Below are 57,671 nucleotides of genomic sequence, written 5' to 3'. Positions count from 1 at the left end.
ATTAAGTTGATTAGTGTTGGCTTCCGGTGAATTAGTTGGCACTGAATTAGCACTGTCAGGTTGATTATTGACAATATTATTTTGCCCACCGGAACCATCAACTGCAGAATTATTAGTCGTTTCTGTAGAATCAACGCTACTAATTTGCGCCGGAGTTAATAATGTAGGAGTAGGTTCTTTTTTATTGGAAGAACGAAATAAAAGTAAACTAAGCAATAACAGAATAATAATAATTGCTAGGCCAATAATTACTAATTTTTTCTTAGAAAAATCTTTTAGAAAACTTGGCAATTGCAATGAGGGCGTAGAGTCCTTATTAGATTGTTCGGTTACATAACGGTCATCTTTATCTACACGCATATTTACTCCTTAACCTGTCCACAGGATTATTGCTTTTATTATTATCTATTTAAATAAAATAAATAGTTTAAATCTGTTCGATTTTTTCAATAATATAACTTGCTACACCTTTAGCACTTTGTTCATCTGTCTTGATAGTAATATCAGCAATTTCTTCATAAAGTGGTTCACGCTCATCAGCGAGTTCTTCATAAAGTTCACGAGGAGTATTACCACCTTGCAATAATGGTCGACGTTTATCTTTTTGGGTTCGAGCCATTTGTTTTTCAATTGTGGTTTCTAGATAGACAACAATCCCTCGTGCTGATAAACGATTACGAGTTTCCTTAGATAATACGGAACCACCACCAGTAGCCAGTACTACGCCTTGTTTTTCCGTCAACTCGTTAATGACTTTCTCTTCTCTGGCACGGAATCCATCTTCACCTTCTAAATCAAAAATCCAGGCAATATCAGCACCAGTGCGTTTTTCAATTTCCTGATCGGAATCAAAAAATTCCATGCCTAACTGTTGTGCAATTTGTCGACCTATAGTGCTTTTCCCCGCCCCCATAGGACCAATTAGAAAGATATTTCGCTTTTCTGCCATTGTAGTTTCATCATCTATTAAATTTTGGTTAAAATATACAACACAATATTAACTTACCATGACTTATATAATCATTGTTGTTATTAATTGTGTAACTTTTTGGATCTCCGTCTAACGACAAAAATTTAGGTCGGTAATTATCTCAATAGATAGCCCCTTTTTGCAATAGGTATTTATTAATAGTTTTAGCTAATTCCTGCTTGGTGCAAATCATGAATATTTAATGCTCCTACTAATTCCCCTTCAGAATTCACAACCGGAGCGGCTGTAATATTGTGGTCATTAAATAATTTTAAAGCTTCAACCGCCTTCCAATTTTCCGGGACTCGGTAGCCAGGGCTAGTCATCACAGTCATAATACAATCTTGTAAAGTACCATTTTTTAATAATAAACGGCGCAAATCACCATCAGTGAAAACTCCAACAATTTTATTATTATCATTACATATTGCAACTAAACCTACACCTGTACGGCTAAGTTCTAACATAGCCTCAAGCACCGTTGCGTTTTGTGGAACTTTAGGAATTAGGTCACCAGTTCGCATCACATCTTTAACATGATTAAGTAATTTCGCTCCTAAACTACCAGCCGGATGTGAACGGGCAAAATCTTCCTCTTTAAAACCTCTGGCGCGCATTACCGCAATGGCAAGTGCATCCCCCATCAGCAATGTATTAGTTGAACTTGAAGTTGGTGCTAGTCCCATTGGGCAAGCTTCTTTTTCAATGGAAATGTCCAAAACTGCCTGCGCTGATTTTGCTAGGGGAGAGTCTAAACCGCCGGTAATAGCAATAACAGGAATATTCATAGCTGCCAATATTGGTAAAATAAAATTAAATTCTTTGGCGCGCCCGGAATAGGAAATTAAAATTGCTACATCATTTTCAGTTACCATGCCCAAATCGCCATGTAATGCTTCGGATGGGTGCATAAAAAAAGCCGGGCTACCGGTACTAGCTAAGGAGGCGGCAATTTTTTTCCCAATGTGTCCGGACTTGCCAATACCTGAAACCACCACTTTACCTTTAGTCGCTAAAATAAGCTGACAAGCTTTAATAAAATCTTTACCTAGTCGCTGTGGTAGTTTATGGGCTTCATAAAGTTCTAATTCAAGTAGCTCTCGACCATATTGTAATAATTTATCCATTTTAAATTAGCCTATGGTATTTGGTGTAAAATTATTAATTTGATTATCTTCTATAAAACAAACTGCCAGTAATTATATACTTTTATACAGTGAACAGTTTAGCAATTAACAGTTAAATATTCAAAAAAGAAAGTGTTAGATGTTAACCTGTAAAGATGTTTCAGGAGTGCTATACGTTTAAGTATGTTAATAAATTTGTTTAGGTGATTAAATTCCTAAAGCCACTTTGACGCCAAGAGTAATTAAAATTATCCCCAATAATTTATCAATAATAAATTGGATTTTAAAATAGCGTCGTTGTACAGCTTGGGTTTGAAAAATAAATACCACCAATGGCCACCAGAGTATAGCCTCGAACCAGATAATTAAAGCCACTAATAGTTTATCGGTTAATGATGAACTGGCATCTAATACTTGAGTAAAAATAGCTAAAAAATATAAGGTGGCTTTAGGATTAAGTAAATTACACAACAAACCTTGTATAAATGCCGTCTTAGTTGAAATGTTCTGTTGGAGCATTGATTTAGTTACATAAGTTGTAGCTGATGCTTTAGCTAACAGCGCTTTGATCCCCAACCATATTAAATAAGCTGCACCAGCATAACGCAGGGCATTGTATAACCAAGGTGTAGTGGTAATCAGCACAGCAACCCCTGCAACACAATAGCTCATGTGTATCGAGATTGCTATAATTACGCCCAAACAAGTCATTAATGCTAGTTTACGGGGATAACTTAAACTATTTTTAAGTATCAGAAAAAAGTCTGGGCCAGGAGATATCATCCCGAAGCAACTTATTGTGGTGACTAAAATTAAAGTATCAACTGTCATATTTAATCTTATTTAAATTCCTCTGCTGAATGATTTAAAGTCGCGATATTGGCTTTATTCTGTTCAATAAACTGCTTTTTATCGAAATTTGGTGCGCTTAGATAATCGGTTAAAAATTTGGCATTAGTTTCGATTTGGGCACCATTAATAATCAACCTAGGTAAGTCAATTTGATAGATGGTTTGATCTGGTGTTTTTTGTAAATCCTGAGTGGCGGCATTAGTGAGTAAGTATAGTTTACGCTCTTTAGCAGATAATTGTTTAATTGTTGCGGTACCAGACCCCATCATTAAGTGATCTGGGAAAATGTAAAACACCGTGTTAGCTAATAACCCTTGCTGTTTAAGGTTTTGCATGAACTGCCCTAAATTATAATCAAGCGATGCTGCCACAAATGACATATTATCTTGTTTGGGACTAATGATAGCTCGCATACGCTCATCATCAAAACCATTAGGTGCATGGGTCGACACCGTGGAGATAAAGAGCGCAAAAGGTTTATCATTTTGGCTCATAGTGGCGATTTGTTTTTGGGCAATATCAAAAATATCTTTGTCATATAGGCCAAAAGGGGCTTTAGGGTATTGACCTGCATAATTTTTTTCCGAAATAACTTGCATTCCTAACAGCTCAGCTGTATGCCCAATCCCGGCAAAATCAGGGCCAGCCATCACATAGCGGGTTTGGTAGCCCGCTTGGGTTAGCACATCCCCTAAATTCACTAATTTAGTAGCATTAGCTTGCATTAAAGGTGTAGTTGCATAACCACCAATTAAAAAAGGTACGCCAGTCATGTATGTATACATCGATGCAGTGGTCCAACTACTACCAGCACTCATTGGCATGTTGGCAAAGAAGGTATAATTGTCACGTAATTGTTTTAGATTAGGTGTTAAATCGTTAAAATCGAAAAAGCCTTGTTCAAAAGACTCTAAAGATAGCACCACGATATTTTTGCCTTTATGACTAATTATCTGATTTTTATTGATATAATCCTGCATGTTAAGCGTTTGTAATGCTTTCTCAAATGGCTCGCGCGGGGCACTGGTTACCTGATAAATCTCATATAAACGACTAAAAGGACCATTATGATAACTAAGCGAAACTACTGCTAAAATTGCTAATGACAACCGCAATAGTAAGTGGCATTTATGTTTTAATAGATTAGCTAATTTTGATAATAGCCATATTAAAGCAAAAAATACCCCGATAACTAACACTGCTTGCAGCTTAAAAATAAATAAACCTTCAATAATATCGTTAACATTTAAATTAACGTAAAACTGATAATCAATAAAACCACCACTAAAATAAATGGAAGTAAGCTCCATGGTGATAAGTATGGTCATCAAGATTATGGTCAATAATTGCCATTTTTTCTGTTTTAACAATGAGGCGATAACAATAGTTAATATAAAAAACGGTATAACAGTAAGTGTTGATAAAGGCATATAAACTAGTAACTCAATTATAAACTTAGCGTCAGTATATACTTAATGTTAGAAAAATTGAAAATTATAGTGATTAACATAAATAATGTATGAATTTCGCGCAAAGTAATTTTTTGATATATATTAAATTTTAATTATAAACATTAAAATTTACATATCTTTACAAAAATATAGTTTCTATTTTTTTTAAATTGTATTCAAATGAATAAATAATGTTCGGGAGTGTGATTTTTAATCATTAAAACTAAAAACAATTTAGTTGATTAAAATAAAATATGGAATCCGGGAGTAATAAAATGAATACAAATTATATAAAGTATCAATTACTATGTTACTACAAACTATTTTTTAGTAAAAAATACCGAAACTCATTAATAGATTCCATATATAGTTTACCTACAACCAATAATAACCACATAAACCAGTTAACCTTACTATCTAGATTAATTAAAAAAATTAAAATTATATTTACATTCAATAAGTTGTTATTAGTGTTAAGTATAGGGTTATTTCTTAATAACGCTCAGGCCTTATCTGCAACTACAATAAATAAAATTCAAGGGGAAGCTCCCTACCTTACATTCGATGGTGGAATAACTAAAGTAGAAACAGTAGAACCTTTATTAGGGATTAAATTACCAAACGGAGATGAAGTAAGTGTAAATAATGATACTTCGAGTATAACCGAGCCCATAGAGTTAGCAACTAATGCTAGATTTGATGATGTTGAAACATTAGTAACTTTACCTACTAATGGTAACGATAATTATCCAAACATATCTCTAAACAGCCTAATAGGTGACCCATTTAATTATTGGGAAGATGTTGATGGTGATGCTAATGTGACTGCAACTGGTACTTTAAGTGTAAAATGGCAAACAGCGGATAATCGGGATATTACGCAAATAGTCAAAGATAATCCTCATGGATTATTAACAGGATGTGACATGCCATATAAGTTAACTTTAGGTGCAACTAAGGGCGGTTTATCAACCCAATATGGTAATCCTAATATCAGAAATTTTAATGCAAGCAGTCATACTTATTACTTTAAAACTAAGATAGATAGGCCATATGTATGTTATGCTAAACCTATTTTATATTTTGAGTACGCAAATAACAAAGATTTATATGATGTTGATGGACCAGATTGGGCTTCAACAAAAGGATTTAGAGTTCAAGACATTTCTTCACCAGAAAAGAATTTCCCTAGTACAGGTTCCGATAAACTTTTCTTTAAGTTAATACCTACTGTGGGTATAACTGCTCAAGAGGTTATTAATATAAATGGCACGGTTATTCAAGCAGAATCGGGTGTAGGTGTAACACTAAAATTAAGTGCAGAAGATACTAATACTGTGCGGGTAACATTACAAGGACCAAATGAATATTCAGGCGATAAAAGCTTTGAACCTTCTGTTTTTAAACTTTATTCAGATAGCTCTAAAAATCAGTTGTTATATAGTTTTAAGCTGCAACGATGGTATATTGTTAGATCTGATAAAGATGATTATTATTATTTCAGTAGAACTAGCGCTGTAAATTTTTGTAATAATTTAGGTTATAACTATCGATTGACAAATGTTTCAGATCTTACCAATGCTAATAATTTATTGCTATATTCTAGAGATGGTATACCTAGTAGAAATTATAATTATTATCGTCGGCAGTTAAGCTATAAAATCAATGATAAATGGATAGGAGGCTTAACCAATGAATGGGGCGTTATTACCACCTATCGATATCCAGAAGCGAATTATACAGCCGATTTTTATTGGACCAATCAAATTGAGCCTATTCAGAATAGCCATTTGTTATATCTTGTTGTTTCTCCAGACGACGGTGGAATTGCTTCTGGTGCAACTCAAGCGGATTGGTATACGTACTTTAGCGCGATTTGTGTTAAACCTTAATTAATTATTTTATATAGTTGGCTTTAAATATAAATAGATGTAGCAAGATGCTTATTCTTGTGAAAAATAAATCAAGTACTTTTTAATAGTAATTTATATAAAAAATGTTCGTAAATCTCTTCTTTTTTATATGATTTTTTTATAAGTAGTAAAAAAGATTGCAATAAAATGCTGATTGAGTGAGGATGAACGCTTGGTTTTTATACTAACAAGTACTGCAATAAGCTTACAAGCTGATCTAATTTATAATAAGGAGTCAACATGTTTAGTAAAGCAATGACTATTGCCGATTATGATAAAGATTTATGGGATGCCATTAAAGGTGAAGAGCAACGTCAAGAAGATCATCTGGAGCTAATAGCTTCCGAAAACTATACCAGCCCTCGGGTAATGCAAGCGCAAGGATCGCAACTCACCAATAAATATGCTGAAGGTTATCCGGGTAAACGCTATTATGGTGGTTGTGAATATGTTGATGTTGTCGAACAATTAGCTATCGACCGGGCTAAAACCTTATTTGGTGCGGATTATGCTAATGTGCAACCTCATTCCGGATCTCAAGCTAATTTTGCGGTGTATACCGCTTTATTACAACCGGGCGATACCATCTTGGGTATGAACTTATCCGAAGGTGGGCATTTAACTCATGGTTCGCCAGTGAGTTTTTCCGGTAAACTGTATAAAGTTGTGGCTTATGGGGTTGATGCTACCGGGCATATTGATTATGCCGAACTAGCGACCATTGCCAAACAGTCTCAGCCTAAAATGATTATCGGTGGTTTTTCTGCTTATTCTGGCATCGTTGATTGGCAAAAAATGCGTGAAATTGCTGATAGTGTGGGAGCGTATTTATTTGTGGATATGGCGCATGTTGCCGGTTTAGTCGCTGCTGGTGTTTATCCTAATCCGGTGCCGTTTGCTCATGTAGTTACCACCACTACTCATAAAACTTTAGGGGGACCACGTGGAGGGCTAATTTTAGCCAAAGGTGGCAGTGAGGAACTGTATAAAAAACTAAATTCATCGGTATTTCCCGGCGCACAGGGCGGTCCGTTAATGCATGTTATTGCTGCTAAAGCTGTAGCGCTAAAAGAGGCGATGGAGCCAGCCTATAAACAATACCAACAACAAGTGATCAAAAATGCCCAAGCTATGGTTGCTGTCATTTTAAAACGTGGTTATAAGGTGGTTGCTGGTGAAACACAAAATCATCTATTTTTAATTGATTTAGTGGATAAAAACATCACCGGCAAAGAGGCTGATGCCGCATTAAGTAGTGCTAATATTACCGTTAACAAAAACAGTGTACCCAAAGATCCACAAAGCCCGTTTGTGACTTCAGGGGTTCGCCTTGGATCTCCGGCGATTACCCGTCGTGGTTTTAAAGAAGCTGAATCCCGAGATTTAGCCAACTGGATTTGTGATGTGTTAGATAATATTAATGACGAACAAGCAATTCAAGCAGTTAAAGAAAAAGTACTAGCCATTTGTCATCGCTTGCCGGTGTATGAGCATTAATAATGCTCAAGGTTCGCCAATAATTATGGCGAACCTTGAGCAATACTTATTGCTAGGTTTATTTTTGAGTATTGGCGTTATTGGTAGTTTGTTGTTGCTTTTGTGGTTCAAAATATTGATTAAAATAACCTTTATGCCACAGCCAAGCACCAGAAACCCCAATACCAATTAAGATTGCCAGTATAAAAGCTATTAATGGTTTTTGGCTGCGTTTTCTCATCGGGTCGCGTAAATTACGCTTAGCATTTTGTGGTAATTCAGCTTTGCTAGTGAGTAATCCCCCAAGTAATAAATTGATTTTAACTTGGCCATTAATTGCCCAGCCGGAAGCTTCAAGCAATGGTCCCAAGGTTCTACGCCGTAATTTTAGCCATGCTAAAATCACCGAAGGTCCGGATATGATTAAAAATAACCCAATAATAACTAATGGGAGCTGCCACCAAGTTAATGAAAATATCGCCTGAAAAATAGTTGCTAATGCAGTACCAATGGCGCCTATAGCTAAACCGATAGCAGCAAAAACGCCGACACTTTTACCAATATCAAATTTATTTTCCGGATTTTGAATTACTTGAGCACTAGATTTTTCTATACTGGCGTCTTTGCTACTGGCCCATTTATTGATTTGTTCGGTAATTAATCGCCCAATACGTTGATAAGGCGCCCACACCGCTTGTTGAATACTAATCGGTTTGCTAATTATTTTGACTACATTCGCATCCCAATCATTACCATCAGTATCAATAAACACGCCGTTACGCCCCTCAATTAGCAAATCACCTTGCCCGGCAGTTATAGCAGCGGCAATAAGTTGTTTTTGCCCATGGCGAGTACATTCACAATAAAGTAGGCATAATTCAGAATAATTGGCTAGGGTAGAGTGCTTGCCAATGTTATCAACGGCAACACATAAAGTGGCGCAGCGTCCATCAATATAAAGCTTGCCAAGTTGAAATGCCGCGGTATTTTCGAGTGAGAAAAAATCAGCGAATGAAGTAAAGTTAACCAACAACCGATAAAGGTGTTTATGGAACAGCACTAGTTTTTCTAAAACTAGCACATCAGCCGCCGAAATAGGGGTTTGATTATCTTGTTCAACCATGTGTTGAAATTCGTTAAGCAGTTGTTTGTCAGTCAAACTGGCAATCAGTTGTGCCGGTAGATCTTCAATACTGCCAATCGGCGCAATGGTTACCTTAATTTTTGTCATTTCTGGTTTGGAATTAATCAATTTAGTATAAGCTTGCAAACTAGTTTGAATATGTTGCCATTCTGCTTGGCTAAGTTGATCTGGATTGGCTAATGACGAAGCAACCAAGGATTTAAATTGACTAACTTTGCTCTTCCAAAGGGGGTTAAGCCCATTAACTAAGTCCAAAGTACTGTTAGTGTCAATTTTTGATAATGGTAATTCTGCCAGAGCGTCGTCGGATAATAATCCGTTTTCTGTTGGCACTATATATTTTTCATCTACATTCAGTGCGGTTTGTGCTTGAGGAGCATATTGCGCTAGTTCTATCCGTAAAAAATAATCATCAATTTTAGGTTTAAGCGTTTGTACCAGTTTCCAAATTTCGGTTCGGTTCTCGCCAAAAGGGGTTTCGGTCTTACTAATATCAGTTTGCCATTGTTGCCAAGTTTGCAGGTTGTTAACAAAAGTGGTGGCAATATCTAAATTAATACCGGCTTGACCACTCATGTCCTTTTCGGCACCAATAACCTTAATAGCTGATTGAATAAAGGTTTGCATAGTTGTGGACAATTCAGACGCCGGAGGGAAGATTAAATCGCCATTATAAAGTTTGCCTGCATTGATTTTAATTGACTGTTGCACATCATCTTGAGTCAAAAAATTTTGTTGGCTTTTATTTAAATTAGCTAAAATACTATGGGCGGTTACTAATAATTTTTGCCCTGCTTTAGTGGTAGTGTCAATCTGTGCCAGTGGCAGAATATCAGAAGATTGTAAGATTTTATCAAAAGATAAGACCTTGTCTTTGGTCCAACTAATGGCATCTAAAATATCGGGAATGCGGATGCGCCCATCTTGGTCAACATCTAAAAGTGCCAGTGTTCTTTTGTCAAAATTGAGGCCTGTCGTTGGGCAACTCAGTGCCACCCATAACTTTGGATCTAAGTCAGCTAAATTAATAATGTCATCACTACTGTTAAATACAACTTGATCTAATCCACCTACACGCTGGAATGTCCACATATGACTCATAATAACCTCCACACCGAGATTTATTAATATTTTCAGTTAATTAATAAATACTACAGCATTAGTTTTATACAGGAAGAGAACCGAGATCTCACATTAGTGAGGATTTTTTATTATATCTTTGATAATTGATTTTAGTTGCCAACAACAACCTATGATAGAATACTCGCTTATTATTCAATATCCAAACAAAAACCACAAGTATGTCATTAATTAATCTTACAAATGCTTACCTTTCATTTAGTGATGCGCCATTACTGGATCATATTGATATGTCGATTGAAGAAAACGAGCGCGTTTGTCTGGTTGGGCGCAATGGTGCCGGAAAATCTACCTTACTTAAAATCCTAAATAAAGAAATACCCTTAGATGAGGGGCAAATCGTCTACGAAAACAACGTAGTGGTATCCCGTTTACAACAAGATCCACCACGTGATATTCAAGGTAATGTATTTGACTTTGTAGCCGAAGGGTTACAAGATCAAGCACAGCTAGTAAAAGATTATAATGAACTCTCGCATCTAATTGAGCGTGATCCGAGCGAAGCTAATTTAGCTAAACTAGCCAAAATACAAGAACAGCTCGATCAGCAAAATGGTTGGCAGTTAGATAACCGCATTCGTAATGTTATTTCTTCGCTGTCGCTAGATGGTGAAGTCGCTTTGTCTTCATTATCGGGGGGATGGTTACGTAAAGCTGCACTGGCAAGGGCATTGGTTTGCCAACCTTCAGTGTTATTGCTGGATGAACCCACTAACCATTTAGATATTGAAACCATTCGTTGGCTTGAAGAATTTTTAAAAAGCTTTAGTGGTAGTATTGTGTTTATTTCGCATGACCGTTCTTTTATTCGCCAGATGGCGACGCGGGTTATCGATTTGGATCGTGGTAAAGTGGCTTCATGGGGCGGTGATTACGATAGTTATTTGCTGGGTAAAGAAGATGCTTTACGTGTCGAAGAACTGCAAAATGCTGAATTTGATAAAAAACTCGCCCAAGAGGAAGTGTGGATCCGCCAAGGGATTAAAGCACGTCGCACCCGTAATGAAGGCCGAGTACGGGCTTTAAAAGCCATGCGCCAAGAATATTCTCAGCGCCGTCAAGTTATGGGTAGTGCCAAAATGCAGATTGAAGAAGCACTACGTTCCGGCAAAATCGTTTTTGAACTTGAAAATGTCAGTTACCAAATTGATGGCAAACAATTAGTTAATGATTTTAGTGTGCAAGTATTACGTGGTGACAAAATCGCGCTTATTGGTCCTAATGGTATTGGCAAAACCACATTATTAAAACTCCTGCTTGGTGATTTACAACCAACTTCGGGCAGTGTTCATTGTGGTACTAAACTTGAAGTAGCTTATTTTGATCAGTATCGCTTAGAACTCGATCCTGAAAAAACCGTAATGGATAATCTGGCTGAAGGTAAACAAGAAGTGATGGTTAATGGGCGTTCTCGCCATGTACTTGGTTACTTGCAAGATTTTTTATTCCCACCGAAACGTGCCAGAACACCAGTGCGGGCATTGTCCGGTGGCGAGCGTAATCGCTTATTGTTGGCAAAATTATTTTTAAAACCGAGCAATTTACTAGTACTTGACGAACCTACTAATGATCTGGATATTGAAACATTAGAACTATTGGAAGAATTGGTTAATGATTATCAAGGAACAGTATTACTCGTGAGCCACGATCGCCAATTTGTGGATAATGTGGTCACCAATTGTTGGTTTTTTGAAGACCAAGGCCATATTGGAGTTTATGCCGGTGGTTATAGCGATGCCTTGCAACAACAGCAACAAACCCGGCCGGTAAAAACGCAAGTTGCAACGAGTAATAATAGTAAAGCAACTAAAAAGGAAGACAATAAAGCCAGCACTAACAATAATCAACCAGCAAAAACTAAGCTGAAACTTAGCTATAATGAGCAACGCGAATTAGCACAATTACCGGGAAAAATAGAGCAGCTAGACGTTGAAATAACCGAGTTACAAGCCCAAATAGGTCAGAGTGACTTCTTTAATCAACCCCACGAGCACACTAGCTTAATTTTACAAACCTTAGCCGATAAAGAAGCGGAACTTGAAGCCGTGTTTGCAAGGTGGGAACAGCTAGAAGCCATCAATAAGTAACCGTTTATTGTTACTTATTGATTACCAAGTTTTTCTGGCTAGCAAATAAAACAAACACAGGGCGATGATTACAAATATTGCCCCTATAAAACCAATATATTGAGTTGACAGATACAGCAACACTTGGCTACCGACAAATGCACCGCCGCCAATACCAATATTGTAAATCCCTGAATAAACGGCGGTGGCGATGTCGGCCGCATTAGGGGCGACATCAATAACTTTACTCTGCATGACCATGCCAATAATCGTAATTGACAACCCCCACAGCATCCCTTGAATAATTGCGGTAAACAGGCTTAACGAACAAACATAAAGGGATAACAGACAAATTAATAATAAAGTGATTGGTACTACTAAAATAGCTATTTGGTGTTTGTCGGCAAATTTGGCAAAAATAATACTGCCTATCATGCCAGCAAAACCAATCGATAATAGTAATATAACTACCATAGTTTGGTTGAAACCACCGACTTTAAGCATAAATGGGGTGATATAGGTATAAGCGGTAAAGTGTCCTGTTATAACAATAGCTGTTAATAGATAGATATTTAATAACGCAGGGCGTTTTAGTACGTTTGGAATATCTTTAAGCAAAATAGTATTGCTACTTGGTACTTGTGGTAGAAAGTGAAGTAATAAAACTAAAACACAATAGGAAAAGATACCAATACATAAAAAGGTGGCACGCCAACCAACCAGTTGACCAATCATAGTTCCGATAGGAATACCTAAAATAGTTGCCATTGAAACGCCAACCACAATAAAACCCATAGCTTTAGCTTTTTTTCCATTTGGTGCTAATCGAACTGCTAGCGGAGTGGTGATGGCCCAAAATACCGCGTGGGCAGAGGCAATGCCAATTCGTGCTACCATTAAGCTATAAAAATTCCAAGCAAAACCCGCTAAAATATGGCTGCCAATAAATAAGCAGAACAGAAACACTAGTAACTTTCGCCGTTCCATTTTGGACGTCAAAATAGTTAACGGAAGCGATAATAGCGAAACCGCCCATGCATAAATAGTGAGCAATAGCCCCGCATGTGCTACATCCATCGAAAAACTTTCTGCTATGTTGGGCAACAATCCCACCGGAACAAATTCGGTAGTATTGAAAATGAAGGCCGCAAAAGCCAAACAAAGAATTGAAGACCATATCCGCGATCGTTTTTGGGTATTATTCATGATATAAGTAAATAGCTGGGCTAGATAAATTGCCGGCGATTATAACCGAATATTATTTATTATTAAACTGATACCATTATAAAACTCAAGCTAACTTACCACCTAAAATTAATCTAGGTGGTAACAGCTATTAAACTAAGGTTTTGACTGCAGTGAGAACTTTGTCATAATCAGGCTCATTAGATACCTCTTTAACATACTCAAGGTAGGCAATTTTGCCTTGTTGATCGATAACAAAAACGGCGCGCGTCAGTAAACGTTTTTCTGCGATAACTACCCCGTATTTTAAACCAAAATCAAGGTCTTTGTGATCAGAGGTGACTTTAACCTCATCAATACCTTCGGCAGCACAATAACGGCGTAAAGCAAATGGCAAATCAACACTAATTGAAAAAATAATCGTATCTTTAAGGTTGGCCGCTGCAACATTAAAATGATGAACTTGGGCACTACAAACTGAAGTATCAATTGAAGGAACGGCATTAATTATCCTAACTTTACCAGTGAAGTCAGATAGTTTGACCTCGTTCATGCTAGCATCTTGAACCACAAAATCTGGAGCAAGATCGCCAACTTTCATTTTCGGTCCTAGTAAAGTAACTGGTGTTCCGCGCATAGTGACTTCGTTTACTCTCTTTTGCATAATCATCTCCTAAATGTTGTGATAAGTGTGGTTACCTAAAGTGTTGTTGCTAGCAATACATTGAAGATAGGTGGGAATAAGTTATGATTTACTATAAAACTAGAATAGCTTGACTACAATAGCTTAAGCGAATAAACAGAGGTAATTTAACCGATTAATAAAATAGATAATTACTTCTTTCTTATAACTAAATTACCGAGTTGTGCTAGTGTAACTTTAATAAACACAGGTATATAATAGCCAAATCTTTTTTGTCTCTTTCATCATAATCATGAATCAACTTCTCATCACTGTTTGTTTACTTACCTTTAGTAATATTTTTATGACCTTTGCTTGGTATGGTCACCTACGGTTTTTACATAATCAAGTTTGGATTGTGGCGGTGTTTATTAGTTGGGGAATTGCCTTATTCGAATATTTGTTACAAGTACCAGCCAACCGCATCGGCTTTCAAGTTGCCAGTGCCGGGCAATTGAAAATTATTCAAGAAGTGATCAGTTTATCGGTATTTATTCCATTTTCGATGTTTATTCTTAAAGAACCTTTCAAAACAGATTACATTTGGGCTGGTTTATGTTTACTTGGCGCGGTGTTTTTTATGTTTAAGGATAAAATTATCAGTTAACCGATGGTATGGTTTTCCGCTATTGCAGCCGTTAGTTGATACAGCGGAAAACCTATATTTTATAATGCCTTAAACGAAATATCTGGTAAAATCGCTTCACCTTGCCAATACAGTTCACTGGCAATACGGACAGCAATTTGGCAATAAATTTTAGTAAATTCACTATCAGGGTGACTAATAACTGTGGGGTTACCAGTGTCCAAATCTTGGCGTAACATTGTATGCAGTGGAATTTGCCCCAGTAGCGTGGTATGGTATTGCTTGGCTAAACGTTCGGCACCACCTTCGCCAAAAATCGCTTCATGGTGACCACAATTTTCACAAATATGGTAGCTCATGTTTTCGACAATACCTAAGGTTGGAATATTCACCTTAGTGAACATGGTGATCCCTTTTTTGGCATCAATCAAAGCAATATCTTGTGGGGTAGTCACAATTACCGCAGCAGTCACAGGAGTGTTTTGGGCTAAGGTTAATTGGATGTCGCCGGTACCTGGTGGCATATCAATAACCAAATAATCTAACTCTGGCCACAGCGTATCATGTAAAATCTGCAATAGTGCCTTACTGGCCATTGGCCCACGCCACACCATGGCACCATCAGAATCAACCAAATAACCAATGGAATTACTGGCAAGGCCATGAGCCATAATTGGGGCCATATGTTTATTATCGGGTGACAAAGGTTGCTGTTTTTCGGTACCAAGCATAGTTGGGATTGACGGACCATAAATATCAGCATCTAAAATTCCCACTTTGGCGCCTTGTAGTTGTAAAGCTAACGCCAAGTTAACTGCCGTTGATGATTTACCAACTCCACCTTTGCCGGAACTTATCGCAATAATATTTTTGATATTATTGATAGCTGGTTGACTGTTGGCACGCTTTAAAGTGGCAATATTATATTTGATCTTCCACTTCACACCGTCAACGCCATCTAGTTTAAGTAAAGATGGTGTTACTGCTTGTTGTAATTCTACAAATGCCGTTTGCCAAGCAAATGGCATTTCCAAAGTAATTAACAATTGTTTATTCACACATTCACATTGCTTTACTGCACCAAGTTCAATCAAGTTTTTATTTAGGGTAGGGTGAGTAAATTGTTCAAGAATCGTTTTTGCTTCCATGGGAATAAGCCTTATTTCTCTAGATAAAGATGTTTATACTCATATAATTGTAAGTTAGTAACTTGTTAACATTGGTCTCTAAAGGCAAAAAAAAGCTAAAACTAAAAAGCATCGCCTTATAGCCTAAAATTCATGTTATTTAACTTTCAGATCAGTGGAGCATGTAAACAATTTTAAGTAAATTATGGCATAAATCTAGCGATAATCCCACGATTGATGTACTATTTCTGCCATTATGTAAAAAAAGGTAATAAATCAACATGACAACTCAACGCAAAATACTGGTTACTTGTGCGCTTCCTTATGCTAATGGATCAATTCACTTAGGCCATATGCTTGAACATATTCAAGCCGATGTTTGGGTGCGTTTCCAGCGAATGCGTGGTAATGAAATCTATTTTATTTGTGCCGATGATGCTCATGGCACCCCAATTATGCTCAAAGCTCAGCAATTGGGTGTTACACCGGAACAGATGATTGATGCGGTAAAAGCTGAACATCAACATGATTTTGCTGGCTTTAATATTAGTTTTGATAATTACCATTCTACTCATAGTCCGGAAAATAGGGAAATCTCCGAGCAGATTTATAAACGCTTAAAAGCTAATGGTTACATTAAGACTAAAGTGATTTCGCAACTGTTTGATCCGGAAAAACAAATGTTCTTACCGGATCGATTTGTAAAAGGTACTTGCCCGCGTTGTAAAGCGCCGGATCAATATGGTGATAACTGTGAAGTGTGTGGTGCCACCTATAACCCAATTGACTTGATTAATCCGCAGTCAGTTGTTTCGGGTGCAACCCCTGTTATGAAAGATTCAGAGCATTTCTTTTTTGATCTGCCGGCTTTTTCCGATATGTTACAACAGTGGATACGTTCGGGCACTTTACAAGAACAAGTAGCTAACAAAATGCAAGAATGGTTTGCTGCTGGCTTGCAGCCGTGGGATATTAGCCGCGATGCCCCGTATTTTGGCTTTGAAATTCCTGATGCACCAGGTAAATATTTCTATGTATGGTTAGATGCGCCAATCGGATATATGGGCTCGTTCTTGAATTATTGTAATAAAAATAATAAAGCGATTTTTGATGAATTCTGGAATAAAAACTCGCAAACTGAACTGTATCATTTTATTGGTAAAGATATTGTTTACTTCCATAGCCTATTTTGGCCTGCCATGTTAGAAGGGAGTGACCATCGCAAACCATCGAATATTTTTGTGCATGGTTATGTTACCGTTGATGGCGCTAAAATGTCTAAATCGCGCGGTACCTTTATTCAAGCCAGTACTTATTTAAAACACTTAGATCCTGATTGCCTGCGCTATTATTATGCCGCTAAATTATCACCACATATTGATGATATCGATTTAAATCTGGAAGACTTTGTGCAACGCGTGAATAGTGATTTAGTTAATAAAGTAGTCAATATAGCTTCGCGTTCGGCTGGTTTTATTAATAAACGTTTTGACGGCAAACTGTCAGCACAAGTATCTGAACCAGAATTATATGCGCAGTTTGTGGAAAAAGCACAAATTATTGCCGATTATTTTGAACAACGCGAATCCAGTAAAGCTATACGTGAAATTATGGCACTAGCCGACGAAGCTAATCGTTATATTGATGAAAAAGCACCTTGGGTAGTCGCTAAACAAGAAGGTCAAGATCAGGTGTTACAGGATATTTGCTCCATGGGGATCCACTTATTCCGTATTTTAATGACTTACTTAAAACCGATTGTGCCTTCGCTAGCGACTCGCACTGAGGAATTTTTAAATAGCAAATTAGAGTGGCATACTATTAATAACGCCTTAACAAATCATACTATTAATCGCTTTAAAGCCTTATTTAACCGTATCGATATGGACAAAATCACCGCTATGATTGAAGACTCAAAACAACAAGCCGCGTCAGCCGCACCTGCGACAGCAAAAATGGCTGAACCGATTGCCGAAACCATCAATTTTGATGATTTTGCGAAAATTGATTTGCGCGTAGCACTCATAAAAAATGCTACCTTAGTTGAAGGTTCTGATAAGTTATTACAGTTGACCTTAGATATTGGTGATGAAACCCGCAATGTATTTTCGGGGATTAAACAATACTACCCAGATCCACAAGTATTGATTGGGCGATTAACCGTGATGATTGCTAACTTAGCCCCTAGAAAAATGCGCTTTGGTGTTTCCGAAGGCATGGTGTTAGCTGCCAGTGGTAAAGATGATAGTGACGGCATTTATCTATTATCTCCCGATAATGGTGCTAAACCCGGCATGCGAATAGCCTAAATTGCCCGTAAATTATACCAATTTACATCTTGACCAGTGGTTAGACTTGTCAAGATGTTTCCTGATAGATATACGTTTTCGTATAAAATCAGTTAAAACTTAATTGTGTCCGTTTCAATAGATATTAGTATACCTTTAGGTTACTATCACCGAATTAGACCGATTTCGTAATTGTGTGAAATATAATTATTAGGTTACTATAACTAAGTGTTAATTTGCTTTACTTTACAATAGCTAACAAATTGTTTGATTAAAACTGTAGTTAAATTTTTTCCTTGTTGTTATAATTTTAAGATTGGAAATGAGTTTAGATTAGCACATAAGGGATTAGCAATAAAAATCAAAATAAAATATAAAGTTAATCGGTATAAAGGAAGCAATGTGTTACAATAATAGTCGACAGATTTATTCTATAAATCTTAATAAGAACAACTTCGTTAAGTTATTATACTCAAGGATTTTTTTAACGCTTAACTATCCAGCTTTATCGCGGTTATCACAACTAAATTACTTACTTTCAAAATGCTTATCGAAATTACCGTTAGGGTTAATTGGTGTATTATTACCCTATTCAGTAAATACCCAAGCGTTATCAGCTACTACGGTACAGGTAATTAATGGTAGTGAGCCTTATTTAACCTTTGATGGCGGTGTAACTAAAGCGAATGATACTAATAGTCTATTGGGTATTACCCTATCTGACGGTACTGTCATTACTCCAGAAAACAATACTTCGGCTACTACGCCAATAGAGTTACCCAATACAAGTGAAACGCTGGCCGATGTGCAGATGTTGGTACCAACCACTGCTGATTCAATCACCTTAAACGAACTAATTGGTGCACCTAATAATTATTGGGGTGATGATGATGGTGATGGTCTGGGTGCTAATGGAATCACCGTTAGCGGTAGTTTAAGTGTCAGTATTACTGATAATATGAACAATAAAGTTAGTCGTAGTGCTACCTTAGATATATGTCAAGCGCCTTATAAAGTGGAATTAACTAGTACTAATGGTAGTTTAACCACTCAGTATGGAGTACCCAATAGTAGTAACTTCGGTGGTAGTAGTGCAATCTATTATATTAATCCCAAAGCAGCACCTACAATTTGTTATGCCAGGCCGAATCTTAACTGGGGCACCAGCAGCTACGCCGGCCCCGCCTCTATCTGGAACCCCACTAAAGGCTTCCTAGTGCAATCCACAGAATCATCAAGTTACAATCGTAATTTCCCGACTACCGGGGCTAATAATCTGCATTTTGATTTACTTGTGGGAGGTATTGATCCTACGGCATTGACTTGGCCAACGGTCACTCAGGGTGGTATTACTGCCACTATGTCGTTAAAAACGCCTGTAGATGGTGATTTTAACTCTGATGGTGCCTCCTCTGTCCGAGTTACCCTCACCGGTCCAGTAGCAACGGCGTCGCAAATCGAATCCAATTCACCGGGTGAAGTTAGTATACCAAGCTTACCACAGCAATTCGAGTTAGTGGGTTATGATAGTAATCATAAAACAGTATTAAAATATGGATTTGTATTAAAGCAGTGGTTTGTTAATAGTGGCGATAAAAAAAATACTCTTACCAACCAAATTGCTTGGTGTGCAAATATAGGTTATCACATGGCACAGGTAAAAGATTTAACCAACGCCGTGTGTGGAGGCATGCATACATGTATAGGTGCAGTAGGTGCCACTCCGTCATCAAATACTAGGTTTTACCAGCGTAATATCGGTGCTGGTTTTTTTACTGAATGGGGCAAGATGGACGATTATACCGGTGCCAACTTCTTCAGCACCGACTACTACTGGACAGGTGATAGCATCGGTCCTTATAAGTTATCCGTCAATACTGATGGTACCATTTTTGGTGGACGCGTCAGAGAGAATAGTACTAGTGCCATCTATGGCGTTTGCACCTATCCTTAGTTCTTGGTCCTCGGTCGTTGGTTTTTAATCTTTAGATCATGGGAAATAAATTAGAAGCAATTAAGGTTAAGCAACAAATGGACAGTTGCTGCGGCAGGGAAAACCCGAGCCGACGGAGTTGGCGAGTAAAGGGCGGCTGTTATCTTAAAGATAACTATTTACGACCGCCAACACCACGCCAAACCAATGCCAGCAATCTGGCTGGCATTTTGTACTTGTCAAGATGTTTCCAAACTGCTATACGTTTATGTATAAAATCAGCTAAGGCATTAGTAATGCTATTTCAATAACAATGAATATTCACCTACCTAACCATCCCCTAATCTGAAAGCGCTTAAACTATTGTGAAATATTATTATTAAATCACTATAATTAAGGGGCAATATTTGTCTATCTTTACAATTCTTTACAAATCTTTAGATTAAAATAGTAGTTAAATTTTTTTCATACTATTATAATTTCAATACTAAAAAATGGATTTGGCTTAATTTATAAGCTATCGAACATAGAAATGCTAGATAAAACAGTAAATTAGTTGACAGGAAGTGAGTCATGCAGTATAATTTCAGACACCAGACACCAGACACCAGCGCTGGCAAACCTATGTTTTAAAAACTCTTAATAACTACTTATTTAAATTAACTCAAAGTTCAATATATTTATCTAAATTCTCTTTAACCTTAATTCCTTTATTATTATTTTATTCGGTAAATACCCAAGCGTTATCAGCCACTACGACAAAGGAAATTAATGGTAGTGAGCCTTATTTAACGTTCGATAATGGGGTGACTAAAGCAACTGATACCAATAGTTTATTAGGTATTACTATTTCTGACGGTACTACTCAAACCACTTATACGCCAGAGAATAATACTTCAACCACGGACAACCCCATAGTTCTTCCAGTGGAAAACCAAAGCTTTGCCGATATTGGTATGTCGGTACCACCCACTACTAATTCAATTACCTTAAACGAACTAATTGGTGCACCTAATAATTATTGGGGTGATGATGATGGTGATGGTCAGGGTGTTAATGGTGTCACCGCAACTGGTAGTTTAAGTGTTACTATTACCGATAAAAATGGTCAATCAGTTAGTCGTGATACTGTATTAAGCCTTTGTGATAAAGCACCTTATAAAGTGGAATTAACCAGTACATCTGGTAGTTTAACCACCCAGTATGGGCTGCCTAGTAGCACTAATTTTAGCGGTGGTACTGCCATTTATTATATCAGTCCTAAAGAAGCGCCTAAAATCTGCTACGCGGCGCCGAATCTGGCTATGGGCGAAAATACAGGGTTTATACCAGGATGGTACTTCGCCGGCCCTACCACTATCTGGAACCCAGATAAAGGCTTTCTGACGCAATCAAATACGCCATCATCTTATGGTCTTAATTTCCCCACTACCGGAATTAACAGGGCGCATTTTGATTTACAGATAGATGGTATTGATGCTTCAAAATTAACTTGGCCAGCAGTTACTCGGGATGGTATTACTGCTACTATGACACCAACAGATAATAAGTCAAATACTATCCGCGTCACTCTTACTGGCCCGGCGGTAACAGCGGAGCAAACAAATTTAGATTCACCTGGTGCACTTAGAGCTCCAATTTTACCGCAGACTTTCGAGTTAGTGGGGTATAATAGTAGTAATGTAGCAATAGTAAAATATGGCTTTGTATTAAAGAAGTGGTTCGTCATGCGCACCGGACTTTTAAGAGGTGATTCTGCTAAATATTATGATACCTATCCTAAGATGTTATCATGGTGTACGGGTTTAGGCAGCGGTTATCGTCTAACACAGGTAAAAGACTTAACTAACTCAGTATGTTCGGGAGCTGGCTCAACTAATTCTTTGTGTCAAGGTGCTATTGGTGCCACACCGTCGTCAAGTGGTAATCATTACCAGCGTAATATTGATGCTGGTTTGTTAGCAGAATGGGGCAACTTGAGTCCTATAGTTGTCACTAACTACGGTAGTTGGGCAAGTGATGGTAGTGGTCCTGACCGGTTTATTGTTGATGGCTTGCACGGCAACGTTCATAGCAGGTCTCCCGACCTGGATAGCGCAGGGTATTGCGTCTATCCTTAGTCTTAATCCTTAAGTCGCAGGCAGTTAATCAGGAGCAATTAAAGCTAAGCAGTAAGATGATAGTTGTAGTGGCAGTAGCAACCCGAGCTGACCTCGTTGGCAAGCAAAAGGCGGCTGTTATCTTAAAGATAACTATTTATGACCGCCAACACCACGCCAAACCAATGCCAGCAATCAGTGCTGGCATTTTTATTTCTGTTAAGATGTTTCCAAATTGCTATATGTTTGTGTATAAACAAGTATTAACTTTTTTGGTTTTGTTTAGGATCTCCGGAATATGGGAAGATGCTATCCTTTAACGAAAATGAAAAATCTTTAGTATTAATTTCGCCAATAGTTTTGTCACTATCGTATAAGGCTAGCAAAAATTCCGCCATTTGGTCAGCAGTGTGGTACTTAGCGAAACTCTTATCATAGTCATATTCAGTCGTGTTATTGGCTTTTTGACCAAATTCAGTTTGGGTTGCTGCAGGAGCCAGTACTTTGGCGGTTAATTGTGCTTGGCTTTGTTTTAATTCTTGTGCAAGCCCTTCGGTAAAGGCATTAACATAGAATTTAGTTGCACAATAGGTAACCGCATTCGGAACAATGGTGTAGCCACCGCGTGATGAAATGTTAATAATTTGAGTACCAGCTTGGTTTTGATACTTATGCACATAGAGAGTTGAAAAAATTGTTAACGCTTCAATATTTAAATGCAACATGGTTTCAATTTTATTTAAGTCTTGATCTCCAACACTGCCATAGTGCCCAAAGCCGGCATTATTAATCCAAGTTTCAATAAAATATTGGTCTAGTTGTTGAAAAAGTGCATGTACATTCTCTGGTTTTGATAAATCACATACCTTAATTACCACTTCTAATTGGGGATTAATAGCGGCAATTTTTTGTTTTAATTGGTCTAATTGATCTTGTCGTCTGGCGATTACAATTAGATGTTTGTTGCGTTTAGCAAAGGCAAGGGCGGTTGCATAGCCTATTCCTGAACTAGCGCCAGTTATGACGGTATATTTTTTATCTGTTTGTTGCATGTTTATTTACCTTTCATTAGAGTTTTTATAAATGAATATTAATTATTGTTGTTTAATTCTGTAATAACTTATTTATTGCATGAGTTTTCTATTAACTGTAACCGATTAAATGGGAAGCAATAAGCTGGTTTAGTTCGTGTAAGTTGCTGAATATGCTTGGTAACCAGCCTGCATAAATACAGTCGCAGATCCAATTATGGCAATTTTTTATATTGAATTGCTTTCTATTGCTGATAAGTATAGTGTATTATCTTTGTAAATTAAAAGATAATAAATATAGTTATAATTGATTTATTAACAACTGAGAGTTATTAATATGGATTTATTTAGATGTATGGAAGCATTTGTATTAACGGTAAAAACAGGTTCATTTGCTACTTCGTCGATTTCGTTAAATACCTCCCCACAAATGGTGGCTAAATATATAGCCTTTTTAGAAAATCATTTAGGCTTAAAATTACTTAATCGTACCACGCGTTCACAAATGCTAACTGAATTTGGTAAGCAATATTATGATCGTTGTTTAGTTATTCTTGGCGAAGTGAAGAAGACCAAAACATTGGCACAACAGTTTAGTGAAGAGCCGAAAGGTAAAATTAGGATTAGTGCACCAGTGAGTTTTGGCCGATTTACTTTAATCCCTTTAATTAGTCATTTTATGAAAAGCTATCCGCAAATTAATGTGGATGTGCAACTTAGTGATCGTTATGTCGATTTGGTTAAAGAGGAGTTTGATATTGCGTTTCGGGTTGGTGAATTGAATGATTCGGGTTTAATCGCTCGAAAACTTAGCCCTTATCAACCTATTTTTGCAGCTTCGCCTAGTTATTTGGCTGAGCATGGTATTCCCTCTACACCCAATGACCTTAAGGATCATCAATGTTTAATTTATCAATATGTTAATATTAATGGTAATGATAATATTTGGCCGTTTACCATCAATGGTAAATTAGTCCATATTCCTATTACTGGGGCATTTAAGAGTAATGATACTTCCGTATTAGCTATGGCAGCCGTTGAGGGTATAGGCATTGCTATGCTGTCCGAATTTATGCTTACCGACCTAATCAAACAAAATAAATTACTGCCAATTTTACAAAGTTATTTGCCACCAGCTAAAAAAATGCATTTACTTTATACGGCCGATGCCCAAAGGTTACCTAAGTTGAGTTTGTTTATTGATTTTGTGCTGAGTTCGGAATTTTAAAAATTAATGTTCTAATTAAGAGTGCCAATCATAAACCATAAAAAAAGGCGATTTAATCGCCTTTTTATTTTAATTAAATGAATTAGTTATTTTATAGTAACAATAGTACTAACTTCTTTACCTAACATATTATTTAGGAAGACTAAATCATCAGCAGTTAAGGTCCCAACGGAATATTTTAACTGTAATAAACTAGTCAAATAAGTGTATTTGGCATCAGATAGATTTCTTTTCGCACTATATAATTGGGTTGTAGCATTTAATACATCAACTATTGTTCGGGTACCAACTTGATAACCTGATGAAGTAGCTTCTAATGAACTCTGTGCAGAAACTACCGCTTGTTGATAAGCTTTTATAGCGCTAATTGATGACGAAATATTGTTATAAGATGAACGTACTTGATTTACCACGCTGCGGTTAGTACTTTCAACCTTTTCGCTAAAACTTACGAAATTATGTTGTGCTTGTTCAACTTTAGATACGGTTGCGCCACCAGAGAAAATTGGCATATTTACACTGACACCAATTTTATTGTTGCCGGAAAAGGTTTTGCCGTTACGTTGCCCACCAGCCATGGAATAATTGCCATAGTTGTCATTTTTATTCAGATTAGTAGATGCATCCAGATTGGCTGTTGGCATATGCCCTGCTTGGGCTAGTTTAATTTGCTCACGCGCAATATCCTGATTTAATCTCATGGTTAATAGATTCAGGTTTGAAGATTGTGATTGTTTTAATAGTGTACTAATTTCTTTTGGTGATTCAGTTTTAAAAGTATTAGTATTAATGCTTGCCAGGGTAGAATAAAAGCGACCACTAACTTGACGTAAATCTTCAATAGCGTTATTTAGGTCATTTAAGGCATTAACTTGTTGCGCCACAGTAAGGTCATAATTAGCTTGCGCATTTTGCACATCGGTAATCGCCACTAAACCAACTTGATGCTGTTGACGAGTTTGTTCTAACTGACGATAAATTGCTTTTTTTTGCGCATCAATAAAACTTAGTGCATCCAGTGCTTTAAGTACATTAAAGTAAGCTACTGAGGTATTTAAGATTAATGTTTGCCCTTGATATTGGTAACTCATATCAGAAATACTGGCTTGTTTTTTGGTTATGTCTAAGGCTTTCCAGTTAGAATAATCAAAAATGCTTTGGGAAAAAGTGACTTGATACAAATTGCCACTTTTATTTTTTTGTCCACTAGTGTCTCGGCGCCCGTGCGCTACACCATAAGAAGCACTTAAGCCCACTTGAGGTAATAAACTTGCTCTAGAGCCGGAAATTGCAGAATAGGCTTTTTCTTTTTCGGCTAATGAGCTGCGTAGATCTGGGTTAGTTTCTTTTGCTTGTTCATAGACTTGAACCAAATTCTCAGCAAAAACAGATTGGCTCAAAACTAAGCCAATTAAAAAGGTTAAAGTTTTTTTCATTAATCTTCTCTTTAAAAAACGATAAAACATATTATTAGGAAATTCAATTGCATAATTTTAACAGATAATTAGTATATATGAAGCATACTTTGTATACTATCCGCACTTTTTATTAAAATTTCACCTAATAATCGAGAGTCTGTATGAAAATTAAAAATAGTCCGGTACATTTTGACAAAAATGATGTATTTAATTTAACCAAGAAAAGTTTATATAAAGGTTTTTTCTCGTTGCTTGAATACCGTTTTCAATATCGTAAATTTGATGGTTCCAAGAGTGATTTTGTCACCCGAGAAATTTTGGAACGAGGGCATGCGGTAGTTTTATTAGCTTATGATGTAAAACGCGATCAAGTGGTTTTAATTGAACAAATTCGTATTGCAGCAATTGAAACCCAAGAAAGCCCTTGGATTTTGGAATTAATAGCTGGAATGATGGATCATGACAATGAATCAATTGAAGATGTTGCCAGACGTGAGGCACTTGAAGAAGCTGGCGTAACCGTTGGTCGTTGCCAACCAATTATTAGTTATTTGGCTTCACCAGGTGGTTTGACAGAAAAATTGCATATTTTAGTTGGTGAGGTTGATTCTTCGACAGCTAAAGGTGTGCATGGACTGGCGGAAGAAAATGAAGATATTAAAGTTCATGTGGTTAGCCGAGAACAAGCTTATCAATGGGTTGAAAATGGAGTACTCAATAATGCAGCTTCTATTATTGCCTTGCAATGGTTACAACTTAACTATATGTCATTAAAAAAACAATGGTTATAGAATTTTAGTAACCCAATTAAATTATTTATTTCATAAAAATGTGATTTACTTTACACTTTAATATAACTTTAGGATTTATAATAAAAATAATCAAAAATATTCCATTATTATTGTTGGTGTTGTTATTAACAATAATTATATTATTAATTTTTAAATGAGGTGAATTTTGGAGTCACTTTTACAGTTGCCCATTCAGAATGAAAATTGCGGGAAAATACTGCATATTACTGATTCTCATCTTTTTGCTGCTGATAGTGACTCATTATTGGGTGTTAACTCAAATGCTAGTTTTTTAGCTGTTATTGATGAAATTAAGCTCCAAAATCGCCATTATGATTTAATTGTGGCAACGGGCGATTTTGTACAAGATGGTTCCAAACAAGCTTATCAACGGTTTGCTAAGGAAATAACAAAATTTCCTGTTCCTTGTGTGTGGCTTGCTGGTAATCATGATAATTACTCCTATATGCAAGAGGTTTTTAATGATTATCAATTAGCCGCAAATAAAGTGGTTTTATTAGGCGATAAATGGCTTATTGTGTTATTAAATAGCCAAGTCGTTGGTCAAGCCTATGGGGTTTTACCTGAGTCTGAGCTCACATTTTTACAAAATACTTTAACAAGTAATCCAGATAGATCCGCAATGGTGTTTTTACACCATCATCCAATTTCATCAAGTTGTCATTGGTTAGATCAGCATATTCTTAAAAATAGTACCGATTTAGAAAAAATTATTCAAAACAATCCTAAAATAAAAGGATTAGGTTGGGGGCACATTCATCAACAACAAGAGCAAATATGGCATAATTGTAAAGCATTTTCTACGCCTTCTACGTGTGTGCAATTTAAACCAGGATGTTATAATTTTCAGGTATCTGATCAAGATGCTCCAGGTTGGAGAGAAATTAGTTTAAATAAAGATGGTACACTTAATTCGCAAGTTTACCGAATCAGTAATAATCAATTTTTGCCAGATTTGTCTAAAAATGGTTATTAAAATTAATAATCAAATATGGCATTGCTTAATATCATCACGACTATTACTATAAAAGTGGCGCGAAGAAGTAAAATAGTCTTTCAACTACATATTGCCAAATTGGGCGTTTATTCCATTTCTCAATATTAACTTTATCGGAATTGGCTAAGTAAGTTTTTAAAAGTGCGGCTAGTGATTTAGCAAATTCAGCATCATCGACTACCGTAGTAATTTCAAAATTTAACCATAAGCTGCGCATATCTAAATTGACGGTGCCAACCAAGCTAAGTTGATTATCAATTAACACACTTTTGGTATGTAATAAATTATCATTAAATTGGTAAAGTTTCACTCCACCATCTAATAATTCGGCAAAGAAAGCTCGGCTCGCCCATTTGACCATTAAAGAGTCATTCTTCTTCGGAACAATAATAATAACTTCTACTCCGCGTTGGGCGGCAGTGCAAACTGCATGCAAAATGTCATCAGTAGGGACTAAATAAGGTGTGGTAAAAATAATTTGTTCTTGGGCTGCATAGATTGCCGTTAACAGCACCTGATGGATCATATTTTCTGTATAACCCGGTCCTGAAGCAATGAGTTGCATAATGTGTTTTTTTTCTTCTGGTTGTTCGGCAAAATCGGTAATTTTTGGTAAGGCTAGATAATCACCAGTTTCAAGCTGCCAATCACTGGCATAAATGGCACCCATTAGTGTTGTCACTGGTCCACTCATTCTTACCATAATATCAACCCATTCACCCACATGTTTATTTTGTTTAAAGTAGCGTGGATCGACAATATTCATACTGCCAGTGTAAGATATATAATTATCAATAATAGCCACTTTACGATGTTGCCGCAGATCGAGTCGCCTAAACATGAAGCGAAATAAGTTTACTTTTAATACTTCGATAACAGTTATACCGGCATCCCGCATTCTTTTGCTGGCATTGGATCTGATAAAATGCCGACTACCAGCCGAATCAAGCATTAAGCGACAAGTTACTCCGCGTTTACTGGCTTGAATTAGGGCTTCTTCAACATCATTAGCCCTGCCACCTTCATTCCATATATAAAATACCATTTCAATATTAGTAGTGGCGTGATTGATGTCTTCGATTAGACTGTCAAATATGGCGTCAGTGTTACTAAGTAGATCAATATGGTTACCTTTAATGCCATCAAGTCCAGTTTGGTGCTTGCACAGCTTGAAAATAGGGTCACTTACTTGACTAACTTTAGTGGTAAATATATCAGGGAATATACTCAATTTATTAATAAATTGAGTAATCGCTGGGCGCATTTTTTGGATGCGTTTAGCTCGTTGCTGACCTAAATGAGCTTCCCCTAATGCAAAATAAAGAATTACACCAAGCAGTGGCAGAATATAAATAACCAGCATCCAAGCAATAACGTAAGTTGTTGGTCGACGTTTAAAGACAATGCGTAATGTGGTAGCAACAATGATCAACCAATAGCTGAGAAATATTAATGAACTAATTAATGCATGGAATGAAGTAAATTGCATATTCATTAATTATTACTTAGATTTAATTTACTGATAGGATCTCTATTACAATCATAGTGCTGGAATAATTCAGGCAATGGTTTAGGATTATTATGTTTATCAACAGCAACATAAGTAAATGTTGCATCAGTTATACAGAATCGTTGGCAGGTATCGTCAGTATCAGTTATCTTTTTAATCCAAACTTCTATTCCTATCGTAATAGATGTGGTGCCAGTTTTAATACAATGCGCATAACAACACACAACATCACCTACCATAGCTGGTTTGTGGAAGGTAATACTACTAGCGTTTACAGTAACCACTCTTTTTTTTGCTATTTCTTTAGCTAATATACCACCAGCAAGATCCATTTGTGACATAATCCAACCGCCGAAAATATGTCCATGTGGATTGGTATCGGCAGGCATAGCCAGTGTTCTTAATACTAATTGCCCTTTAGGGGAGGAAATTGAGTCTTGTTTCATAGTTAAAATACTCCGCCTTATATCATTATATTAGTTGCTCTCACTAGCACTTTTATTCATGTTTTTATAAATATAAATTCCTGATATTAAAGATAATAATAATGAGGCACCAGGTAAAATAAAAACTTTGAATTTCCAGAAAAAATCGTCTGAAGTGTAGTAAGTAGCGGCTAAACTAATTATGCCACAGAACATAAAGAAGCTGATCCATAATAAATTTAGTTTATTCCAAATGATTGCCTTTAGTTGGATTTCTTTACCGAACATGGTTTGCAGTAGGTTTTTTTTGAACATAAATTGACTAACTAACAATGCCGTCGCAAAAAGGAAGTTAATAATGGTAACTTTCCATTTAAATATAATAGGTTCACGGGTATAGAGAGTAAATCCCCCAAATACAATAATCATAAGATAGGAGATTAATTCTATTTTATCTATTTTACGGTAGATGATTAGCAGGATAATAAATGAAACAGTGGCGCTGATCATTAATGCTTGCACACCAACAAAAATATCATAAATAGTGAGAAAAACAAAAAAGAAGATAAGTGGAATAAAATTCAAAAGTTGTTTCATTAATTATTAACCTAATAAATCTAAAACTTATTGATTTTTTCAATAAGTAAAAAGCCTATAGAAATAGGCTTATTTTTTGTTGGTATGTAGTTCCGGATGCTCTTTACAATTACCTGCATGACAATGACCATAGAGATACAGGCTATGATAAGTTAATTTAACACCATATTGCTCGGCAATTTCTTTTTGCCTACGATTGATGATGTCATCACGAAATTCAAAAACCTCACCACAATCTAAACAAATTAAATGGTCATGATGTTTTTGGGTAGCAAGTTCAAAAACTGATTTACCACCTTCAAAATTATGACGAGTAACAATTCCCGCATCATCAAATTGATTTAAAACGCGATAGACAGTAGCTAACCCAATTTCTTCACCCATATCCAGTAATTTTTTGTAAAGATCTTCTACAGAAATATGTTGACATGAAGGGTCACGTAATAATTCTAAAATTTTCAATCGCGGTAACGTAACCTTCAAACCAGCACTTTTCAATGCTGCATTATTATCACTATCATGATTTGTCATATTACATCCCAATTTGCTTAGTTTACGTTTCTAATTATTAGTTTATACATTATAGAAACTATATGAGGAAAATAAAAGAAATCATTTCAATAGATTAAATATTCATTTCACCAATAACTTGTTTTACCCAATTATTAATACGTTCTTGGGACAATTCTGGTTGGCGATCTTCATCAATGGCCAAGCCAACAAAATGAGTATCGTCAACTAGACTTTTTGATGCTTCAAAATGATATCCTTCGGTTGACCAATTGCCGACGATCTTAGCTCCTTTAGGTTGAATAATATCGCGTAAAGTTCCCATCGCATCACAAAAATACTCGGCGTAATCTTCTTGGTCACCACAACCAAAGATGGCTACAGTTTTACCATTAAAGTCGATTTGTTCTAGATTTGGAAAGAAGTCGTCCCAGTCACATTGAGATTCACCATAATACCAAGTTGGTATACCGAAAAGCAGATATTGATATTGTTCAATCTGTTCTTTAGTGCTTTTAGCTATATCATAAAGTTCGGCTTTATCATTACCCAAAATATTTTGGATTTGCTTAGCTACATTTTCTGTATTACCTGTGTCACTACCAAAAAAGATGCCAACTTGTGCCATATTAGTTCCTTTACTATTGTTACCTTATCAAAATAATATTTGAGTATATCATTGTCACTTATTATCAGCAATAATTCTCAATTACATGAAACATGATATATTATTTACTACACAATTTATTTATCTTGCATTAGAATTGTGCCAGTTTTTAATCAACATAAGTTGTGGAATTTCTTTATGAACCTGCATGAATATCAATCTAAAAACCTGTTTAAAACATATGATTTACCAGTTCCGGAAGGCTATGTTTGTAATTCAATTGATGAAATACAAGATGTCTTAGCTGAGTTATCTTCCCAGACCTATCTAGGTAAATGGGTAGCAAAATGCCAAGTTCATGCTGGCGGTAGAGGTAAAGCGGGTGGTGTAATTTGTACTAAAGATCTCAACGAAGTAAAGCTTTTTGCTGAAAAGTGGTTTGGTCAAAATTTAGTGACTTATCAAACTACAGCAGTAGGGCAACCGGTGAATAAAATCTTAATTGAAAAAGCTTCCAATATTCATAAAGAGTTGTATTTAGGTGCGGTTGTTGATCGCAGTAGTAAGCGAGTGGTGGTTATGGTGTCCACGGAAGGCGGTATGGAAATTGAAACTGTTGCTGAAAGGTCACCTCATTTAATTCATAAGATAGCCTTAGATCCATTAACTGGTCCTTGTGCATACCAAGGACGTGAATTGGCTTTTAAATTAGGTTTAACCGGTAAACTAATCAATCAATTTGCAAAATTGTTTGTTAATTTTTCCAACCTTTTTTTAAAGAATGATGTTTCATTGGCGGAAGTCAATCCATTGGTTATTACTGATAAAGAAGAACTTATTTGTTTAGATGCAAAGATTGTTTTAGACGATAATGCATTATTTAGGCATCCTAAGTTAAATATCTTACGCGATACTACTCAAGAAGATGAACGTGAATCTATTGCCGCTAAACAAGGAATAAGTTATGTATCTTTAGGCGGTAATATTGGTTGTATGGTTAATGGTGCCGGTTTAGCAATGGCAACCATGGATATAATTAAACTGTATGGCGGTAACCCAGCTAACTTTTTAGATGTAGGTGGAGGTACCACTAAAGAGCGAGTTTGTGAGGCGTTTAAATTAATTTTATCGGATAAAAATGTTAAAGCAATTTTAGTTAATATTTTTGGTGGTATTGTCCGTTGTGATCTTATCGCCGAAGGTATAATTACCGCGATTAAAGAGATTGGTATGACTGTTCCTGTTGTTGTTCGCCTGGAAGGGAATAATGCCGAGTTAGCACGAAAAATTTTAGCTGAAAGTAAATTAAATGTGATTAGTGCCGAAAGTTTAACTGGTGCAGCACAACAAATTGTTGCGTTAGCACTCTAATTTAGGAAAAGATTTATTATGTCGATATTAGTTAATAAAGAAACTAAAGTTATTTGCCAAGGTTTTACAGGTAGCCAAGGGACTTTCCATTCTGAACAAGCACTTGCATATGGCACCAAATTAGTTGGTGGTGTAACACCGGGTAAAGGTGGTACTACTCATTTAGGTTTACCAGTATTTAATACAGTTAAAGAAGCTGTTGAGGCTACTAAAGCCACAGCTAGTGTTATTTATGTACCGGCCGCATTTGGTAAAGATTCTATACTAGAAGCCATTGCAGCAGGCATTAAATTGATAGTTTGTATAACTGAAGGCATTCCAACTTTGGATATGCTAATTGTTAAAGAAAAATTGAAACAGAACGATGTAATAATGATTGGGCCTAACTGCCCGGGTATTATTGTACCAAATGAATGTAAGATTGGTATTATGCCGGGACATATCCATTTACCGGGTAAAATAGGCATAATTTCACGATCTGGTACTTTAACTTATGAGGCAGTGAAGCAAACAACAGATATTGGGCTTGGTCAATCGGTGTGCGTAGGTATTGGTGGCGATCCTATTCCGGGTAGTGATTTTATTACTATTTTAGAGTTGTTAGAAAAAGATCCCAAAACTGAAGCTATTGTAATGATCGGTGAAATTGGTGGTACTGCCGAGGAAGAGGCGGCAGCTTATATTAAACAACATGTTACTAAACCGGTTATTGGCTATATAGCCGGAGTATCAGCTCCTGCAGGTAAACGCATGGGGCATGCAGGTGCAATTATATCGGGTAGCAAAGGCACTGCCGAAGAAAAAACTAAAGTATTGCAATCAGCGGGTATAATTGTAGTTGATAGCCTTGCTGATATAGGAGATGTTGTAAAAAAACAATTTAATTGATATTTTTTTGACATATGTCAACTTTTAATATTGATTTATTAGTGTAGAATAACAAATAATAACGTTAAAAATTTTGTGGGCATTTAGGGATTAGGGAGCAAGTATGTTAGATTTAGTAGAACTATCAAGACTCCAATTTGCGCTTACTGCAATGTATCACTTCATTTTTGTGCCATTAACGCTAGGTTTAGCGTTTATGTTAGCCATTATGGAAACAGTATATGTTGTGAGTGGTAAGCAAGTTTGGAAAGATATGACTAAGTTCTGGGGCAAACTGTTTGGTATTAACTTCGCAGTTGGTGTCGCCACAGGTTTAACCATGGAGTTTCAATTCGGAACAAACTGGTCTTATTATTCACATTATGTAGGTGATATTTTTGGTGCGCCACTAGCTATTGAAGGTTTGATGGCATTTTTCCTGGAATCGACCATGGTAGGTTTATTCTTCTTTGGTTGGGATAGGCTGAGTCGAGGTAAACATTTACTGGTTACTTGGTGTGTGGCGTTTGGTTCTAATCTATCGGCACTTTGGATTTTGGTTGCCAATGGTTGGATGCAATTCCCGGTTGGTTCCGATTTCAATCCGATTAACTCTCGTATGGAAATGGCAAGCTTTTTTGACTTGATCACCAATACGGTTGCTCAATATAAGTTTGTACACACTGTTGCTGCTGGTTATTTAACTGGTGCTATTTTTATTTTAAGTATTAGTTCTTTTTATTTGCTTAAAAAACGTGATGTCGCATTTGCTAAACGTTCTTTTGCCGTGGCAGCTACGTTTGGTTTTGTGATGTCAATCGTAGTAGCAGTTATGGGGGATGAAGCTGGCCACGAAATGACAACAGTGCAACCAACTAAACTTGCAGCAATTGAAGCTGAATGGGAAACTCACCCCGCACCAGCACCTTTTAATGTTATAGCATTTCCATCACAAAAAAATAAAGAAAATTTATTTGCAATAGAGATTCCTTATGTAATGGGAATAATAGCTACTCGCTCATTGGATACACCAGTGACTGGTTTAAAAGATATTTTGACCGATAATGAAACAAGAATTCGTAATGGGATTTTAGCGTATTCCAATTTACAAAAAATCCAAAAAGGTGAACAAGATCCTGAAGTAATCAAAGCTTTTGAAGCCAATAAAGCCGATTTAGGTTATGGCTACTTGGTCAAACGATTTACTGACCGTGATAATGTTACCATACCCCAAGCTACTGAAGCACATATTAAAGCGGCGGCAGAAGATTCAATTCCTGCGGTTTGGCCACTATTTTGGGCGTTTAGAATAATGGTTGGTCTAGGTGGTTTAATGATTCTAGGTACTGGGATTGCTTTATGGACGACTTATAAGAATAAAATTGGTCAAAAACGTTGGTTATATCGTTTGTTAGTTTTATTCCTACCATTCCCATGGCTGGCATGTGAAAGTGGTTGGTTTGTTGCTGAATATGGCCGTCAACCTTGGGCAATTCAGGATATTTTGCCAACAGGTATAGCGAATTCATCTTTAACTGCAGGTGAAGTATTATTTACCATGATTCTTATATGTGGACTGTATACGTTATTCTTAATTGCTGAAATGTTCTTAATGTTCAAGTTTGCACGTTTAGGACCAAGTTCATTGGGTACAGGCAACTATCATTATGAAAAAACTCAACCGGTAACAGAATAGGACATTGGGAGTATATACAATGATTGATTACGAAATTGTACGCGTTATCTGGTGGATATTGATTAGTGTTGTTTTAATCGCTTTTGTTGTCACAGATGGCTTTGATATGGGCGTGGGGATTTTATTACCACTTATTGGGAAAACAGATACTGAACGTCGGATTATGATTAATGCGATTGCGCCTCATTGGGATGGTAATCAGGTTTGGTTAATAACAGGTGGCGCAGGTATTTTTGCAGCTTGGCCAATGGCATATGCAACCTCATTTTCAGGTTTTTATATTGCTATGATTTTAGTGTTATGTGCCTTGTTTTTTAGACCGATCGGTTTTGATTATCGTAGTAAACTTGAAAATTCCAAATGGCGTAATTTGTGGGATGCAGGGATTTTTCTAGGTAGTTTTGTACCAGCGTTAGTTTTTGGTGTGGCTTTTGGTAATTTATTAGAAGGGGTTCCATTCAGGTTTGATAACTCTTATCGGGTGTTTTACGATGGCAACTTTTTTGGTTTACTTAATCCGTTCGCCATATTGGTTGGAGTTGTTAGCTTAATGTTATTTGTTGCTCATGGTGGTGCATGGTTACAGATGAAAACCTCTGGCGAACTCTATTTAAGGGCTAGAAAAGCAACACAACTTGCTAATTTAATTATGATAGTGGCTTTTGTATTAGCAGGCGTTTGGGTAACTTTTGGTCTTCATGGCTATGAAGTAACTAGTGTTATTGATTATAATGGCACCTCAAACCCACTAAGTAAAACCGTGTCTACAGATGTTTCATGGTTAACTAATTATATGAATTATCCTATTTTATGGATTGTACCTATTTTGGGTATTGTATTACCACTATTAACAATTATTTGTTCTGGGCTAAATAAAAATGGATTGGTGTTTATTTTATCAAGCTTGACCATTGCTTGTGTGTTATTTACTTATGGCATTGCAACCTTCCCATTCATTCTGCCATCAAGCATTATGCCTAATGCTAGTTTAACTATATGGGATGCTTCATCTAGCCAATTAACACTTAATATTATGTTTGGTGTAGTTGTCATATTTTTACCAATTGTTCTATTTTATACAATTTGGTCTTATATTAAAATGTTTGGACGACTTGATAAAAATCATATTGAAAACAATAAGCATTCACTTTATTAAGGAATAATTATGTACTATATTTTATGGTTTGTTGGTGTTCTTGCAGTATGTATGCTTGCCGTCGTTACCGGACTATGGGTTGAACACACCAACGGTGATCAAGAATCTAAGAATAAATAAGTAATAAATAAAATATATAATCTAAAAGGTGGCGAGGGTCACCTTTTTAATTTTGATTAATATTAAATTAATAAAAATTATAAATGATAATTGTTTTCATTTAACTATTTTTATATCATAGTGCAGCAAATTTTATATTCAGATATAATGACGCATTCATTTTATCGAGTAGAAATTTTAATATGAAAGAATTCAATTGGGATACAAGGGTTTATTATGAAGATACCGATGCCGGAGGTGTGGTGTATCATGCTAGATACCTTGCTTTTTATGAACGAGCTAGAACAGAAATTTTAAGGCAAATTGATATAAGTCAACAAAAGTTATTGCAAGAAGGTATTGCTTTTGTTGTTAAAAAGATGGATATTAGCTACCTCTTTCCTGCTCGTTTAGATGACATGCTCAATATTAGCAGTAGTGTTGAACAAATTCGTAAAGCATCTATTATTTTTAAGCAGTCAATATTTAATCAAAATAAGCAGCTGATTAGTACTGCTAATGTAATTATTGCTTGTGTTGATATAAAAAAAATGAAGCCATGTGCGCTTCCAGATTTATTAGTTTTGGAGTTTATATAAGTGGAAAATCTGAATATTATTGATCTATTTTTACATGCAGGTTTGTTAGTACAAGGTGTTATGTTATTGTTGCTTAGCTTTTCTGTAATGTCTTGGGCTATCATATTTCAACGAAGTAAAATTCTTGGACAAGCTAAAAAACAAATTGAACAATTTGATAATAGCTTTTGGGCGGCAGATGAATTGAATGCTTTGTTTGATAAAGCTAGATTTAATAAAGATGAAATTACTGGTACTGAACATATTTTTTATTCAGGTTTTAAAGAGTTTACTCGCTTATATCAAATTAATCCTAATATGCCTGAAGCAGCATTAGATGGAGCGTCTCGTTCAATGCGCTTAGCAATGAATCGTGAATTAGACAATTTAGAATTGCACATTCCATTTTTAGGTACTGTTGGTTCAATCAGTCCATATATTGGTTTATTTGGTACTGTTTGGGGAATTATGCATGCATTTATTTCTCTTGGAGCGGTGAAACAAGCAACGTTACAAATGGTTGCACCAGGTATTGCCGAAGCATTAATTGCCACAGCAATCGGTTTGTTTGCTGCAATTCCGGCGGTGTTGGCATTTAATCGTTTATCATTAAAAGTTAGTCGTATAGAGCAAAACTATTTTAATTTTATTGATGAGTTTTCTGCTATTTTGCAACGTCAAGCTGTTGCTGTTAGGAAATAATTATGAGTAAGCGTTCACGTTATTCAACCAAATCTGAAATCAATATAGTTCCTTTATTGGATGTGCTATTAGTGCTAGTGCTTATTTTTATGGCAACAGCACCAATTATAAGTCAGAGCGTTGAAGTAGATCTTCCGGAAGCTACAGAATCAAAAACAGTTTCTCCTTCAGAGAATAAACCAATAATCATTGAAGTATCCGATGTTGGTGTATATGCATTGATTATTGATCAAGATCGTCAATCCAATTTACCACAAGAACAAATTGTTGCTGAAGTTAAGCAACAAATGTCACTTAATGAGAAGGCTGTTTTTTTAGTTGGCGGAGCTAAAAATGTTCCTTATGAAGAAATTATAAAGGCGTTAAATTTATTGCAATCTGCCGGAGTTAAATCTGTTGGTTTGATGACGCAACCGATTTAAATAATCATAATAATATATTAAAAATGTCAGCAATGTCTTATAAGCGTAATTCAAAATTAAATCTACCAGTCCTAATATCTATTATTTTGCATGCAATATTAATTTTTGTATTAGGTTATCGGGCCCTACAAGATAGTGATGCTAGCTATGGTGATATCAATGGTCAATCTATTGATGCCATCATGGTCGATCCTTCTGTTATGACCGAACAATATCAAAAGCAATTACAAAGTCAAATGAGTCAGCAAAAAGCTGAACAACAAAAACAACAACAACTAGATAAACAAGCTAAAGAATTGCAAGAAAAACAATTAGCCGAACAGCAACGACTTAAGGAATTAGAAAAAGAAAAACTAAAAGCTGCAGAGCAACAAAAACAAGAACAGGCAGCTGCAGAGAAGGCGGCAGCAGAAAAAGCAGCCGCAGAGAAGGCAGCCGCAGAGAAGGCGGCAGCAGAAAAGGCAGCCGCAGAGAAGGCGGCAGCAGAAAAAGCAGCAGCAGAGAAGGCAGCTGCAGAGAAGGCGGCAGCAGAAAAAGCAGCTGCAGAGAAAGCCGCAGCAGAAAAAGCAGCTGCAGAGAAAGCCGCAGCAGAAAAAGCAGCTGCAGAGAAAGCCGTAGCAGAAAAAGCAGCCGCAGAGAAGGCGGCAGCAGAAAAAGCAGCAGCAGAGAAGGCAGCAGCAGAAAAAGCAGCTGCAGAGAAAGCCGCTAAACAGAAAGCAGCCGCCGCAGCCGCAGCTAAAAATGACAAAGCAGTTAATGATCTTTTAGGCGGGATTACTTCTTCAGGATCACCTACTCAAGGAACAACTCCATCACGAAAAGGTGTTTCAAATGGCGAGTTAGATAAATATAAATCTTTGGTGCAAAACGCAATAAGTAATAAGTTTATTAATCCGAATAAAATGTATAGTGGTCGTAATTGTGTATTAAGAATTCAAATTGCACCAGATGGATTATTACTTAATGTGACCGCTCAAGGTGGCGATGATGCTTTATGCCGTGAAGCACTTGCAGCTACTAAATCAGCTGTTATACCTAAGCCATCTAGCACTCTTTATAATGACGTAAAAACTATGGTTATTGATTTCCAACCTAAATAGTAACATCTAATTAAACCGTTGTTACCCAAAAATATCTTATTGCAATATAAATTTTCAACATCTTTATATAAAAGATGTTGAAAATAAATTAACTGTCCCAATATAACCCATAATCATTCTAAACAAAGTTATTTAAGAGAAGGAGCAGAATATGACAACAATTGTCAGTGTTCGTCGAGAAGGACAAGTTGTTATTGGTGGTGATGGTCAGGTTACTCTTGGTGAACGCATTATAATGAAAGGTAATGCGCGTAAAGTCCGTCGTTTATATAATAATAAAGTAATTGCAGGCTTTGCCGGAGGGACGGCAGATGCTTTTACACTTTTTGAGCTTTTTGAACGTAAATTAGAAATGCATCAAGGTCATTTAACTAAATCAGCAGTAGAACTGGCTAAAGATTGGCGTACCGATAGAATGTTACGTAAATTGGAAGCCTTGCTTGCTGTTGCCGATGAGAGTGCATCTTTGATTATTACTGGAACAGGGGATGTTATTCAACCAGAAGATGACTTAATTGCTATTGGTTCAGGTGGTCCTTATGCTCAGGCTGCAGCAAGAGCTTTGCTAGATAATACCTCATTATCTGCTCACGATATTGTCCAGAAATCATTGTCAATTGCGGGAGATATTTGTGTGTATACCAATAACTTCCAAACTATTGAAGAACTAAATTATTAATTAATCCGAGTAAGAGAATATAAATATGTCTGAAATGACTCCTCGCGAAATTGTCAGCGAATTAAACCAACATATTATTGGTCAAGAAAAAGCAAAACGATCTGTTGCAATAGCGTTGCGTAATCGTTGGCGCCGTATGCAATTAGATGAAGCGTTACGCCATGAAGTAACGCCTAAAAATATACTTATGATCGGTCCTACTGGTGTAGGTAAAACTGAAATAGCCAGACGTTTGGCAAAATTAGCACATGCACCATTTATAAAAGTAGAAGCAACAAAATTTACCGAAGTTGGTTATGTTGGTAAAGAAGTTGATTCAATTATCCGCGATCTAACTGATTCAGCGGTAAAAATGATTCGTCAAGAAGCTATTGAGAAAAATCGTAATCGTGCTGAAGAACTTGCAGAAGATCGTATTTTAGATGTACTGGTACCACCAGCTAAAGATGGCTGGGGGCAAGTGGAAAATAATTCTGATTCTACTGCTAGACAAGCTTTCCGTAAAAAATTGCGCGAAGGTGAACTTGATGAAAAAGAAATTGAGATCGAATTGGCTGGGGTGAACATTGGTGTCGAAATTATGGCACCTCCAGGAATGGAGGAAATGACTAATCAATTGCAATCTATGTTTCAAAACCTTGGTGGTCAAAAAAGTAAACCACGTAAGATGAAAATTAAAGATGCCTTAAAACAATTAATTGAAGAAGAAGCAGCCAAACTAGTCAATCCAGATGACCTTAAACATGAGGCCATTGAAGCGGTTGAACAAAATGGGATTGTATTCATCGACGAAATTGATAAAGTATGTAAACGAGGTAATTCATCAGGACCAGATGTTTCTCGTGAAGGTGTGCAACGAGATCTATTGCCTTTAGTTGAAGGTTGTACTGTTTCAACTAAGCATGGTTCGGTAAAAACCGATCATATTTTATTTATTGCGTCAGGGGCTTTCCAAACTGCAAGTCCGTCTGATTTGATTCCTGAACTTCAAGGGCGTTTACCAATTCGAGTTGAATTACAAGCATTAACTAGTGAAGACTTTGAACGCATTTTAACGGAACCTAATGCATCACTTACTGTGCAATATAAAGCGCTTATGGCAACTGAAGGTGTCTCTATTGATTTTACTCAAGATGGAATTCGTAAAATTGCTGAATCGGCTTGGCAAGTTAATGAGCAAAACGAAAATATCGGTGCTCGCAGATTACATACAGTACTAGAACGTTTAATGGAAGAAGTATCCTTTGAAGCTAGTGAACTTGGTGGTCAAACTATTACTATTGATGCTAAATATGTTGGTGATCATTTAGATAAACTGGTTGCAGATGAAGATCTTAGTAAATTTATTTTATAATTATATGATTGTGAACAATAAAAAAGGTGAAATTAATTCACCTTTTTTATTGTTTTTTTCATTTGATGGCAATTTATTTTATTAATAATCCACCCAAAATATCTGCAGCTTTATGTTTTTTAGATTTTGAATCGTCTTTTGAATCTCGATTTTCAAGTTTATTACGCAATTTATCTAAGCTTTGTTGAAGTTTATTTTCAAACAAATCCTTAATTAATTTTTCCATGTCAATTTGATAGTGAAGATTAGCAAATTTACCAAAAATATGTAGTGGAATGGTTAACTGTTGAAGTTTTGTTATTGTTTCACTTTTACCATGCCAACCACCTAACATTTTTAAGCTCAAATTAACATCTAAATCATGTTTAATCATACCAACTCTTCCCGAGCCTTCGATGACATCGAGAGTTCCGGAGTTAGCAGTTAAGGAATTTAATTCCATATTACCATTATTCAAATAACCTTTAGCTAGTATTTTGTCAAATTCAGTATAATTTTTTTGATTTTCTGGGGGAGTTATATCTCTAGTATACTGTGCAGCAGCAGCTTGGATAATATTTTGAATATTGATATTAACAAGTTTAGCTTTGGTAACATTAATAGCAAAATTACCACGTAAGCTTTCGATTAGTTTTGACGGTGTAAAGGTATAGGCTTCCAAATCTCCGGTAGCATTAAATGTACCTTCTAGATCATTTGGTGTTTCTATTTGTTTAAAAAAGGTATTAAGATCAACATTATTAATTTTGGTATTAAGTTTTATTTGGGTATTTTTTTGTTTACCATTAGCCGTTCCAGTAGCTACAATCTTGCCTTTAGCAAAATCAAAGCTGATATTATTAAATGTAGTAATACCTTCATTATTAACAAAATTAGAATTGATATTATTTAATATTATCTGATTGGCAATTAATTCTTTGATGTCAATATTGGCTTTAGCATTAAATGTACTTAAGACACTGAGTTCATTATTAGAATTATTAACACTAGATACTACTGGTGCAGTTTGTTGAATAGTGGTATTTTCGTTAGTTTTACCTTTAGGTTGTAAGAAAGGTGTAATATCGATTTTATCGGTATTAAGTAGTAATTCGATTTCAGGTTTTTTATCTAAATTGGCAACAAGCATGCCAGTAAAATTATTATTATTAACTGAAAAGATCAAATTTTGACTTTTCAATATAAGCGGGCTTTGCTGATAATCAAAAGTCGCTTTTATATTACCTTTTAGTTCACCTGAAGGTACACCAATGCCTTTGTAAGTGTAGTCGATGTTTTTGACTTCTATAATTGCTTGCTCCGGAAATTGAGCTAAATTAACATTAGCTTGAACTGAATAGAGCAAATCTTGTTGATTCCTATCAACATTTCCTTTTAAATCAACAGTAACAGTTTTATTGGCCGTTTGTTCAACAATTAAATTAAGATTCCTAAAGTTAACTAAATCGTCATTGTGTTGTACGACAATTGTGCTATCAGTAATTTCAAATTTACTTAAAGTATTAGCCCAATTGGTTGAATTTTTTAATTCGGTTTCGCTTGGAGTTTGATTTGTAGTAGTTGCTTGAGAATTAATTTGAGATTGAGGCAGAGACTTAGTATTTTGTCCTTTACTTTCGTTAGTAACATTAATAATTGCTGATTTAATAAAGACATTTTTTATTGCTAGTTTTTTGGAAAATAAAGGCAATAATTCTACATCTAGTCGCATATTATCCGCAGTTAAAATTGGTTTTTGCGCACCACTATTAGACAGTGTTACTGAATCACTTAATATGCTCACTTGTGGCCAAATATGCCAGCGCAAATTGCCTTCAATGGTTAATTCATAGCCAGTTTTATCTTTGACCGTAGAAGATATGAATCCTCGAAAATTATTAGGATCAACAAAAACAATTAATGAGACGATAGCAATGGTAATAATCAAAATTAGGATAAAGAAGATAACTAATATTCTTTTGAACATTTTATGTTCCTTTATTAAGTTAATATAAGTGTTTATTAGTCTTTATCAATACGACTAGCAACTGCACCTTGCTGATCTTTATATTTAGCGTCTTGTCTTCGATTATAAGGCCTTTGTGCTGGTCCAGTTAAGGTTTCAAAACTCAGTGCTCCAATTGTCATACCCGGCCTAAGGGCTAAAGGAATTTTACCTGAATTATAAAATTCTAACACAATTTGACCTTGCCACCCTGGATCAATACGATGAGCCGTAACATGTACCATGAGACCAAGCCTAGCCAAAGATGAACGACCATCTAACCAACCAACTAAATCATCGGGAATAGTAACAGATTCTAATGTTACAGCAAGTGCTAATTCTCCCGGGTGGAGGTAAAAAGCCTCTCCTTCAGGCAGTATCATTTCTTCACTCATTACTCGCTCTAAAGCGGCTGATACTTCCTGTTTGGGACCGCTTAAATCAATGTAAGGCGTGGTATGTTCTCGAAACGTTCGAAATTGATTACCTAATCTTACGTCGACAGTTGCTCCGTTAATACAACTTGGCGTAGGTTGCGGTACGATTTTTAGTTTACCGTTTTGTAAATATGCTTCAATGTCTCGGTCGCACAATCTCATGAATTATCCTTAAAACTAATACATTACTACCATTTTATCAGTTTACTTTAATGGCGTCGATGAGCTTCAGTTAAGGTTTTATTACCCAAGCTCGTCCATAATGGTTGTAATAACCTGCTAGTTTACCTGGTTTTTCACCAATACCTAGATAAAGATCGAAATGTTGCCCTTTAATTGCACCACCTACATCTAGTGCAACCATTAAACGAGTTTCTCGTCTGCCTCGATATTGGCCATCATTATCAAGTAATGGTACATCAACTAAGACTACAGATCCTATTGGAATTAATGATTTATCTGAAGCAACAGCGGCATTGGCTATTAAAGGTACAGCAGCGGCACCTTTTACTTCCGCATTATATTGTGGTTTGAAAAATACAAAGGAACGATTTTGAATGAACAATGCTTTAAGTTGTTTTTCACTTTTATTTTTAGCCCAATCTTTTATAGCTTGTATGGACATGTTTTCTTTTTCTATTTCGCCTTGTTCAACAAGTAATCGCCCAATACTGGAATAGCCATGGCCATTTTTGCCACCATAACAGAAAAATACTAATGGCGAACCATCTTCAAAATCGATAAAAGCACTACCTTGTACTTCCATAATGAAATTATCCATTAAGGAATTACTATAAGCAAGCTCTAGTCCTTTACCATTAAGGGCACCATTATAAATCTGTTCACGGTTTGGTAAACGTCCTTTAGTAGCCAGTGGCATTTTATAAATTGGATATTTAAATTCAGCAGATGGAGTGTGTCTAGCTTTGATTACCGGGGTGTAATAACCAGTTAAATGAACATTACCAAACCCATCTTGTCCCGCCATTTCATAGCTATTTAATCCAACTTTATTGAATTCATCAGCACCTAATGAACGGTTTATCCAAGCATCAATAGCTTTATAAATATGTTCATTTTTACGATATAAAGAAGGTGATGTTGATTTTATTTTGCTAATTTGAATTATATAATCAGAAATATTTACGGGAATACCTAGTTGCGGGTGACGAACATTTAGTGGTAATGTAAGTTTACCATCTTTATATTGTTGCCCAAGTTTAACTTGTTTATTTGAATTACTTTGGCAGCCAGTTAATACGAATAAAACCAGTAAAATACATGAAATATAAAGACGTTTGTATGTGTTGTTTTCTTTCATCTTGTTAGTTAATTATAATAAGTTAAAACTATAGATGGTTATGCTACACAATTCTATTATAAGAAACTACCAATAATTACTATATTGTCATAAAAAGTTTTCATGGCGATTCAGCTTGCGATTTGATGTTTTAATCTTTATAGTCCTATGTTTCCACAATAACTCTTAGAAGTATGAAACATGAAAGGTAACTATAGCGATGGGTAACAAATCTTCAAACCATGATCTTAAGCGAAACCTCTCCAACCGACATATTCAATTAATTGCCATTAGTGGTGCAATTGGCACTGGGTTATTTATGGGCTCAGGAAAGACGATTAGTCTGGCAGGTCCGTCAATTATCTTTGTATATATGATTATCGGTTTTATACTGTTTTTTGTTATGCGGGCAATGGGAGAAATTCTATTATCAAATTTGAACTATAAGTCTTTTAGTGATTTTGCCAATGATTTATTAGGGCCTTGGGCAGGTTTTTTTACTGGTTGGACTTATTGGTTTTGTTGGGTTATTACAGGTATTGCCGATGTGGTTGCCATTGCTGGTTATGCTCAGCATTGGTTCCCGGATTTACAAGCATGGATCCCCATGATATTAACAGTTACCGTATTGTTAATATTGAATTTATTAACAGTGAGGATGTTTGGTGAGACGGAATTCTGGTTTTCAATGATTAAAATTATTGCAATTCTGGCACTGATCGCCATTGGTCTGGTATTAATTATTACAGCATTCCATTCTGAACAAACCAATACTATTGCCTCATTTTCCAATCTTTGGGAGTATGGCGGCTTTTTCCCTAATGGTTCTATGGGTTTTTTCGCCGGTTTCCAGATAGCTATTTTTGCTTTTGTGGGTATTGAATTAGTAGGAACAACAGCTGCCGAAACTGTAGATCCTAATAAGAACTTACCCCGAGCTATCAATTCCGTGCCAGTACGTATAATCTTCTTTTACGTATTTGCTTTAATTATAATTATGAGTGTGACACCATGGAGTGCGATCTCACCAAATAAAAGTCCATTTGTTGAATTATTTACTTTGATTGGTTTACCAGCAGCAGCCAGTATTATTAACTTTGTAGTACTTACTTCAGCGGCATCGTCGGCGAATAGTGGAATTTATTCAACGAGTCGTATGCTATTTGGTTTAGCAAAAAAACAAGATGCGCCAGAGCGTTTTGGTAAATTGTCACGGCGTTCAGTTCCAGCCAATGGCTTGTTATTTTCTTGTACTTGTTTATTTGGTGGTGTGGTGTTGATTTACTTGGTGCCGAATGTTATGGAAGCATTTACCATAGTAACCACGATATCGGCTATTTTATTTATGTTTATTTGGTCGATGATCCTTATTTCTTATATTGCTTATTGTCGTAAAAGAGACCAATTACATCAGCAATCGCAATTTAAAATGCCTGGTGGTGTGTGCATGTGCTATGTATGCCTAGCATTTTTCGTATTTGTGATTGTTTTGCTTACTTTCGAGACTGATACTCGTCAGGCCTTAATTGCAACGCCAATTTGGTTTATTATTTTAGCAATAAGCTATTATTTCCGTTCATTAAAACGCCAATAAACTTAATAATTATGGCAGGTGAATTCCTGCCATAGTCAAATTTTATCTACCATAATTACTTATTGTTCTTTTGGGGCCAAATAAAACTAGCAATAATACCTATCAATAACATACCTAATACAATATACAGGCTTATTATTGGACTAATATCAATTCCATGTCCAAATAAGTGATTGCTTGCATTTAGCGCTAATTTTATGGCAATAAAAAATAACAAACAGATAACAGCTTTACCCAAATGTACTAGATATTGCTTCATAGCTTCTAATACAAAATACATGGTTCTTAACCCTAAAATAGCAAAAATCATGGCACTATAAACGATTAACGGTTCCCGGCTTACCGCGATAACTGCGGGAACCGAATCAAAGGCAAACATAACATCACTCAGTTCAATTACCATAGTGCATAAAAATAGTGGGGTGGCATATAAAAAACTTTTTGGGATCTTATTGATTAAATCACTATTCTCAGATTTACCAAGTTCAGCATCTAGTTGTTTTTGACTTAATAGAAAATGATGACCAACTATTTTAGGGTAGGTCGGAAATATGCGTTTTGCGATGCGATAGGCAATATGTTTGGAATAATCTTGTATCTCAGCATTATCCTGTTTTTTTAGCATCATTATGCCAGTAAACGCCACAACCACCGAAAATACTAATTCCATCCATGGCCCTAAAGACAATAATTCTGTGCCAATAAGTACAAAAATAGCGCGGAATACAATTGCACCAATTATTCCCCAATAAAGAATACGGTGACGATAATTATTGGGGATTGCGAACCATGAAAAAAGCGCCATAATTACAAAAAGATTATCGACAGACAGTGCTTTTTCAAGCACATAGCCGGTAATAAATAAACTAGCCGCTTCGCTGCCATGGTGTAAATATAAATAAAGTGCAAAACCTAAAGCTACAGCAATCCAAAAAAGTGACCACATAATTGCATTACTTAGAGTAATGGGTTTATCTTGGTGGTGCGCATATAAATCTATAAAGATTGCAACTATAGATAATCCAACAAATACTAATACAGTTTCTATTGGAAACCCTAATGAGCTTTGAACCATATTTATGTTACCTAATTTTAAGTTTGGGATTGAAGTAAATTAGTTAGTAAACTCTGCAATTTATATCAATAAAGCACAATTATAAAAGTGATTGAGTATATATTGATAGCATGATCAAAAAAAGATATATTTGTTATCCCTATTTAACTGTTTTAGTTTTATCATATTTTGAGCAAATACCCATGACCAATTTTAGAATATTTCTGTTATTTATTCTTCCCTTTATGTCTTTTTTATTACAAGCACAATCGGTTGAACCTTATATTACATCTTTACCTAAAGGTAGTGATTTATCTATTTTAGTACAATCCGTGGGTAATAATCATAAAACATTAGCCAAATACAAAAGTGATCAATTTAAACAACCAGCCAGTACGCAAAAAGTTATAACTGCACTAGCTGCACAATTAGAGCTAGGCAGCGATTTTCGTTTTGTGACCAAAATATTAACTAATGGCTCAATTAGTAATAGACAGTTAAATGGTGATCTTATTATTCAGTTAAGTGGTGATCCCACTTTTACCAGAGATCGATTGAAGAATATGCTAGCTTCATTACGTCAACAAGGCATAGAAAAAATATCAGGAAATATTGTGTTAGATACTTCAATATTTACTAGTCACGATAAAGCAGAAGGTTGGTCTTGGAATAACTTAACTGCTTGCTACAACGCACCACCGTCAGCAGCTATTATCGATGATAGCTGTTTTTATGCTACTATCACGCCCGGAAAAATTGGCAGTAGAGCATCGGTTTCGGTATCGTCTAGTAATCCGGTAATAGTAACAGCGGATGTAAAAACTATCGCGAGTAATAGCAAGGATTTAAATGATAAATATTGTGAATTAGATGTCAGTTATTCTGACAAAAATCGCTACCACTTATCTGGATGTATCGCCGCAAGTTCTGAAAAAACGCCATTAAAATTTGCCGTACTTGATGGTATTGATTATTTTTCTTCGATTTTAAAAAATGAATTTAAACAACAAAAGATCACTTATAGTGGCACGCTTATCGAAAAAAATCAAAAGACCAATGCAAAAAACTTATTAGTTTCCAGTCAATCAGCACCTCTTTCCGAATTATTAACCGTGATGCTCAAAAAATCAAATAACTTGTATGCTGATGCTATTTTTAGAACATTAGGAGCACATTATTTCAATATTCAAGGAACATGGCGTAATGGTGGGGATGCGGTCAAGCAAATTTTACGCAAAAAAGCAGCAATAAATCTTGAAAATTTGGTGATAGCAGATGGCTCTGGATTGTCGCGACTGAATTTAGTTAGCGCTGATAAATTAATGGAAATTCTGCAGTATATCGCTATTAATAATTCTCAACTAGGGATTATTGAAAAACTGCCAATTGCTGGTGTCGATGGTACTTTACAGTATCGTAAAAGCTTCAGTCAACCGCCATTTAAACAGGCTATTCGAGCTAAAACTGGATATATACAAGGTAGTTATAATTTAGCTGGATTTATTCCAAAATCGGATGGTAGTTATATTGCCTTTGTGCAGTTATTGTCGGGTTATCAGGCTGATAGTCAAGGTGAACCTAAAAATGGCGCTATAATGCGATTTGAATCAGAATTTTATAAAAATTTCATTAATTAATAATTAAGTGAATTTATTTACAGGTCAGATAGTGTTTTTATACTAAAACATATACCTGACCTGAAACATCTTTACATTATCAAGTTCTTATAGTTATACCGTATCCCCCAAAAAACCACCACTTTGGTGCTTCCAAAGTTGTGCATATAAACCATTTTTTTGTAGCAGCTGTTGATGGCTACCTTGTTCAATAATCTTACCTTGATCGAGTACGATTAATTTATCCATTGCCGCAATGGTTGATAACCGGTGAGCAATAGCGATAACTGTTTTACCTTCCATTAATGTGTATAAACTTTCTTGAATGGCTTGTTCAATTTCAGAATCTAGGGCACTCGTTGCTTCGTCTAAAAGTAAAATAGGGGCATTTTTTAGAATGACACGAGCAATAGCAATACGTTGCCGTTGTCCTCCAGATAGTTTAATACCACGTTCACCAACATAAGCATCATAACCTTTCCTGCCATTGGCATCGACTAATGATTGAATAAAGTGATCGGCTTGAGCTTTTTGGGCGGCTGTTATCATTTCTTGCTCACTGGCGGAATTATTACCATAGAGTAAATTTTCACGAACTGAACGATGCAATAAAGAGGTATCTTGAGTTACCATACCAATTTGAGCACGTAAACTTTCTTGACTAACAGTAGTAATATCTTGACCGTCGATAATAATCTGCCCGTTTTGTAAATCATAAAAACGTAGTAATAAACTAATAAGTGTTGATTTGCCAGCTCCGGAACGACCCACTAAACCAATTTTTTCACCAGGGTTAATGGTCAAGTCAAAATCTTGAATCACCGAATTATGTGATTTTTCTTCATAGCTGAAATTAACATGTTTGAATTCGACTTTTCCTTGGTTAACTTTAAGTGGAGTAGCATGGGGATGATCTACTACTGTTTTGGCTGCTGAAAAAGTGTTAATCCCATCTTCAACAACGCCAATATTTTCAAATAAACCAGCAATTTCCCACATGATCCAATGTGATAACCCATTTAAACGCAGTGCTACCGCTGTGGTGGTAGCGATTGCTCCAATTTGTACTAATTGATTTGTCCATAACCATAAAGCTACGCCAGTGGTACTTAATATTAATGAAATAGTCAATAAATGATTCACTATTTCAAAACTACTCACTAAGCGCATTTGTTTATTTACGGTGATTAAAAAATCATCCATTGATTCTTGGGCATACTTAGCTTCATTTCCCGCATGGGTAAATAGTTTTACTGTCATAATATTAGTATAAGCATCAGTTACTCGCCCAGTCATGGTTGAACGAGCATCAGCTTGCATACTGGCAACTTTACTGAGCCGAGGAATAAAATAATACATGGCAATACCATAAATAACACACCAACCCATGAAGGGCAGTAATAACCAAGGTGCTAGTTGGCCGATTATTGTAGCCATAGTGATAAATGAAATAAGCACAAATATCAAAATATCAGCAATTAAAAAGCAGGTATCCCTAACGGCTAAAGCCGTTTGCATCACTTTAGCTGATATTCTTCCGGCGAATTCATCTTGGAAAAATCGCATGCTTTGATTAAGTACTAATCTATGTAAATTCCAACGCATCCTCATTGGAAAATTTCCAGCTAAACATTGATGTTTTATAATAGTTTGTAATCCAACTATTAATGTGCTCGCTAAGATAACTAATGCTAATAACATTAGAGTACCTTTTTCTTGTTGCCAAAACTGATCCGGTTCGACAACGGCTAACCAATCAACAATTTTGCCAAGTGCGGCAAACAAAAAAGCCTCAAAAGCACCGCCTAACGCACTCAGAATGATCAGTAATAATATAAAAATACGTGTACCTTTAGTTGCTTGGAAAATGAAACTAAAGATATTTTTAGCCGCAGGCTGTGGTTCATCTTTAGGATAAGGTGATACCATTTTTTCAAAAAATCGATACATAACGAACCTAATTATTAATAAGATTGTTCACTGATAATTATATCAATGACATTTAACATGAAGGGAGAGTTTAAATAGCTAACACAATCTAATAATTAAAAAATAAAAATCATAATGATAGTCACTTAAGTTTATACCTGTTGTTACTGAGGCAATAAAAAAGAAAAGAAGGGAAAATTTCGTATAATTTCCCCTCGTTGATGTGATTATATCTTGAATGAAGATTTATGGCTATTAATTGGTTAAAAAATATCTTTAATTATTTGTACCACGCGACCAATAATACGATATTTATTGATATCCGTTTTGGGAATTTCAATAGTTGGATATTGGTTGTTATTACATATTAATATCCAACTACCAAGAGTTAAGCGGATTTTCCTTAACATAGTGAAATCCTCATACTCAATTAGATAAATGGCACCATCAATAATGTCCGCTGTTTCGGTATTGATAATTAATCCATTGTTATTTTCAATTTCTGGTGACATTAAATCACCTTTAGCCCAGTAGAGAATTAACTTTTGTATATCTAATCCTCGATGAGAGGCCCAACCTTCTACAATTGGATAATTCATGACGGGTGGTGTTTCACGAATATAGCGCTGCGTCTGTGCTTCTGTTTTTGAAGGTTGTTGTTTTTTATAAACAGGAATCCGATAGATATTTTCATTATAAATATCTTCATTATCTTCAGAATCTAATACTTCCAATTTATAGCCAGTGGCTAGCCAATTGAACGATACATTACATTTTTCTGCGATAACGTCTAAACGAGTAAGCGAAGGGTATGTTTTTCCTGATAAATAATCTCTGATCACAGTTTCAGACATATCACATTTTTTAGCAAAGGCAGAAACAGATAATCCTTGCATTGAAATTTGTAATCTGTCTTTGAAAGTTTTGACATTTTTATTTTTAATCATATTCATTGCTGACTCTTTTTTCTTTTTTCATCCATACTATTATTATAATGCATATAATAATATTTTCACACACATTTATCCGGCGAAAAAACGTTATTAAAGCGTCTATTTTTATTTTTTAAATGTGCATTTCTGTTTTTTAAAATTGTTTTTATGAGCGATCTCTCACTTTTAAAAAATATTTTTTGTTTTTTAAAATGCGAAAAAATATGTTTTTTCTGCTTATATTTGCTGTTTTTTAATAATTTTATATCATTAATTATGCTTTCAATAAATAAAAATTTATAAAATTGACATATATCAAATGAACTGCTATGTATTTATCTTGCTTGCTTTTCTATTCTATTTTATTTGCGCTTGATTTATTTGGTTTTTTTATCATTTAAATAATATTGCAAAAAGCAAATAAAAACGTTGACTTTAGCGAAAAAAAATGGATAATAAGCAAGGTAAGGATTTTTCATTGTTTTCTTTCCTTATATTCCTTATATTTCATGTTGGCCTGTATAGTTTTATACAGGTCTTTTTTATTCTTGAACTCTTCATGAAATCCATTCATAAACATAGTATAATAAAAACCATTACAAACCGTTTTTAATCCAATAACAAATATAATTATCATGTCTATTTTAAGAGGATTTGCCTATGTCATTTAGTATCCCACACCTTTTAGTCTTCCTTGCAGTAGTTATCCTATTATTTGGAACTAAAAAGTTACGTAATTTAGGCTCAGATCTTGGCACTGCATTGAAAGGCTTTAAAAAAGCAATGAACGATGATGAGATAGAATCTAAAAATGATAATAGTTTAGATAAAAAGTAAGCATAATATTATGAGTATTAATTTCGATGTAGCTATTGTAGGGGGAGGGTTAGTTGGCTTAGCTACAGCTTGTGCGCTTAGTCAAAGTGATCTTAATGTCGCCCTTATTGATACTAAAGTTCAGCAAAATGCAGATTTAGATTCTGATATAATAGGAGTGCGTGCCTCGGCGATTAATGGTTCAAGCCAGAATTATTTTTCTCAAATTGGTATCTGGGATGATTTGTGTGCTAGCCAACGAGTTCAAGCTTTTTCTGAAATAGGTGTTTGGGAAAAAGGAGGGCGAGCCCAATTATCAGCACATGCTCAAGATTTTGGTTATCAAAATTTAGGTTATATCATCGAAAATCATGTCATATCACATTATCTCTATCAATATGCATTAACTTGTTCGAATATTAGCTTTTTTAACAGTGAAGCGGTTAATAGTGTATTTAATGATGATTATGCTTATTTAACATTAGCAGATAATACCATTTTACAAGTTAAACTAGTTATTGGTGCTGATGGTGCACATTCATGGATACGCCAACAACAAAATATTCCAATTATGGCTCGAGATTATATCCATCATGCGCTGATAACAACTGTAACCACAGAGTATCCACACCAATCATGTGCTAGGCAGATTTTTTATCCAAATGGAATTGTAGCGTTTTTACCGCTTTGGCAAGCTAATAAAAGTTGCTTAGTTTGGTCGACAAAGCCTGAAATTGCAACTAATTTAGCTACTCTTCCGGAATCTGAATTTACTAACGAGTTATTGGCTTTAACCGGAGACAAAGTCGGCCATTGTCAGTTAATTAATCCGCGGATGGTGTTTCCACTCAAAGCAAGGTTTGCGAAACGGTTTATAAAACATCGATTAGTACTGATTGGCGATGCCGCACACACTATTCATCCTCTAGCTGGTCAAGGAGTTAATTTAGGATTTCAAGATTCAGCACTTTTAGTTGCAACGATTAAGAACTTAATTAATTGTAATAAAGATATTGGGTTACCAATAAATTTGCAAACCTATCAATTTGCTCGTCGTAAAGATACTTTGGTTATGTTAGCTGCAATGCGAACTATCCAAGATATGTTTAATGGCAATCTTTTGTTGAAAAAAATGCTCCGTACAATAGGAATGAATGCCATTGATCACTGTTCACCATTGAAAAAACAGCTAATCAAATATGCAATGCATATTTAAACAGTTATTTTGCGTTACGATATCCTGTAGTATAACTACAGGATTATATATTGAATTAAAATCTATTCTGTTATTAAAAAGCAACTTTATATGGTTTTGGAACAAAAGGTGAATCAGGTATATGTAACGTCCAATACGGATCGTGTAGTAAACCTTTGCCAATAGCAACTAAATCGGCATCACCAGTACTTATTACATAATCAGCAAGATAAGGATCTTCGAGCATACCTACAGTAATGATCGGTAGATTAGTTACTGGCCTAATTGCACGAGCCAAGTAAACCTGATAACCGGCATGAAAGTCTGGGGTATGTGTTGGATCTAGTTGTCCATCACCACCACCGCTTACGTCTAAAACGTCAGCGCCAGCTTCAGCAAAACGCTTAGCTATTTTGCGACCATAATCGACATCATAACCATTTTTTCCATATTCTTGTGCAGAAAATCGCACGATAAGTGGCATACCAGCAGGCATCACCGATTTAGCCGCTTTAAGTACCTGCTCACCAAATAACAGTTTATCCTGACCATATTCATCAGTTCTAAGGTTGGTTTTTGGCGAACAAAATTGGTGAATCAAGTAACCATGAGCACCATGAATTTCGATAGCGTCAAATCCAGCTTCAACTGCCCGTTTGGTTGATTGTTTGAATTGTTGAATTATAGCTAGTATTTCATCTTTGGATAGTTCACGTGGCATTTTATATTGCCATTTTGGATCTGCTTCGTTGTTACCATCAAAAATAACCGACGAGCAGGAGATAACATCATCTGTACCTAAAGCTTTACGACCTGCATGTGCAATTTGAATTGCAATTTTACCATTTTGCGCATGCACGGCATCAACAATACGTTTAAATTGATCTCGTTGTTCATCATTCCATAAACCTAAGCAATTAGGTGAAATTCGACCATTTGGCGCAACGTTAGTCATTTCTACAATAATTAGCCCAACGCCACCGATTGCCCGCGATACATAATGAACAAAATGCCAATCATTCGGCATTCCGTCCGTAGCAGTATATTGACACATTGGTGGCATAACAATACGATTTTTGAGTGTTAAGTTTTTTATACTATATGGAGTATTGAGATAAGATATTTTAGCCATAAATAATTCCTTGAATCACAATAAGTAGATTAAGATAAAATTATTATTAAATTTTGAAAAATAATTTTAATTTCCATAGTTTAAGTTCATTCAATACTTTTATACTCATTAGAGTAAGTAAACATAAAAATAGACATAATGTTACTTTCTTACTTATATATCATCTTATACCGTTTTATAGTGGTTAGCTATTATTAGTCTATTATAAAAATTAAAATATCAAATAATTGAGAGCAAAATAATCCTTAATTTAAAAAGCTGACAAAATTAAGTATGACAAGAAGTTTCAGGAGTGCTATATGTTTTAATATAATGGCTCCAAGCAATAATACCAATTAAAGCAAGCATAATGCCGCTAACAATAATGGCAAACCATCCGTAGTGACTGTATAAGTAAGTAGATGTAACTGAACCTAACATTCCGCCAATAAAATAACTAACCATGTAGCCGGTATTCATGCGGCTACGTGCTTCAGGTCGAATTTGATAAATAGCATTCATATTGGAAACATGTGTGACTTGTACGGCAAAATCTAGCAGTATGACACCTAAGACTAAAGCAATTATAGAGTAATGCGCCAATGATAGTGGTAACCATGAAACTAATAATAAAGTTAATCCAATCGAAGTAGCAATAACCCCTTTGCCTTTGTCGGATAACCTGCCAACAATTGGTGATCCCATGGCGCCAGCTGCACCAGCAAAACCAAATAATCCAATAATAAAATCAGAATAATGATAAGGAGGATCGCTTAATAAAAAGGCTAACGGTGTCCATAAGAGTGAAAATATGGCAAACGAAATTATTGCAAGTACTGAGCGAATTCTTAAGGTGCGTTCCTGCCGGTACAGCGAGCCAATTGAAAACATCAATTGCCAATAATTAATATTGGCTTTATTTCGATAACTTGGTAGAGATAGTCCAAGAAGTAGGGTTACGATACTCATGATTACCGTTGCGATCCAATAGACATCGTGCCAATCGGCAATTGATGAAATGGCACCAGCAAATGATCGCCCCAGCAAAATTCCCAATAACATACCACTCATTAATGTGCCAACAATTTTACCACGATGTTCTGGTTTAGCTAGTGTAGCTGCAAAGGGAATTAGTACTTGGGCAACCGCAGAAAATAGTCCTGTTATTGCGGTACCAATAATTAACATCCATAAATTTTGCGATAAGGCACTAACTATTAGTCCACAAGTAGTTAAAACCATCAAAATAAGGATTAATTGTTTGCGTTCAACTTTATCACCAAGTGGAGTAATAAACAGTAAGCCAACAGCATAACTAAATTGAGCCGTCATAATAATGGAGCCGGCATGTTCAATGGCAATATGTAAATCGGCAGTAATGGAATGTAATAGTGGTTGTGCGTAATAATTGCTAGCAATAGTTACACCAATAGCAAACGCCATTAAAAATACTAACCAACCCGATAAACTTTGAGATTGTTTGCTGTGCATAGATAGAAATAAAAGAAAATAAAGATGGTAGATTATAAACTAAAAAGGCAAGATTTGCAGAATGGTGATCTCACTTACTTAATTGTTGTAATAATTTATAAATAGGTGTAGCAAGCCCGATTTTAGCATCTTGGGTTTTTAGGTCATACCAATAATTAACAGATTCATCTAAACATTTATTATAATTTAATATTTCACAATGGATAGGGATAATATCCAAATGAAAATGACTAAAAGTATGGCGAAATGAAATTAACTGCTGAGGTGTAGTTGTTTTGATGCCATGTTGATTTAACCAATCAAATAATGCTTGTTCACTAGCAAACTCGGGTAAGCAATATAATCCCCCCCAAATACCTACGGAAGGTCTTTTTTCAAGCCAAACACAATGATCTTGTTCAAGTATTAAAAAGTAAGCCGTTTTTTCGGGCATAGTGTTTTTAGGCTTTTTAGTTGGGAACTGTTGCCAACTTTCTGTCCGGTAAGCAATACAATCAATATGTAAAGGGCAGAGTGTACATTTGGGTTTGCTGCGAGTGCAAACCATTGCTCCAATATCCATCATTGCTTGGTTAAACTTTGCAACTTGTTGCTGTGGAGTCACCTGTTCGCTTAACAGCCATAGTTTATTTTCAATTGTTTTGATACCCGGCCAGCCTTCAATAGCAAAATAACGAGTTAACACGCGTTTTACATTGCCATCTAAGATTGCGTAATGTTGATTTTGTGCCAGCGATAAAATAGCGCCAGCAGTTGAACGACCAACACCAGGTAGGGCTACTACGTCTGCAAATTGTTTGGGAAAATGGCCATGAAATCGCTCACTAATTATTTGTGCTGTTTTATGTAGGTTGCGTGCCCGAGCATAATAACCTAGTCCGGTCCACAGGTGCAGCACACTATCAATTGGCGCTTTAGCTAAATCAACAATAGTCGGGAAATGTTCAATAAAACGTTTGAAGTAAGGGAGCACTGTTGCAACTTGGGTTTGTTGCAACATGACTTCAGATAGCC

Annotated in this window: 51 protein-coding genes (2 of these 51 cut by a window edge); 26 read left to right on the top strand and 25 right to left on the bottom strand. The window is 35.8% G+C overall.

Annotated features, from left to right (window positions below):
- The 5 genes from A9G12_RS08775 to A9G12_RS08755 all read right to left on the bottom strand — a co-directional run.
- Positions 1–360, bottom strand: partial view of an SPOR domain-containing protein gene (locus tag A9G12_RS08775; protein WP_065565451.1) — the start only. Its footprint begins 519 nt before the window's first position; the window shows 360 of its 879 coding nt (coding positions 1–360); it begins with the start codon at positions 358–360; its stop codon lies beyond the left edge, outside the window.
- Positions 361–427: 67 nt separating this feature from the next.
- Positions 428–949 (bottom strand): shikimate kinase AroK, encoded by a 522-nt coding sequence (aroK, locus tag A9G12_RS08770; protein ID WP_065565450.1) that lies wholly within the window; start codon positions 947–949, stop codon positions 428–430.
- A gap of 185 nt (positions 950–1,134) precedes the next feature.
- On the bottom strand, positions 1,135–2,097 hold the full coding sequence (gene gutQ / locus A9G12_RS08765; RefSeq protein ID WP_065565449.1) for an arabinose-5-phosphate isomerase GutQ: 963 nt from the start codon (positions 2,095–2,097) through the stop codon (positions 1,135–1,137).
- Positions 2,098–2,304: 207 nt separating this feature from the next.
- The gene (locus tag A9G12_RS08760; protein WP_065565448.1) at positions 2,305–2,928 is read right to left on the bottom strand and encodes a LysE family transporter; all 624 of its coding nucleotides are present in this window, start codon (positions 2,926–2,928) and stop codon (positions 2,305–2,307) included.
- 8 nt (positions 2,929–2,936) lie between these two features.
- On the bottom strand, positions 2,937–4,379 hold the full coding sequence (locus tag A9G12_RS08755) for an LTA synthase family protein (RefSeq protein ID WP_065565447.1): 1,443 nt from the start codon (positions 4,377–4,379) through the stop codon (positions 2,937–2,939).
- Positions 4,380–4,675: 296 nt separating this feature from the next.
- On the opposite strand from A9G12_RS08755, the gene A9G12_RS08750 reads away from it, so the two are divergent.
- Both A9G12_RS08750 and glyA read left to right on the top strand, forming a co-directional pair.
- Positions 4,676–6,292 (top strand): hypothetical protein, encoded by a 1,617-nt coding sequence (locus A9G12_RS08750; RefSeq protein WP_065565446.1) that lies wholly within the window; start codon positions 4,676–4,678, stop codon positions 6,290–6,292.
- Positions 6,293–6,553: 261 nt separating this feature from the next.
- The gene (glyA, locus tag A9G12_RS08745; protein ID WP_065565445.1) at positions 6,554–7,810 is read left to right on the top strand and encodes a serine hydroxymethyltransferase; all 1,257 of its coding nucleotides are present in this window, start codon (positions 6,554–6,556) and stop codon (positions 7,808–7,810) included.
- 58 nt (positions 7,811–7,868) lie between these two features.
- Here the strand turns inward: glyA and A9G12_RS08740 are convergent, their stop codons facing one another.
- Complete coding sequence (locus A9G12_RS08740) at positions 7,869–10,034, bottom strand: hypothetical protein (protein WP_065565444.1); 2,166 nt, start codon at positions 10,032–10,034, stop codon at positions 7,869–7,871.
- Positions 10,035–10,234: 200 nt separating this feature from the next.
- On the opposite strand from A9G12_RS08740, the gene A9G12_RS08735 reads away from it, so the two are divergent.
- On the top strand, positions 10,235–12,160 hold the full coding sequence (locus A9G12_RS08735) for an ABC transporter ATP-binding protein (RefSeq protein ID WP_065565443.1): 1,926 nt from the start codon (positions 10,235–10,237) through the stop codon (positions 12,158–12,160).
- A gap of 21 nt (positions 12,161–12,181) precedes the next feature.
- Here the strand turns inward: A9G12_RS08735 and A9G12_RS08730 are convergent, their stop codons facing one another.
- Together A9G12_RS08730 and tpx are read right to left on the bottom strand one after the other, a co-directional pair.
- Positions 12,182–13,348 (bottom strand): sugar transporter, encoded by a 1,167-nt coding sequence (locus A9G12_RS08730; protein WP_065565442.1) that lies wholly within the window; start codon positions 13,346–13,348, stop codon positions 12,182–12,184.
- 127 nt (positions 13,349–13,475) lie between these two features.
- Complete coding sequence (tpx, locus tag A9G12_RS08725; protein WP_065565441.1) at positions 13,476–13,988, bottom strand: thiol peroxidase; 513 nt, start codon at positions 13,986–13,988, stop codon at positions 13,476–13,478.
- A 271-nt stretch (positions 13,989–14,259) separates the two neighbouring features.
- Here tpx and A9G12_RS08720 point away from each other — a divergent pair, with 271 nt between their 5' ends.
- On the top strand, positions 14,260–14,613 hold the full coding sequence (locus A9G12_RS08720) for a DMT family protein (protein WP_065565440.1): 354 nt from the start codon (positions 14,260–14,262) through the stop codon (positions 14,611–14,613).
- 59 nt (positions 14,614–14,672) lie between these two features.
- Here A9G12_RS08720 and apbC read toward each other — a convergent pair whose 3' ends face one another.
- Complete coding sequence (apbC, locus tag A9G12_RS08715; RefSeq protein WP_065565439.1) at positions 14,673–15,740, bottom strand: iron-sulfur cluster carrier protein ApbC; 1,068 nt, start codon at positions 15,738–15,740, stop codon at positions 14,673–14,675.
- A gap of 260 nt (positions 15,741–16,000) precedes the next feature.
- On the opposite strand from apbC, the gene metG reads away from it, so the two are divergent.
- From metG to A9G12_RS08700, 4 genes are all read left to right on the top strand, one after another.
- Positions 16,001–18,028 (top strand): methionine--tRNA ligase, encoded by a 2,028-nt coding sequence (metG, locus tag A9G12_RS08710; RefSeq protein WP_065565438.1) that lies wholly within the window; start codon positions 16,001–16,003, stop codon positions 18,026–18,028.
- Positions 18,029–18,407: 379 nt separating this feature from the next.
- Positions 18,408–19,961: a hypothetical protein gene (locus tag A9G12_RS08705; RefSeq protein ID WP_065565437.1), complete on the top strand. Its 1,554-nt coding sequence runs from the start codon at positions 18,408–18,410 to the stop codon at positions 19,959–19,961.
- Positions 19,962–19,999: 38 nt separating this feature from the next.
- Positions 20,000–20,251, top strand: coding sequence for a hypothetical protein (locus A9G12_RS12220; RefSeq protein ID WP_141674132.1), 252 nt, complete (start codon positions 20,000–20,002; stop codon positions 20,249–20,251).
- 495 nt (positions 20,252–20,746) lie between these two features.
- Complete coding sequence (locus A9G12_RS08700) at positions 20,747–22,060, top strand: hypothetical protein (protein WP_065565436.1); 1,314 nt, start codon at positions 20,747–20,749, stop codon at positions 22,058–22,060.
- Positions 22,061–22,302: 242 nt separating this feature from the next.
- On the opposite strand, the gene A9G12_RS08695 is transcribed toward A9G12_RS08700, so the two are convergent.
- Complete coding sequence (locus tag A9G12_RS08695) at positions 22,303–23,091, bottom strand: SDR family NAD(P)-dependent oxidoreductase (protein ID WP_065565435.1); 789 nt, start codon at positions 23,089–23,091, stop codon at positions 22,303–22,305.
- Between the two features lie 316 nt (positions 23,092–23,407).
- On the opposite strand from A9G12_RS08695, the gene A9G12_RS08690 reads away from it, so the two are divergent.
- Positions 23,408–24,298, top strand: a complete 891-nt coding sequence (locus A9G12_RS08690) for a LysR family transcriptional regulator (RefSeq protein ID WP_065565434.1) — start codon at positions 23,408–23,410, stop codon at positions 24,296–24,298.
- An 86-nt stretch (positions 24,299–24,384) separates the two neighbouring features.
- On the opposite strand, the gene tolC is transcribed toward A9G12_RS08690, so the two are convergent.
- Positions 24,385–25,734, bottom strand: coding sequence for an outer membrane channel protein TolC (gene tolC, locus A9G12_RS08685; protein ID WP_065565433.1), 1,350 nt, complete (start codon positions 25,732–25,734; stop codon positions 24,385–24,387).
- A 143-nt stretch (positions 25,735–25,877) separates the two neighbouring features.
- Here tolC and nudF point away from each other — a divergent pair, with 143 nt between their 5' ends.
- Together nudF and cpdA are read left to right on the top strand one after the other, a co-directional pair.
- Complete coding sequence (nudF, locus tag A9G12_RS08680) at positions 25,878–26,507, top strand: ADP-ribose diphosphatase (RefSeq protein WP_065565432.1); 630 nt, start codon at positions 25,878–25,880, stop codon at positions 26,505–26,507.
- Positions 26,508–26,673: 166 nt separating this feature from the next.
- Positions 26,674–27,504, top strand: coding sequence for a 3',5'-cyclic-AMP phosphodiesterase (gene cpdA, locus A9G12_RS08675; protein WP_065565431.1), 831 nt, complete (start codon positions 26,674–26,676; stop codon positions 27,502–27,504).
- 46 nt (positions 27,505–27,550) lie between these two features.
- On the opposite strand, the gene cls is transcribed toward cpdA, so the two are convergent.
- The 5 genes from cls to fldA all read right to left on the bottom strand — a co-directional run bounded on the left by cls (position 27,551) and on the right by fldA (position 31,195).
- Positions 27,551–29,014: a cardiolipin synthase gene (gene cls, locus A9G12_RS08670; protein WP_065565612.1), complete on the bottom strand. Its 1,464-nt coding sequence runs from the start codon at positions 29,012–29,014 to the stop codon at positions 27,551–27,553.
- Positions 29,015–29,019: 5 nt separating this feature from the next.
- Entirely contained in the window at positions 29,020–29,481 is a 462-nt protein-coding gene (gene yciA, locus A9G12_RS08665) for an acyl-CoA thioester hydrolase YciA (protein ID WP_065565430.1), read from the bottom strand.
- Between the two features lie 30 nt (positions 29,482–29,511).
- A complete protein-coding gene (locus A9G12_RS08660) occupies positions 29,512–30,057 on the bottom strand; it encodes an inner membrane-spanning protein YciB (RefSeq protein WP_065565429.1) in 546 nt (181 codons plus the stop codon).
- Positions 30,058–30,126: 69 nt separating this feature from the next.
- Positions 30,127–30,588, bottom strand: coding sequence for a ferric iron uptake transcriptional regulator (gene fur / locus A9G12_RS08655; protein ID WP_065565428.1), 462 nt, complete (start codon positions 30,586–30,588; stop codon positions 30,127–30,129).
- A gap of 94 nt (positions 30,589–30,682) precedes the next feature.
- Positions 30,683–31,195 carry a flavodoxin FldA gene (gene fldA, locus A9G12_RS08650; protein WP_065565427.1) on the bottom strand — a complete coding sequence of 171 codons (513 nt, stop codon included), beginning with the start codon at positions 31,193–31,195 and terminating at the stop codon, positions 30,683–30,685.
- A gap of 177 nt (positions 31,196–31,372) precedes the next feature.
- Here fldA and sucC point away from each other — a divergent pair, with 177 nt between their 5' ends.
- The 11 genes from sucC to hslU all read left to right on the top strand — a co-directional run bounded on the left by sucC (position 31,373) and on the right by hslU (position 41,198).
- Complete coding sequence (gene sucC, locus A9G12_RS08645) at positions 31,373–32,545, top strand: ADP-forming succinate--CoA ligase subunit beta (protein ID WP_065565426.1); 1,173 nt, start codon at positions 31,373–31,375, stop codon at positions 32,543–32,545.
- A gap of 18 nt (positions 32,546–32,563) precedes the next feature.
- Entirely contained in the window at positions 32,564–33,433 is an 870-nt protein-coding gene (sucD, locus tag A9G12_RS08640; RefSeq protein ID WP_065565425.1) for a succinate--CoA ligase subunit alpha, read from the top strand.
- Positions 33,434–33,536: 103 nt separating this feature from the next.
- Positions 33,537–35,108: a cytochrome ubiquinol oxidase subunit I gene (locus tag A9G12_RS08635; protein WP_065565424.1), complete on the top strand. Its 1,572-nt coding sequence runs from the start codon at positions 33,537–33,539 to the stop codon at positions 35,106–35,108.
- A 19-nt stretch (positions 35,109–35,127) separates the two neighbouring features.
- A complete protein-coding gene (gene cydB, locus A9G12_RS08630) occupies positions 35,128–36,264 on the top strand; it encodes a cytochrome d ubiquinol oxidase subunit II (RefSeq protein ID WP_065565423.1) in 1,137 nt (378 codons plus the stop codon).
- A gap of 9 nt (positions 36,265–36,273) precedes the next feature.
- A complete protein-coding gene (locus A9G12_RS12650) occupies positions 36,274–36,384 on the top strand; it encodes a cytochrome bd oxidase small subunit, CydX/CbdX family (protein ID WP_141674131.1) in 111 nt (36 codons plus the stop codon).
- Between the two features lie 182 nt (positions 36,385–36,566).
- Positions 36,567–36,962 carry a tol-pal system-associated acyl-CoA thioesterase gene (gene ybgC, locus A9G12_RS08625; protein WP_065565422.1) on the top strand — a complete coding sequence of 132 codons (396 nt, stop codon included), beginning with the start codon at positions 36,567–36,569 and terminating at the stop codon, positions 36,960–36,962.
- A 9-nt stretch (positions 36,963–36,971) separates the two neighbouring features.
- Positions 36,972–37,643 carry a protein TolQ gene (gene tolQ / locus A9G12_RS08620; RefSeq protein ID WP_218056621.1) on the top strand — a complete coding sequence of 224 codons (672 nt, stop codon included), beginning with the start codon at positions 36,972–36,974 and terminating at the stop codon, positions 37,641–37,643.
- A 2-nt stretch (positions 37,644–37,645) separates the two neighbouring features.
- A complete protein-coding gene (gene tolR, locus A9G12_RS08615; protein ID WP_065565420.1) occupies positions 37,646–38,065 on the top strand; it encodes a colicin uptake protein TolR in 420 nt (139 codons plus the stop codon).
- Between the two features lie 23 nt (positions 38,066–38,088).
- Positions 38,089–39,165: a cell envelope integrity protein TolA gene (gene tolA / locus A9G12_RS08610; protein WP_065565419.1), complete on the top strand. Its 1,077-nt coding sequence runs from the start codon at positions 38,089–38,091 to the stop codon at positions 39,163–39,165.
- Positions 39,166–39,316: 151 nt separating this feature from the next.
- On the top strand, positions 39,317–39,844 hold the full coding sequence (gene hslV / locus A9G12_RS08605; protein ID WP_065556332.1) for an ATP-dependent protease subunit HslV: 528 nt from the start codon (positions 39,317–39,319) through the stop codon (positions 39,842–39,844).
- Between the two features lie 25 nt (positions 39,845–39,869).
- Positions 39,870–41,198 carry an HslU--HslV peptidase ATPase subunit gene (gene hslU, locus A9G12_RS08600; RefSeq protein ID WP_065556331.1) on the top strand — a complete coding sequence of 443 codons (1,329 nt, stop codon included), beginning with the start codon at positions 39,870–39,872 and terminating at the stop codon, positions 41,196–41,198.
- A gap of 73 nt (positions 41,199–41,271) precedes the next feature.
- On the opposite strand, the gene asmA is transcribed toward hslU, so the two are convergent.
- The 3 genes from asmA to mltA form a co-directional block, all read right to left on the bottom strand.
- The gene (asmA, locus tag A9G12_RS08595; RefSeq protein WP_065565418.1) at positions 41,272–43,164 is read right to left on the bottom strand and encodes an outer membrane assembly protein AsmA; all 1,893 of its coding nucleotides are present in this window, start codon (positions 43,162–43,164) and stop codon (positions 41,272–41,274) included.
- Between the two features lie 35 nt (positions 43,165–43,199).
- On the bottom strand, positions 43,200–43,781 hold the full coding sequence (dcd, locus tag A9G12_RS08590) for a dCTP deaminase (RefSeq protein ID WP_065565417.1): 582 nt from the start codon (positions 43,779–43,781) through the stop codon (positions 43,200–43,202).
- 70 nt (positions 43,782–43,851) lie between these two features.
- A complete protein-coding gene (mltA, locus tag A9G12_RS08585; RefSeq protein ID WP_065565416.1) occupies positions 43,852–44,940 on the bottom strand; it encodes a murein transglycosylase A in 1,089 nt (362 codons plus the stop codon).
- A gap of 199 nt (positions 44,941–45,139) precedes the next feature.
- Between mltA and cycA the strand changes: the two genes are divergently transcribed.
- Complete coding sequence (gene cycA, locus A9G12_RS08580) at positions 45,140–46,513, top strand: D-serine/D-alanine/glycine transporter (protein ID WP_065565415.1); 1,374 nt, start codon at positions 45,140–45,142, stop codon at positions 46,511–46,513.
- A gap of 55 nt (positions 46,514–46,568) precedes the next feature.
- Here the strand turns inward: cycA and A9G12_RS08575 are convergent, their stop codons facing one another.
- Positions 46,569–47,588 carry a TerC/Alx family metal homeostasis membrane protein gene (locus tag A9G12_RS08575; protein ID WP_065565414.1) on the bottom strand — a complete coding sequence of 340 codons (1,020 nt, stop codon included), beginning with the start codon at positions 47,586–47,588 and terminating at the stop codon, positions 46,569–46,571.
- 182 nt (positions 47,589–47,770) lie between these two features.
- Here A9G12_RS08575 and dacB point away from each other — a divergent pair, with 182 nt between their 5' ends.
- The gene (gene dacB, locus A9G12_RS08570; RefSeq protein ID WP_065565413.1) at positions 47,771–49,204 is read left to right on the top strand and encodes a serine-type D-Ala-D-Ala carboxypeptidase; all 1,434 of its coding nucleotides are present in this window, start codon (positions 47,771–47,773) and stop codon (positions 49,202–49,204) included.
- Positions 49,205–49,297: 93 nt separating this feature from the next.
- Here the strand turns inward: dacB and A9G12_RS08565 are convergent, their stop codons facing one another.
- Together A9G12_RS08565 and A9G12_RS08560 are read right to left on the bottom strand one after the other, a co-directional pair.
- Complete coding sequence (locus A9G12_RS08565; RefSeq protein ID WP_065565412.1) at positions 49,298–51,133, bottom strand: ABC transporter ATP-binding protein; 1,836 nt, start codon at positions 51,131–51,133, stop codon at positions 49,298–49,300.
- Between the two features lie 242 nt (positions 51,134–51,375).
- On the bottom strand, positions 51,376–52,065 hold the full coding sequence (locus tag A9G12_RS08560; RefSeq protein ID WP_065565411.1) for a LexA family transcriptional regulator: 690 nt from the start codon (positions 52,063–52,065) through the stop codon (positions 51,376–51,378).
- Positions 52,066–52,704: 639 nt separating this feature from the next.
- Between A9G12_RS08560 and A9G12_RS08555 the strand changes: the two genes are divergently transcribed.
- Both A9G12_RS08555 and A9G12_RS08550 read left to right on the top strand, forming a co-directional pair.
- Positions 52,705–52,881 carry a Sec-independent protein translocase subunit TatA gene (locus tag A9G12_RS08555; RefSeq protein WP_065565410.1) on the top strand — a complete coding sequence of 59 codons (177 nt, stop codon included), beginning with the start codon at positions 52,705–52,707 and terminating at the stop codon, positions 52,879–52,881.
- A gap of 10 nt (positions 52,882–52,891) precedes the next feature.
- Positions 52,892–54,076: an FAD-dependent monooxygenase gene (locus tag A9G12_RS08550; RefSeq protein ID WP_065565409.1), complete on the top strand. Its 1,185-nt coding sequence runs from the start codon at positions 52,892–52,894 to the stop codon at positions 54,074–54,076.
- A gap of 73 nt (positions 54,077–54,149) precedes the next feature.
- On the opposite strand, the gene A9G12_RS08545 is transcribed toward A9G12_RS08550, so the two are convergent.
- From A9G12_RS08545 to mutY, 3 genes are all read right to left on the bottom strand, one after another.
- Entirely contained in the window at positions 54,150–55,187 is a 1,038-nt protein-coding gene (locus A9G12_RS08545; protein ID WP_065565408.1) for an NADH:flavin oxidoreductase/NADH oxidase, read from the bottom strand.
- Between the two features lie 267 nt (positions 55,188–55,454).
- A complete protein-coding gene (locus A9G12_RS08540; RefSeq protein ID WP_218056607.1) occupies positions 55,455–56,609 on the bottom strand; it encodes an MFS transporter in 1,155 nt (384 codons plus the stop codon).
- A 118-nt stretch (positions 56,610–56,727) separates the two neighbouring features.
- On the bottom strand, positions 56,728–57,671 hold the 3' portion of the coding sequence (gene mutY / locus A9G12_RS08535) for an A/G-specific adenine glycosylase (RefSeq protein ID WP_065565406.1). The gene runs 103 nt beyond the window's last position; only the last 944 of its 1,047 coding nucleotides appear in the window; its start codon lies beyond the right edge, outside the window; the stop codon is at positions 56,728–56,730.

The sequence above is a fragment of the Gilliamella sp. wkB112 genome (assembly GCF_001690685.1).
GTDB lineage: Bacteria > Pseudomonadota > Gammaproteobacteria > Enterobacterales > Orbaceae > Gilliamella > Gilliamella apicola_J.
The sequence above is the reverse complement of the archived record's forward strand: the minus strand, read 5'-3'. Positions and strand labels throughout refer to the sequence as shown.

Bases quoted from the DNA above. Each gene is read 5' to 3' on its own strand.
- aroK (WP_065565450.1), bottom strand. From the start codon at position 949: ATGGCAGAAAAGCGAAATATCTTTCTAATTGGTCCTATGGGGGCGGGG.
- gutQ (WP_065565449.1), bottom strand. From the start codon at position 2,097: ATGGATAAATTATTACAATATGGTCGAGAGCTACTTGAATTAGAACTT.
- A9G12_RS08760 (WP_065565448.1), bottom strand. From the start codon at position 2,928: ATGACAGTTGATACTTTAATTTTAGTCACCACAATAAGTTGCTTCGGG.
- A9G12_RS08755 (WP_065565447.1), bottom strand. From the start codon at position 4,379: ATGCCTTTATCAACACTTACTGTTATACCGTTTTTTATATTAACTATT.
- A9G12_RS08750 (WP_065565446.1), top strand. From the start codon at position 4,676: ATGAATACAAATTATATAAAGTATCAATTACTATGTTACTACAAACTA.
- glyA (WP_065565445.1), top strand. From the start codon at position 6,554: ATGTTTAGTAAAGCAATGACTATTGCCGATTATGATAAAGATTTATGG.
- A9G12_RS08740 (WP_065565444.1), bottom strand. From the start codon at position 10,034: ATGAGTCATATGTGGACATTCCAGCGTGTAGGTGGATTAGATCAAGTT.
- A9G12_RS08735 (WP_065565443.1), top strand. From the start codon at position 10,235: ATGTCATTAATTAATCTTACAAATGCTTACCTTTCATTTAGTGATGCG.
- tpx (WP_065565441.1), bottom strand. From the start codon at position 13,988: ATGCAAAAGAGAGTAAACGAAGTCACTATGCGCGGAACACCAGTTACT.
- A9G12_RS08720 (WP_065565440.1), top strand. From the start codon at position 14,260: ATGAATCAACTTCTCATCACTGTTTGTTTACTTACCTTTAGTAATATT.
- apbC (WP_065565439.1), bottom strand. From the start codon at position 15,740: ATGGAAGCAAAAACGATTCTTGAACAATTTACTCACCCTACCCTAAAT.
- metG (WP_065565438.1), top strand. From the start codon at position 16,001: ATGACAACTCAACGCAAAATACTGGTTACTTGTGCGCTTCCTTATGCT.
- A9G12_RS08705 (WP_065565437.1), top strand. From the start codon at position 18,408: ATGTGTTACAATAATAGTCGACAGATTTATTCTATAAATCTTAATAAG.
- A9G12_RS12220 (WP_141674132.1), top strand. From the start codon at position 20,000: ATGGGAAATAAATTAGAAGCAATTAAGGTTAAGCAACAAATGGACAGT.
- A9G12_RS08695 (WP_065565435.1), bottom strand. From the start codon at position 23,091: ATGCAACAAACAGATAAAAAATATACCGTCATAACTGGCGCTAGTTCA.
- A9G12_RS08690 (WP_065565434.1), top strand. From the start codon at position 23,408: ATGGATTTATTTAGATGTATGGAAGCATTTGTATTAACGGTAAAAACA.
- tolC (WP_065565433.1), bottom strand. From the start codon at position 25,734: ATGAAAAAAACTTTAACCTTTTTAATTGGCTTAGTTTTGAGCCAATCT.
- nudF (WP_065565432.1), top strand. From the start codon at position 25,878: ATGAAAATTAAAAATAGTCCGGTACATTTTGACAAAAATGATGTATTT.
- cls (WP_065565612.1), bottom strand. From the start codon at position 29,014: ATGCAATTTACTTCATTCCATGCATTAATTAGTTCATTAATATTTCTC.
- yciA (WP_065565430.1), bottom strand. From the start codon at position 29,481: ATGAAACAAGACTCAATTTCCTCCCCTAAAGGGCAATTAGTATTAAGA.
- A9G12_RS08660 (WP_065565429.1), bottom strand. From the start codon at position 30,057: ATGAAACAACTTTTGAATTTTATTCCACTTATCTTCTTTTTTGTTTTT.
- fur (WP_065565428.1), bottom strand. From the start codon at position 30,588: ATGACAAATCATGATAGTGATAATAATGCAGCATTGAAAAGTGCTGGT.
- fldA (WP_065565427.1), bottom strand. From the start codon at position 31,195: ATGGCACAAGTTGGCATCTTTTTTGGTAGTGACACAGGTAATACAGAA.
- sucC (WP_065565426.1), top strand. From the start codon at position 31,373: ATGAACCTGCATGAATATCAATCTAAAAACCTGTTTAAAACATATGAT.
- sucD (WP_065565425.1), top strand. From the start codon at position 32,564: ATGTCGATATTAGTTAATAAAGAAACTAAAGTTATTTGCCAAGGTTTT.
- A9G12_RS08635 (WP_065565424.1), top strand. From the start codon at position 33,537: ATGTTAGATTTAGTAGAACTATCAAGACTCCAATTTGCGCTTACTGCA.
- cydB (WP_065565423.1), top strand. From the start codon at position 35,128: ATGATTGATTACGAAATTGTACGCGTTATCTGGTGGATATTGATTAGT.
- A9G12_RS12650 (WP_141674131.1), top strand. From the start codon at position 36,274: ATGTACTATATTTTATGGTTTGTTGGTGTTCTTGCAGTATGTATGCTT.
- ybgC (WP_065565422.1), top strand. From the start codon at position 36,567: ATGAAAGAATTCAATTGGGATACAAGGGTTTATTATGAAGATACCGAT.
- tolR (WP_065565420.1), top strand. From the start codon at position 37,646: ATGAGTAAGCGTTCACGTTATTCAACCAAATCTGAAATCAATATAGTT.
- tolA (WP_065565419.1), top strand. From the start codon at position 38,089: ATGTCAGCAATGTCTTATAAGCGTAATTCAAAATTAAATCTACCAGTC.
- hslV (WP_065556332.1), top strand. From the start codon at position 39,317: ATGACAACAATTGTCAGTGTTCGTCGAGAAGGACAAGTTGTTATTGGT.
- hslU (WP_065556331.1), top strand. From the start codon at position 39,870: ATGTCTGAAATGACTCCTCGCGAAATTGTCAGCGAATTAAACCAACAT.
- asmA (WP_065565418.1), bottom strand. From the start codon at position 43,164: ATGTTCAAAAGAATATTAGTTATCTTCTTTATCCTAATTTTGATTATT.
- dcd (WP_065565417.1), bottom strand. From the start codon at position 43,781: ATGAGATTGTGCGACCGAGACATTGAAGCATATTTACAAAACGGTAAA.
- mltA (WP_065565416.1), bottom strand. From the start codon at position 44,940: ATGAAAGAAAACAACACATACAAACGTCTTTATATTTCATGTATTTTA.
- cycA (WP_065565415.1), top strand. From the start codon at position 45,140: ATGGGTAACAAATCTTCAAACCATGATCTTAAGCGAAACCTCTCCAAC.
- A9G12_RS08575 (WP_065565414.1), bottom strand. From the start codon at position 47,588: ATGGTTCAAAGCTCATTAGGGTTTCCAATAGAAACTGTATTAGTATTT.
- dacB (WP_065565413.1), top strand. From the start codon at position 47,771: ATGACCAATTTTAGAATATTTCTGTTATTTATTCTTCCCTTTATGTCT.
- A9G12_RS08565 (WP_065565412.1), bottom strand. From the start codon at position 51,133: ATGTATCGATTTTTTGAAAAAATGGTATCACCTTATCCTAAAGATGAA.
- A9G12_RS08560 (WP_065565411.1), bottom strand. From the start codon at position 52,065: ATGAATATGATTAAAAATAAAAATGTCAAAACTTTCAAAGACAGATTA.
- A9G12_RS08555 (WP_065565410.1), top strand. From the start codon at position 52,705: ATGTCATTTAGTATCCCACACCTTTTAGTCTTCCTTGCAGTAGTTATC.
- A9G12_RS08550 (WP_065565409.1), top strand. From the start codon at position 52,892: ATGAGTATTAATTTCGATGTAGCTATTGTAGGGGGAGGGTTAGTTGGC.
- A9G12_RS08545 (WP_065565408.1), bottom strand. From the start codon at position 55,187: ATGGCTAAAATATCTTATCTCAATACTCCATATAGTATAAAAAACTTA.
- A9G12_RS08540 (WP_218056607.1), bottom strand. From the start codon at position 56,609: ATGGCGTTTGCTATTGGTGTAACTATTGCTAGCAATTATTACGCACAA.